The sequence below is a fragment of the Arthrobacter sp. FW306-1B-G06A genome (genome assembly GCF_058781765.1).
Window position 1 is genome coordinate 1 of the sequence record NZ_JBYSXB010000019.1, and the last position, 47,723, is coordinate 47,723.

The window sequence follows — 47,723 nt, forward strand, 5'->3', positions numbered from 1 at the left end:
CCCTCCCAGCCCGAAGGCGCCTTCTCCACCCTCCTCTCCCACGTGGCCGATCGCGTAGAGGACCTCCTCGCCGACGAATTCGCCCGGCGCGGTTTCAGCGCAGCCGACGGCGCCATGTATGCCCAAATGCTCGTGGGCATGGTGGCGATGACCGGCCAATGGTGGCTGGACCACCGCGAGCCCGACAAACGCGCGGTAGCCGCCCACCTGGTCAACCTGGCATGGAACGGCCTGACGGGCCTGCAAAAGGAGCCGGAACTCCGGAGCGAGGGCTAGGGCGTCTGGTTGGCTTTTGCGGTTGCGGTTGCGTCCACGGTTGCCGTGGTCGCCTCCGCGCTTGCGTTTCCGTGGTCGCCCACGCGGTTGCGTTTCCGTGGTCGCCTCCGCGGCGCAACTGCCCTTTCGCACGCATCCGTGCTCGCTTCCGCGGCGCAACGGGCCTTTCGCACGCATCCGTGCTCGCTTCCGCGGGGCAACGGCCCTTCGCCGTCGCTTAGACACAACGCAAAGGGGCTAGTCGCTCGCTGAGCGAGCTTCCTAGCCCGTTGCGTCGCGATGCGCTCCTACCCGAAGGCCCGCAGCGCCGCTCTTGCCAATCTTCCTTTTGGCGCGCCTCACTCTCGACGCAGATGTGCCCCGTCGACGCGCAAAATTCCTATCGACACTGGAATCCGCGCAGCGAATTCCTCTTTCCGAGTCGAGGATCCATTTCGGTGTCGAGAATCGCCCCCGATTCCCCAGCAACGATTTCCGACCCGCGCCCGGACCTCCGACGCCGATGTGCCCCGACGACGCGCAAAATTCCTATCGGCACTGGAATCCGCGCATTGATTTTCTCGATCTGTGTCGCTGGCAAATTTGTGTGTCAAGAATTGCCGAAGTCTCCCTTGTGCCTCGAGTTCCACGGCCCCTACCCATCCCACCGCTGGCGGACGACGTCGGCAGTCCGCCCCCGCGAGGTGACTTACCCCCGCCGGAGGCGGTTCTTCCGAAAGGAGCGCATCGCGGCCCTTCGTGGGCCGGAGGTCGCTCAGCGAGCGAGCGGACCCTCTTGCGTCGAAGCGGCGTTCCGAGGGCCCCGAAGCGAGCTTGCGAGCTTTGGGAAGGAACCTCCGCGCTAAGCGACGCGGAAGGGCCGGCTCAGGCACCCAAGGTGACCACGCAAAGGATGCCGGCGCCCGTCCCAGCCCGCCTACTCCCCCAGGATCTCCGCCGCCTCGAGCCATTCGAGCTCTAGGCCTTCTTTTTCGTCGAGGAGTTCCTGGAGCTTGGTGTTCAGTTCGCCGAGGGCGTCGAAGTCGCCGGATTGGGACTTGGCCGCCATTTGGACGTGGAGCTTCTCTTCTTGTTGCGCGATCTTGCCCAGTTGACGGTCGATCCTGTTCAGGTCTTTGCGGGCTTCGCGCTTCTCTGCTTCGCTGGGCCCGGAGGCTGCGGCACTCGAGCCGCTTCCCGCCGTCGGCCTCGCGCTGCCGCTCGACGCGCCGCCGGTCACCGCGTCGCTCGCCAGCGCGGCTTCACGCAATTCCAGGTACTGGTCCACGCCGCCCGGAAGTCCGCGGAGCTTGCCGTCACCCAGGAGTGCCATTTGGGAATCCGTGACTCGCTCCAGCAGGTAGCGGTCGTGGCTGACAACGACCAGCGTGCCGGGCCAGCCGTCCAGGACGTCTTCGACGGCGGCAAGCGTGTCGGTATCGAGGTCGTTGGTGGGTTCGTCGAGCATCAGGACGTTCGGTTCGCCCACAAGCAGACGCAGAAGTTGCAGGCGGCGCCGTTCGCCGCCGGAAAGGTCGGTGACGGGAGTCCACTGCTTTTCCTTCGTGAACCCGAGCTGCTCCACGAGCTGGCCGGCCGTGAATTCCTTGCCGCCCACGCTGAAGGAGCGCTTCTCGCGTTCGATGACCTCGATCACGCGAAGGTCGGACACGTCATCGAGTTCCTTGACGTCCTGGCTGAGCACCGCCGTGACAACAGTCTTGCCGCGCTTGACCTTGCCTGAACTCGGCGTGATCTCGCCGTTAAGGAGCCTCAGGAGGGTGGACTTTCCGGCACCGTTGACGCCCACCAGCCCCAGCCGCTGTCCGGGAGCCAAGCGCAAGGTGACGTCGTCGAAGAGCTTCCGGCCGGCGTCGTCCCCCTTGAAGTCCAGGGAGACGCCTTCAAGGTCCAGCACGTCCTTGCCGAGGCGGGCGGTTGCCATCTTGCTGAGGGCCACCGAGTCGCGCGGATCAGGAACATCTGCGATCAGCTCGTTGGCGGCTTCGATGCGGAACTTGGGCTTGGACGTGCGCGCAGGGGCGCCCCGGCGCAGCCACGCCAGCTCCTTCTTGACCAGCTGTTGGCGCTTGCTTTCGACGACGGACGCCGTGCGGTCACGCTCGGCGCGGGCCAACACGTAGGCAGCGTAACCGCCATCGAACGGGTCCACTATGGCGTCGTGCACTTCCCACGTCCGGTTGCAGACTTCGTCCAGGAACCAACGGTCGTGAGTCACCACAAGGAACGCGCCTTGGTTGGCGCGCCAGCGGGTCTTCAAGTGCCGGGAAAGCCAGGCGACGCCTTCCACATCGAGGTGGTTGGTTGGTTCGTCGAGCATGATGACGTCGTGGTCTTCGATGAGCAGCTTGGCCAGGGCGACTCTGCGCTTTTGTCCGCCGGAGAGGGCATGCACGTTGGCGTGCCAATCGACGTCGGCCACGAGGCCACCCATGATCTCGCGGATTTTGGGGTTCGCGGCCCATTCGTGGTCGGCTTGGTCGCCGACGATCGCGGCGCCGACCGTGAGGTCGCCGTCGAGCACGTCGGACTGGTCGAGGTAGCCGACGTTGACGTCGCCGCGTTTGGTGACGCGGCCGGAGTCCGGCGTCGAGCGCAATGCCAGCAAGCGCATCAGCGTGGATTTGCCGTCGCCGTTGCGCCCGACCACGCCGATCCTGTCGCCGTCCTCCAAACCAAGGGTTACGCCGTCGAGGATGGTGCGGGTTGCGAATGAAACGGTGAGGTTTTCACCGCCAAGCAGGTGGGCCACTGGGTACTACTTTCTGGTGTGAACAGTCAGGGCGACGTGTCAAAGAAGGGTATCGGAGATGATTCGGGCACCCGGAACCGGGCCGTGCACAGCAAGGGCGTTGTGTCCCAGGTGCCGAAGGTCCTCGGCGAGCCCCTCGGCCGCCCGGGGGTTGTGGGCAAGCAAAGCCACGGTGGGGCCGGAACCGGAAACAATCCCAGCCAGGGCACCGCTGGACTCCCCTATCCCTATGGTGTCCCGCAACTGCGGGGCCAGCTCGATCGAGGCGCGCTGGAGGTCGTTGATGAGGACTTTGCTCAAGGCACCGGGATTCCCGTCGCGCAGCGCCTGAAGGATCTTGGCGTCCACCTCGAGCGGCTCGGGGATGTCGAGTCCCTCGGTGGTCCGAAGCCTGTCCAAGGTGTGGAAAACCTCGGGTGTGGAAAGTCCGTAGTCTGCGCAGACGAGGACCCAGTCCATCTGCGCTTTCGCGAGTGCAGGTGAGAGTTCGTCGCCCACGCCAAGCCCGACGGCGGTACCTCCGAGAAGCGAGAACGGCACATCCGCGCCCAACTCGGCTGCAAGGTGTGCCAGTTCTTCGCGTGACAAACCACTGTTCCAGAGGGCATCGCAGGCCAGGAGTGTCGCCGCGGCGTCGGCCGAGCCGCCGCCCATGCCCCCGGCGACGGGGACGCGCTTGGTGATTTCCAAGTGCACGCCCGTGGCTTTCTCCGAGACATCCCTCATGATGGCGGCAGCCTTGTAGGCCAGGTTCCGCTCGTCCAGCGGGATGTCCACACCGTCGAGGTCCAAGGTGCTTGAGGGAGCGATGCTGACCGTGATCCCGGTCCCCTCCGTGCTCGTTGCGGCTACTTCCTCGTACAGGGACACCGCGAGATACACGCTGGCCACAGAGTGGTAGCCGTCGGGCCGCAAGGGGCCGACGTTGAGGGAAACGTTCACTTTGCCGGGTGCCCGGACGCGTACGGTCCGTGCGACGAAGCGCCCGCGGTTCGCACCGCCGATTGCCGGAATCATGCGTCCAGGGGGTGGCGTGCCTCGGCGATCCGGACAAACGCGTTGATATCGAGCACCTCTCCGCGGGCAGTCGGATCAACGCCTGCAGCGACAATGAAACGTTCGGCCTCCGCCGCGCTCCCCGCCCACGTCGCGAGGGCCGCGCGGAGCGTCTTGCGCCGCTGGGCAAAAGCGGCGTCGATGACTGCGAAGACCTGTTCGCGCGTGGCGTGCGTTGCCGGCGGCGCGCCGCGGGTGAAGGACACCAGGCCGGAGTGGATCTTGGGGGCCGGCCAGAAGACATTCATGCCGATCACGCCGGCCTTGCGCATGTGGCCGTACCAGGCGGCCTTGACCGAGGGGACTCCGTAGATCTTGGAGCCCGGCCCCGCGGCCAGCCGGTCCGCCACCTCGTCCTGGACCATGACCAGCCCGTGTTGCAGGCTCGGGAAATGTTGGAGCAGGTGCAGGACCACGGGGACGGCGACGTTGTACGGCAGGTTGGCCACGAGAGCCGTGGGCTGAACCGGAAGTTCGGTGACCTTCATGGCGTCGGAGAGGACCAGGTGGAATTCGTCCACGGCTTCCGGGCGCCACGTGCGCACCGTTTCCGGCAACTTGCCGGCCAGTACGGGATCGATCTCGACGGCGACAACGGTCTTGGCGGCGTCGAGCAGGCCGAGCGTCAGCGAACCCAGCCCGGGGCCGACCTCCAGCACGGTTTCCTCGGGATCAATACCGGCGGCGGAGACGATCCTCCTGATCGTGTTGCCGTCGATGACGAAGTTCTGGCCCAGGGTCTTTGTGGGGCGGACACCGATTTCCTCGGCGAGCCGTCGGATGTCCGCAGCTCCCAGAAGGGGCGCGACGGCGGCGGGTTCGGAATTCGGTTCAGTCACCTAGGTATCGTATCGTCTGAGCGACCGGCGGGAGCGCCGCCTCTTGGCTTCAGCACGCGAAAAGGCCGGGCCCGAAAAATTCCGGACCCGGCCACTTTCATTTTTGCCTAGCTGGATGCTGCCCATCCGCAGCCCCACGGAGACAGGCCGCGCTGCGCGTAGACGCGGTTGGCGATGTCGATCTGCTGGGCCTTGCTGGCGGCGGCGGCGTTGGGAGCGTAAGCGCCACCGCCGGAACCGATCCAGGTCTGGATGTCGAACTGCAGGCCACCGTAGTAACCGTTGCCGGTGTTGATGGCCCAGTTCCCGCCGGACTCACACTGTGCGATCTTGTCCCACATTGCCTCGTTCGGCGCACCCGTAGGTCCGGAGGCAACAGCTGCGGCAGGTGCGGGCTTGGGGCGTTCCTTGGTTCCGACCGTTACCTTCGCGGAGACCGGCTTGACGGTGACGTCCGAGGAGACCAACGTCCGGGAAGCCTCACGGCCATCCACCAGGACGAGCTTGAACGTCTTGCTGAGCAGCCCGAGGACCCCTTCCTGGGTGACCGTCTTCTGGTCGCTGAACTGGGTGGCGTCTTCCGTCGTGACCGTGTCGAACGGGACGTTCTCGGTCTCGGTGGCGGTCTTGCTGGTGTCCACCCGCGAAACCTTGATCACCATGTTCTGGACAACGGGAGCCGAATTGGGCTGCGAAACCCGGTCGTTGGCGCCAAGCGAGACGCCGGCATCGCTGAGGACGGTGCCCACGTCGGCCGCCGTCGTGGTCTTTGCCGAACTCTGACCGTCGACAATCAGGCTGATCGTCTTGGGGGTCAGGATCGAAACGTAGGATCCGGAGACGGCCAGCTGCGTGTCTTTCGGCTGCGAGACGGCCGATGCGCTCGCGACGCCGAGCTCGGAAACGAGGCCTTCGACGTTGGGGGCGGTGGTGTTGACGGTCCGCTGGGCGCCGTCAAGGCTGACGGTGACGGCCTTGGCCAGGTTGACGTTGATGATGGAACCGTTCTGCACCGAGGCGTCCAAGGCCGGGGATACCCGGTCTTCAGCCTTCAGATCGACCTTGGCTGCCTTGACCACTTGGTCAACGGTGTTGCCGAAGGTCTGGACGGAACTCACTTTGCCGTCGACGTTGAGGGTGACTGATTTGTTGTTGCCTGTAAAAGCAACCACTCCCAGCACCAGTGCCGAAAGCACCAGCAGCTGCGCACCGACTTTGACGAAACTGAACTTGCCGCCCGTGGTGAAGAACTTAACCATGTTTGCCCGTAACTTTTGGACCATCCGGGCACGGGGAAAAGCGCACAGGGGCCTCCTGCCGCGGTCCCGGATGCCTGCCGAAGCATGCTGGAGGACTGCAGCGGAGTTGTGCGCCGCCACACTCAATTCAACTGAAAACACCAATTGCGAACGGAGTTAGTTGTCCGAAGGCCTTCCCCGACCCCGGCTACTGGTTACCCACTGTAACCGAAGCGTTATAAAGTGACCAAGATTTTTACATACTGGGTATGTAAACCGGATTCGGCTCAGTCCCAGGAACCGTACGTTGCGACGGTGTTTTGGGCCAGTTGCGAGCACAGCGTGGAAAGCTCGGTTCCGGTCACTTCGGCCATGGAACGAACGGTGTACGGCACCATGTAGCTCGCGTTCGGACGGCCCCGGTAGGGGTGCGGCGTGAGGAACGGGGAATCCGTTTCGACGAGCACCAGTTCCGGATCCGCGATGGCCAGCGCGTCCCTCAGATTGGCGGCGTTCTTGAACGTCATGGTGCCCGCAAAGGACATGTACCAGCCGTTCAGGTTACAGATCCGGGCCAGTTCTTCATCGCCCGAGAAGCAATGGAACACCACCCGCTCCGGGGCCCCCTCCTCCCGGAGAACCTGGACGACGTCGTCATGCGCGTCACGGTCGTGGATCTGGAGGGTGAGGTCCAGCCGCTTCGCAATATCGATGTGGCGGCGGAACGAATGGCGCTGGTGCACCAGGCCGTCGCCATGGGTGCGGTAGAAATCAAGGCCGGTCTCACCGATCGCACGAACCCGAGGATGCGCCGCAAGCTCCTCGATTTCCGCGAGCGCCGATTCCAGCTCTCCGCGTCCCGCGTACACGGGGGCATCGTTGGGGTGGATCGCGACAGCTCCGAGGAGCCGCCGGTCCGCGTCCAGCGCCTGGACCGTGAACCGCGATGACTCGAGGTCGCAACCTACCTGCACGGCGCCCTGGACCCCCACGGCTTCGGCCGCGTCCAAAGCATCCGCGACGGCTACTTCGAGCAGGCCGTGCCGGAAATCGAGGTGCGTGTGGTTGTCCATCACGGGGACCGGCAGCGGTTCGGGAGCGGGCGGGTATTCCTTGCGGGAATCGCCGGTTTCAGTTGCGCGGTAGGAAGCCGGTGGGAGGGAATTGCACATGGATCCACCCTATCTTTCCCTGCTGATGCCTTCCGGACCGCGAACTAATCCCCCGTGTATCCATTCCTCAAGAACATGCCTCTGTCTGCGGCGGCCCTAGGCTGGGTAGTCTGGTACAAAAGGCGGTATATCCCGGCCAGGGCACCGCGGCCCGGCTGGGGTTTCTGTCATGGCTGAGGGGATTGTCCATGGACTCAAAGCGACACGGCACCGTTGACGAAGAGTTGCTACGGGACGAGGCCGTGGTTGCCTTGCCGCCTGAGCGCGAGTCCCTTAACGGGCACAAGCCGAGCGTCATGGATCCTGGGCAATTCCATGCTGCCAGCGAGAAGATCCTGGCGGCCATCAACAAAGTGATCGACGGCAAGGCCGAGGCCGCCACGCTTGCCCTCACCGTGCTCCTCGCCCAAGGCCACCTGTTGGTGGAGGACGTGCCGGGCGTTGGTAAGACGCTGCTCGCCAAGACCCTCGCCCGGACCATCGATTGCAAGGTCAGCCGTATCCAGTTCACCCCGGACCTGCTTCCTTCGGATGTCACGGGCGTCTCCATTTACAACCAGTCCTCGCGGCAGTTCGAGTTCCGGATGGGTGCGGTGTTCGCCAACATCGTGATCGGCGACGAAATCAATCGCGCCTCCGCGAAGACGCAGTCCGCCCTCCTCGAATGCATGGAGGAACACCAGGTGACAGTGGACGGCCATTCGTACCAACTGGGCGAACCGTTCATGGTTGTCGCGACGCAGAATCCCATCGAGATGGAAGGAACGTATCCGTTGCCGGAGGCGCAGCGGGACCGTTTCATGGCCCGCATCTCGATGGGCTACCCCGACAAGCTCTCGGAGATCGAGATGCTCGAGACGCATCAGGCGGTCTCACCCCTCGCCAAAGTCACCCCTGTGGTCACTTCCGCGGACGTCGCGGCAATGATCGCCACGGTACAGCAGGTTTATGTTTCCCAATCCGTCAAGGAATATACGGTTGCCTTGGGCCGGGCCACACGGGACAGCGCCCGCCTGCGCCTCGGAGCCAGCCCGCGTTCCCTGCTGCAACTACTGCGGGCGGCCAAAGCGACGGCCGCCCTTGACGGCAGGGATTTCGTCCTTCCCGACGACGTCATTTCCGTCGCTGAGTCCGTTCTGGCACACCGCATCATCCTTGACCGCAAGGCCGCGAGTTCCGGTGACACTCCGCAGAGCATCATCCGGGCCATCCTGGCCTCCCTCCCCGTCAGCCAGGACGCCGGCGCGGAACGCCGCGGCGCCTAGGGGAAGCGAAGAAGGGGGGCAGGCATGGCGCTGGTCGATCTACTTCCGAAACATCTGTTCACGACCCGTGGCTGGGGCTTGCTTGCCAGCGGTGTGGGTTCCTTGCTGCTTGCCCAGATCATGGGAAGGCGGGATCTGCTGGCCCTGGGGATCCTGCTGTTGGTGCTGCCGCTGGTATCGCTTGCCGGGGTGCGTATCCTCAAACCGCGTTTCCAGGTGTTCCGCGAGTTCCATCCGTCCTCCGTGGAAACCTCTTCCACGGCCACGGTGCGCTTGGCAGTGGCCCGGACCGGTGCAGCCGCCGGGCCGGTGATCATGGAGGAGCAGTTGCCGCCGCGCTTCGGCGAACCCCCGGCCTTTCGCTTTCCTGCCCGCGCCGCTTCCGGCGGCACCAGCCGCTATGAATACCATTTGCGCTCCGGTAAGCGCGGCCAGTTCAAGATCGGTCCGGTGACGGCCGAGTTCTGCGATCCCTTCGGCTTGTCGCTGCACCGCCACGAGATCGACGACGGCGACATCCTCACCGTGACGCCTGCCGCCGTCGAACTCCCCGCCACCGGCCTGGCCGGGGCGCGCGGAAACGACGGCGTGACGGCCACCCGGATCCGCGCCAACCCCAGTGACGACGACGTGATGACCCGCGAATACCGGCACGGGGACCCCATGCGACGCGTCCACTGGGCCGCGACAGCGCGGCACGGAGAGCTCATGGTGCGGCAGGAGGAATCCGTCACCACGCCAGAGGCGACCATCATCCTGGACCAGCGCTATTCCGCTTTCGTGTCCGGCCCGGCCGCGGTCTTCGGCCCTGCCCACGACGACGCTTTTGAACTGGTGAGCAGCGAGAACTTCGAATGGGTCGTGACGGCGGCGATGTCGATCAGCACCCACCTCGCCGATCGCAACTATTCGCTGCGGTTCCTGGATGCCGCGGGGCACCCCGCATTCCGCGCATCCCGCTCCGCCCCGTATCCCGAAACCGAGGAATTCAGTGGTTTGGGAGGCCTGCAGTCCATTGCCGAAAGCCTCGCCGCCATCCAGCTCAGCGGTCCACGGCACGTCCACGGCGAGCGCGGCCGTAAAGAAACCGCCGCCGTCGAGGGTGCCGAGGCCCCCTTCGACGACCACCTGATGGACAAGCTGGCCGCGCACCGCCTCCGTGGCCCCGTTCTCGCGCTGCTCGGCAACATGCCGCTCTCCGAGGCCCGGGCGTTGGCGCCGGCCGCCGGCTACGGGGCCAACGCATTTGCCCTCGTTGTTACCGACCACCCGCGCCATGTCCAGCCTGTCATCGAAGCCCTCAAGCTGGGCGGATGGCGTGCCGTCGCCGTGAGCTCGAGGACGGACCTTCCCGCCGCCTGGGCCGGCTTCGATCAGGGAGAGATCCTCGCAGCTGCTGCCGCAGCGATGGACGTCCGCCGTGGAGCGGCGGTGCCACGATGACCACAACCTCCAGGAACGGCCCTCCGGGACGGCCCCCGAGCCCGGAGCCGGCGGGGACAAGTGACCCCTCCTCCAATAGTCCGGGAAGGTCCAGCGGTCCGGGAAGGGCGCCCCTTTCCCCGCGGAAGCCGGGACCTGGAGCCTACCCTTGGGCAATGTCGGCGGCCATCGCTTTCGCCGTACTCGGAGCCTCGCTCTCCCTCAACGGGGTTTTCAGGGGCTGGGCGTGGTTGGTTCCCGCTATCACCACGGTGTTCGTCGTCGGATTGACCCTCGCCGTCCTTCGTGCCTTGAGGGTCCACCCGGTACTCACCACTTTGGGCGGGTTTCTCGCCTTGGTGTTCATCCTCGACTTCACGTTCTTCCGGCCGGAAAGCATCGCGGGCTTCATTCCTTCCGGCGCGACCCTTGACACGCTGGGCCAATTCCTGAAACGGGCCGGCGAAACGGTGGTATCTGAGACGGCGCCCGTCTCCCCGAACGCCGGAATAGTTTTCGTTGCGTGCGCGGGGCTGGGCTTGGTAGCTATCCTCATCGACGCCTTGGCCGTCCCGCTCGGCATGCCCGCGACAAGTGGACTGGGCCTGCTGGTAGTCCTCGTGTTCCCGGCGACCATCAAGCCGCAAGGCGGCGGCCTGCCCGGATTCCTGGCTGCCGCCGTCGGATTCATCCTGATCCTGGGCTGCAGCCAGTGGTTCGCACCGGACTCGAGGCTGCAGACCGACAACGCCCACGGTACGGGGCAGCTCAAACGGTCCATGGTGATCGGTGGCGTGGCCCTGGTGCTGGGGCTGCTGTTGCCGTTGGCGGTTCCGGGCTTTGAGCGCGGGACGTTTCCGGTCGGTTCGAGGCTGAATCCCTGGGGCGTGTCCAACGGCCTGAATCCCATGATCACGCTCGGCAACAGCCTGCGGAATCCCACCGGTGACGGCAGCATCACCTACGCCACGAGTTCCACGGCCCCGGTGTACTTGCGTTCCGTCACCATTGACAAGTTCGACGGCGATACCTGGGCGCCGGACGACCGCGAAGCCTCCCGGCGCATCGGGCCTGGCCGGATGGCGCCCGACTACCCGCTCCCCGCCGAGCTGGTCCGCCAATTGACCGTGGTCGATACCGGACAGTTCACCAGCCCGTATCTCCCGGTCCCCTATGCCCCGACCGCCGTCAACGGCCTGAGCGGACGCTGGTCCTGGGATCCCGAGACACTGAGCATCCGCGGCGAGGACAGCACCACCCGGAACCAGCAGTACACGGTATATTCGGCGCTGCCTTCCGTGACGTCCGCGACGTTGAGCCAGGACAATGCCAAGCCCACCTCCATCTCGCAGGATTTCATCCAGTTGCCAAGCAATGTTCCTGACATTGTGAAGAACACCGCCAAGACAGTGACGGCAGGCGCCAACGGCAACTATGCCAAGGCGATGGCGATCCAGAACTATCTCCGCTCGTCCCAGTTCAGCTACTCCCTGCAGGCTCCCGTCCAGGGCGGTTATGACGGCAACGGCCTGTCCGTGCTGGCGGATTTCCTGCAGCAGAAGAGCGGCTATTGCGTGCACTTCGCTTCCGCGATGGCCGTCATGGCACGGCTGGAGGGAATCCCGAGCCGCATCGCCGTCGGCTACGCGCCGGGCCACGCCACGGGGGCCACTGTTGCCGTGGCGGGACAGGAACCCCTTCCCGAATACCAGGTGGATGCCCGCGACGCCCATGCCTGGCCCGAGCTCTATTTCGAGGGAGTCGGTTGGGTCGCCTTCGAACCAACCCCTTCCCGCGGCGTGGTCCCGCCCTACGCGAGCGACCCTGTTGCAGCGGGCGGCCCGGGCACCAACCTGCATGACGAAAACCTGGCCCCGGGTGCCTCGACTCCCGCGCCGAGTACCGCCACTGTACCGCCCGTTGCGGGTCCGGGGGTCGGATCGGGCACGGGCACCGGTTCCGCGGCCATTTTGTACGTCACCGCAGCGGCGCTCCTTTTGGCGGTGTTGGTGGCCTCCCCGCGGCTGGTCCGCTCCGGTATCCGGGCGCGGCGCCTGAGGCCGGGTGGTCCGGTCCTGGCGTGGGCTGAGCTCCAGGACCTCGCCACGGATTACGGTGTACCGCCGGTGCCGAGCGAAACGCCGCGGCATTTCGCGGCCCGATTGAGCAACTCGGCTGTGCTCGGCGCGCCCGTGGCGGCAGCGTCGCCGTCGGGAGCCGACGACGACGCCGGGCAGCACGCAGTAGCCTCGCTCACGGGCGACTTCGAACGGCAGCGTTACGGTCCCCCGGCGGGCGTCCCTGCGGACACTGCGGCGGAGCAAGCGAACGCGGCCCCGATCCGGATCGCGGCTGTCCGTGCGGCGTTCCGGCGCAATGCCACATGGTTCGAGGCCTTCCGTGCGGATTGGTTCCCGCCATCCTTGATGTCCCGGTGGTTCCAGCTCCTATCGACCCCCTTCCGTTGGCTGGGTGGCATGTCCACCGCCGCGGCTCGCCGTGCGGCAGCATCCTGGCAAAGGCTGTTCAGTTCCATCCGCTGGCGGCCCTGACCCAACTCACTAGCAGTTGTTGTCGTTATGGGCGCCTAAAACGACAGTGAGGGGCCACGCCGCCAGGGTTCCCTGGCCGAGCTTGCGAGGCGAGGGTGGCGGTGGGGATCAGTTGGGATGGAACGGCAAAGGCAGGGCACCGGAACCCAAAGGTTCAGTGCCCTGCCTTTCACTCAACGGCAGTTCCCCGTTGCGAGAGGTCCGCCGAAGTCCTACTAGTCGGCGTAGGGATCCGCGATGCCGACGTACTGCGTGGTGAGGTATTCCTCGATGCCTTCGAAACCGCCTTCACGGCCCAGGCCTGACTGCTTCACGCCACCGAACGGTGCCGCAGCGTTGGAGATGACGCCCGCGTTGAGGCCGAGCATGCCGGTCTCGATCTTTTCGCTGACGCGCAGTCCACGGTTCAGGTCCCTGGTGTAGACGTAGGCCACCAGGCCGTATTCGGTGTTGTTGGCCAGTTTGATGGCCTCATCCTCGCTCTTGAAGGTGATGATCGGCGCAACGGGCCCGAAGATTTCTTCCTTCAGGATCCGGGCGTCCGCGGACACGTTCTTGAGCACGGTGGGCTGGTAGAAGTAGCCCGGGCCGTCCACCGGGGCACCGCCGGTGACGGCGACCGCTCCGTTGGCAACGGCGTCGGACACGAGTGCATGCACCCCGTTGCGGGCCTTGGCGTCGATCAACGGGCCGACCGTGGAGTCCGGTTCGGTACCGCGCGCGGTGTTCAGTGCCGAGATCTTGGCAGCGAACTTGTCGGCGAAGGCGTCAGCGATGGAGTCATGCACTATGAAGCGGTTGGCTGCAGTGCAAGCCTCGCCCATGTTGCGCATCTTGGCCGCGACGGCGCCTTCGACGGCCTTGTCCAGGTCGGCGTCCTCGAAGACCACGAACGGGGCGTTGCCGCCGAGTTCCATGGAGCTGCGCAAGACCTTGTCCGCGGCTTCGCGCATGAGGGCCTGTCCGACGGCGGTGGAACCCGTGAAGGAGATCTTGCGCAGGCGGTCGTCCTTGATCAGGGGCCCGGTGACGGCGCCGGCCGTGGAGGTCTGGATGACGTTGAGCACGCCTGCGGGGAGGCCTGCTTCCTGCATGACCTGTGCGAAGAGCAGGCTGGTCAGCGGGGTCAGGTTGGCGGGCTTGAGGACCATGGTGCAGCCGGCGGCCACCGCGGGAGCAATCTTGCGCGTGGCCATGGCCAGCGGGAAGTTCCACGGGGTGATCAGGAGACAGGGACCAACCGGCTTCTTCTGGACGAGGATGCGGTTCTTGCCGTCCGGAGCCGCGGAGTAGCGGCCGCTGACGCGGACGGCTTCCTCGGAGAACCAGCGCAGGAACTCGGCTCCATAGGCTACTTCACCGCGGGCTTCGGCCAAGGGTTTGCCCATTTCCAAGGTCATGAGCAGGGCGAAGTCTTCGGCACGTGCCGTGACCAGCTCGAATGCCCGGCGCAGGATTTCGCCACGCTCGCGCGGAGCGGTACGGGCCCAGGAGGCCTGGGCGGCTGCGGCAGCGTCCATCGCCGCGGCGCCGTCTTCCACTCCGGCGTCGGAGATGCTCACAAGCACCTTGCCCGTGGAGGGATCCTCGACGTCGAACGTCTTGCCGGACGCGGCAGGCAGCCACTGGCCGTTGATGAGCAGCCCCGTGGGAACGGAGGCGAGAAGTTCGCTTTCGCGATCGGCGGTAACAGTCACAGTGACTCCTTCGTCAGTCAGCGCACGTTGTAGGGATGCACCAACACTTGATTTTTGTGGAATTACTGTCACGGTACTGCCCGCCGCGAAGCAGTGTCTACGCCTTCGCGCACTGCCGCGGGCGCAAGAGTTTGTGCAGTTGCACAGCCCCGGAGTGGGGGCTGAAGCAACCGCGCCGCAAGCACGGCCTAACGGGCCGCGAGTACCGCCGAGTACAGCTCGCGCTTGCTGATGCGGGCCTCCTCGGCCACCGCGGCCACCGCTTCCTTGAGCCGGATTCCCTGGGCAATGAGCTCATTGACCGCGGCAACATGGTCTTCAGGCTTGCCCGGCGCCTGTTCGGGGGCGCCGGCCACGACGACGGCGATCTCGCCGCGGACCTCGTTGTTTTCGGCCCACTCAAGCAGTTCCCGGACGGTTCCCCGGATGACTTCCTCGTAGGTCTTCGTCAATTCACGGCAGACTGCGATGCGACGGTCCGGACCGAACCGCTCGTGCAGGGCGCGGAGCATTGGCTCAAGCCGGTGCGGGGCCTCGAAGAACACCATCGTCCGGCGTTCGTTGCCGAGGTCCGCAAGCCGGGAGCTGCGTTCTCCGGCTTTGCGGGGCAGGAATCCTTCGAAGCAGAACCGGTCGGTGGGCAGCCCCGAGAGCGCCAAGGCTGTCAACACGGCGGATGGGCCGGGGAAAGCGGTGACGAAGAGCCCGGCTGCCACGGCTCCCTCCACGAGGCGGAAGCCGGGGTCGGACACTGCGGGCATTCCGGCGTCGCTCACCATGATGATGGTCTTGCCGGCACGGACGTGATCCAGCAGTTCCTCGGTCTTGGCGGCTTCGTTGTGCTCGTGGTAGCTGATGACCCGGCCGGAGACGGTGATGCCGAGCGACTGGACCAGCCGATGCAGGCGCCGGGTGTCCTCCGCTGCGACGATGTCGGCCGTCTGCAGCAACTCGATGAGCCGGCTGGAGGCATCGCCAACGTTGCCGATGGGAGTGGCAGCCAGCACTATCCGGCCTACGCCGTCGGGCAGGTCAGGAAGCGCGTGCGCCTCAAGGGACTCCGCCAAATCAGGAACGGTGGTTTCATCCGGGGAGCTCAGCTGTTCAGTCACCCAACAAGCCTAATGCCCTGGCTCCGCCTCCGGCCTTCAGGGAGCTACCGGAGGCAAAAGGTAGCATGGGCTGAGTGACCGATACCTCCGTGCGCCCCGCCCCGCAAACCTGGTTGATACGGCCCCGGGAGGCTTTCACGGCCGAGGCCCTGCGGACGCGGCTCATTGGAACCATCCAGAGCTGGCGGGATTATCCGCCGTCGTTGAGGCTGTGGTTCTGGCTGATCCCCGCCATCACGGCCGTGATCGGCGGGATTCTGCGTTTTGTCCGCCTCGGTGACCCGCATAGCCTCGTCTTCGACGAGACCTACTACGTCAAGGATGCCTACTCGTTCCTGGTCAGCGGTTACGAGCGGAGCTGGCCGGACAAGGCCAACGATGCCTTCAATGCGGGCAACCCCAACGTCCTGCTCAACTCCCCCGAGTACGTGGTGCATCCCCCGGTAGGGAAATGGATGATCGCCTTCGGGATGTGGCTCTTTGGTTCGGACAATTCCTTCGGCTGGAGGTTTTCCGCGGCTCTGACCGGCACGCTCTCCATCTTCCTGGTCGCCTTGATCGCGCTGAAGCTGTTCCGTTCCCACATCCTGGGCGCGGTGGCGGGACTGTTGCTCGCCGTGGACGGCCACCACCTGGTCATGTCGCGGACCTCGCTCCTGGACATCTTCCTGATGTTTTGGCTGCTCGCCGCCTTTGGCGCCCTGCTGATGGACCGCGACGACGGACGACGCCGCTTGGCGGCCCGGCTTGCCGCGCTGGCGGGCGGAGCCAAGGACGGCCGTCCGACGGCGGTGCACCTCGCCTCGGGCCCGTGGCTCGGATTCCGGTGGTGGCGGCTGGCGGCGGGTGTCTGCCTCGGCTTGGCGGTCGGCACCAAGTGGTCGGCGCTGTTCTTCGTTGTTGCTTTCGGCTTGATGACGGTGTTTTGGGACATGAGCGCGCGGCGCATTGCGGGCATCCGGAGCTGGCCCAGCGCAGGCATCATCAAGGACGGCATTCCGGCGTTCTTCACCATGATTCCCGCGGCGACTGCCGTGTATTTGTCGACCTGGACCGGTTGGTTCCTTTCCAACGACGCCTACTACCGGCACTGGGCCGACACGAATCCTTCCGCCACGTGGGGCTGGATTCCCGGGCCGTTGCGCTCCCTGGCGTACTACCACGTGCAGGCTTACAACTTCCATCAGGGCCTCAGCTCGCCGCACCCGTATTCGGCGAGTCCGTGGACCTGGCTTGTCATGGGGCGGCCCACATCGTTCTACTATGAGTCCCCCAAGCCGGGCACTCCCGGCTGCGATCTGCCCAACTGCACTTCGGCGATCCTGTCGGTCGGCAACCCGGTGGTCTGGTGGGGTGCCACGATTGCGCTCTTTGTGGTGCTGTTCTGGTGGGCGGGACGGCGCGACTGGCGGGCAGGGGCCATCCTGGCCGGGGTCGCCGCCGGGTATTTGCCGTGGTTCATGTACCCGGAGCGCACCATGTTCTACTTCTATGCGCTTTCCTTCGAGCCCTTCCTCGTGCTGGCCCTCGTCTATGGATTGGGACTGGTGCTCGGCAGGAGCGGGGCTCCTCCATGGCGGCGCCGCTCCGGCCTGTACCTGGTGGGCCTTGTGGTGGTCCTTGCCGTGCTGTTGTCGGCGTTCTTCTATCCGGTGTGGACGGCGGAAGTGATCAGCTACCAGGACTGGCGGATGCGCATGTGGATGCCGTCCTGGATCTGAGCGGCCTGACCGGAAGGCCAGGACGGCTCGCACACTGAACACCCCCGCATGAACGAAGCGGCCCGCCTGGGATTGGAGATTCCCAGGCGGGCCGCTTTTCTCGTCGTTTCGGTGGTGCTACTTCTCCGGCGTGCCGGCTTCCGCGCGGACCTCCGGGTCCGCATCCGCGCTGCGTTCCGCAGCAGCTTGGTTCTTGGGTGCAAGTCCGCGACGACGGCGGGTAGGCCAGGTGAAGATGAGTGTCAGCAGGGCCGTGATGAAGACCAATGCACCGATCGCAATCCCGGAGTCCATCCAATATTGCCCCGGGAACAAGCGGATCAACGTGTCGTCGAGCGCAAATGTCCAGGTGCCGTTGGCGAAGAAAATGTGGTGGAAGTCCGTGAAGAACTGCTGCCAGCCCAAGGCCGCAAGCGTGCCCAGTCCAAGGATGAGCACCAAAGTGACGATCGAACCGGCAAACATTCCGCGGCGGATTCCGCCCGTGCTTCGCTTGCGCAGATAGAGCATGGCGATGATGCCGATGATGATCATGAGCGCGCCGGCACCGAATGCGGAGAGCATCACGGTCTTGACGTCGGCCATGTGGGAAACTTCGCCTTCCTTGAACAGCTTCTCGCCGTTCTGGTTGACGAGCTCGCCCAAGTAGCGTGGACCGGACCAGTTGCTGAGATAGTCCAGGGCGTAGGACCCATAAGTCATCCGGTCATCGGCGTTGAAGCCGTAGCCGTCGCCAGGGAATCCCGGCCGGTAGTACTCCACCCACAAGAACAGCGGGCTCGCCACGGCGCGGATTGCCAGCACCAGGAGGACCACCGGGTAGAAGACGGCCAGCAGGACCTGGAAAATGCGCGGGGCCAGCGGCTTGGCGTTGGCGGCCTGCTCCCGCTCGTGGTTGCGGCGTTCCACTTCGGCTTCCGGGGGGCGGACCTGAAGGGCCGACGTCGGCAAGGGCTCCGCGAAGAGGGCTGGTTCCTGTCCGGCCTCCGCAGCCTCGGCGGCTTTGCGGTCTGCCCGGCTCTCCGCCTGTTGTCCTGCGACGGGAGGTCCTGCGACGGACGGTCCTGCCACGGGCCGTCCCGCGGGCGGCCGTACAGCTTCGCCTGCGGTTGCCGCTCCCACGGCGCCGTCTCCCGGTCTGCCCTCTTCGGGCTCCCGTGTGCTCAAAGAGTCCCGGGCTCCGTCAGGGGCCCCGGCCGGACGTGCATCAGTGGCTGCGGACTTGGCCGCGGGCTTCATCCATTCGAAGGCCGGCTCGTCGCCGTCGTCGTGGATATCCGCGTCCGGATCTTTGGGGATCGGGCTCTTCTCGGTCACTTGGATTTCACTTCCGTAGGATTCACATGCCGGAGCAGGAACGGTCCGCTGGCAATCTTCTCTGCCATCGAGCCTACCGTCAGCCCTCGCGGAGAGACGATGAGCCACCCCGGCGGACGTCGGATTGCGGCCGGACCCGGGTGCCGTCAGGCGGCAATCTCCCGGTATCCGGCGTCGTTTGCGTCCAGGTCACCCGTGGCGCCGGCGCGGAATGCCCGCCCGCCCAGCACCAAGGCATAGATCCAGTATGCCGCGAGAACGAGCGAACCGATCAGGATCTTGGCCCACACGGGAAGCGGGCTCGGCGTGACGAAGGCCTCGACGAGTCCGGAAACGAACAGGACAAGCACCAGGCCCAGGGCCACGGTGATCAGGGAACGGCCTTCTTCCGCGACTGCCTGCATCCTGCGCCTCGGACCCGGTGAAACCATCGCCCAGAAAATGCGGAGACCGCCCGCGGAGGCGATGAACACAGCCGTCAACTCCATGAGGCCGTGCGGGAGGATGTAGCTGAAAAACACGTCCATCTTGCCGGTGGCGGCAAACACGCCAGCCGCAACTCCCAGGCCCTGGGCATTCCCGAACAGCATGTAGGGTACCCAGAATCCGGTGATGCCCAAGGCCACGGCCTGCGCCCCTATCCAGGCATTGTTGGTCCAGACCGCGCCGGCGAAGGATGCAGCAGGGTTCTCGGAGTAGTAGTCAACGAAGTCGTGGTCGACGTATTGCTTCACGGCGTTGCTGCTTCCGAGGGCCCTCAAGGCATCCGGGGACGTTCCGATCCAGAACGTGTAGGCACCGGCCACAAGGCAGAAGAAAACCCCGCACCAGACAGTGAGCCACCGCAATCGGTAGAACGCGGCTGGCAGGGACACCACGAAAAAGCGGGCGAGGTCTTCCATGAAATTCGATCGTGCCCCGGTGAAGCGCGTGCGGGCCTGGGCGAGGGCCGCCGACAAGGAGGCGGAGAGTGCGCTCTCCGGGGCCACGGACCGGATGAGGGACAGGTGTGATGACACCACTTGGTACAAACGCAGCAGCTCGTCGGCTTCGCCGCCGTCCAGGCGTCGTTTGTGCGCGAGCTCGTGCAAGCGGGCCCATTTGGTCCCGTTCACCGCGGAGAAGGCATCCATGTCCACGGCTCTACCCTAATCCCCACCCTCCCCAAACAGTCCCACATCCACGCAAAGCCCTCCTCCGCATCGGCGGCCGCGGTTAGACTCGATCCAGCGGGAGCCGTCCGGTCCTGCGGAGGTCGTGGCAATGCTTGGGGGCGGGCTTGAGTTCTATCATTACCGGCGAGGCCGTAGTCCTTGAACTGCGGCCGGCATCGTTCGGGGCGAGGGCCCTTGGGCTCATGCTCGATGTCCTGGTTCACGTCGTGTTGCTGGTGGGCCTGTTGTTCCTGATCGGTATGGCGGCACCTGATGTGGACGTGGCCGCGGGCAACGCGATGGTTTTGTCCAGTGGGGTGCTGTGCCTCGTGGTGGTCCCCGTGGCGGTGGAAACGCTGAGCCGTGGCCGTTCTCTGGGCAAGCTGGCTACCGGGCTCAGGATCGTGCGCGACGACGGCGGATCCATCCGTTTCCGGCACGCGGTGATCCGCGGCTTGATCGGGTTCCTGGAGATCTATGCGACGTTCGGCGGATTGGCCATTGCCGTGGCACTGTTCAATGACAAGTCGAAGAGGCTCGGGGACGTCGTGGCAGGAACCTATGCGCTCAGGCAGCGCGTTCCTGCCGAACCCAAAATTCTCCCCTTCGCGCCTCCGCACCTGCAGGCTTGGGTGGCGCTCGCCGATATCGGCAGGGTTCCCGACGGGACGGCGAGGCGGGCCTCACAGTTCATCCAGCAGGCCTGGCGGATGGCTCCGGACTCACGCGCCCGCCTGGCCGCGGCCCTTGCAAGCGAGCTGGCGGCTTACGTCGCTCCACCTCCGCCGCCCGGAACGACGCCGGAAGGCTACCTGAACGCAGTGTTGGGCGAGCGGCGAAACCGGGATCTGGAACGGCTGCGTCGCGCTGAACAACGCAGCGCCGTTATGGGCGACCGGCTCAACAGGCTCCCGTTCACGCGCTAGCAAAGCGCGCGGCACGCACGGTGCGCAACGCAGTCGGGCACAACTGCCTCCACGTCCCGGCAGGGCTTAGCGCTTCGCGTAGCCGGCCCAGGCGATGTTCCAGTCCCCGAAGCCTTCAAGCGGTTCAACCGCGGGGGCTCCGGTGTTCAGTACCTGCACCACATCCCCCGTACGCATGTTGTTGAAGAACCACGCGGCATCGGCCGGGAGCAGGCCAACGCAGCCGTGCGAGACGTTGTATGCGCCGACGGCCCCGTAAGCCGATGGAAGCGCTTGGTGAACGTAGACCCCTGAGTTCGTGAGCCGGTTGGCGTGCTCGACGACGAGCGGTGCGTAGTAGCCCTTGTCACCGGGTTTGAGTCCGATGCTGCCGGCGTTGAATTTGGAGTGGCGTTCCTGCTCCATGATCACGGCGTATCCGGTGGGCGAGAGCCAGTCCGGGCTGCCAAGGGTGACGGGAGCTGTCTTGACGAGTGCGCCGTCGAAATACACCTTCATGGTCTTGGTGGCGTCGTCCACTACCGCTATCCGCTGCGGACCGGTCGTGAACACTGCCTTGACGTTGGAGTTGCCGATCATTCCGTTGCCGAAATCCTTGCCGAACAAAGGCATGTCCACCGTGACGCTCGTGTTGGCCGCCCAGAAGGTCTCCGGGCGGATCCGCACTTTGCGGTCCGAGTACCAGCGCCAGGCCACTTCCTGGCCAGAGGAAACGCCGATCTTCACGGCCTGTTCCATGGCGGCTTTATCCGCCACAGGCTCGCTGAAGTTGATTTCGATGGGTTGCCCCGAACCCATGACGGAACCGTCGTTGGGGAACACCAAGGCATTGGCCTCGTTGGGCGTGGATACCGTGCTGAAGGATTGCGTCTTCCGGGTTTCCCGGCCCGCGCCGTCAACAACAGTGAAGCCATAACGGTACTCGGTGTTGAACGCCAAGGGATCCAGCGTGGACCAGGTGCTGCCATCGGAACTGATGCTTCCCGTGATGGCCTTTCCGCCCTTGGCCGGGACGAGTTCAACGTCCTTCAACGTGCCGTGTACCGCCTTCACGGAAGGCCCGACGGCGGGATTCACTTCGCGGGCGCCGTCAAGGGGCGTGATTCCCAGTTCCACTGCCTTGACGACAGCGGACGCCAACCCCGCATCCGTGCGTTGCGGAGATCCCGCTTCTGATTCGACCGCCGTTTGCAGCCAGTTCGGGGCGGTTGCAACACCGATTCCTCCGACCGCAACGCCGGCACATATCCCCATGATTCCGAGAATCTTCCCGGTCTTGCTTTTCCTTTGCGACGCCACAGTGCAACTCCACATCCCCCGGCAGAAAGCCAGCCCCCAAGACTGACCCGCCAAGTCTACCGGGGGTTCCGATGCGTCCGGGGCAGTGCGCTCAGGCGCGCCCTATCAGTCGGCGTATTGGGTCAGTCGGCGTACTGGGTCAATTGGCGTATTGGGCCCAGGGGATGTTCCAGTCGCCAAAGCCGTCGTCGTAGTTGGCGTAGTCACCCTGGGTATTGACCACTTGGACGACGTCTCCGGTCGTCATGTTGTCGAACACCCATTTCGCGCCGTCAGGTCCCAATCCGATGCAGCCGTGGGAGAGGTTCGTGACGCCGATGTACGGCAAGGCCGAGTCGGTGGCCTGGTGGATGAACTCGCCGCTGGGCGTCAGGCGCGTCGCGTAGTTGACGTCAAGCTGTCCGTAGTAGGCCGGATCCCCCGGCTTAAGGCCGATGGTGGAGGCGTCCATGTGCTCCACCCGGTACTTCTCCATAAGGACCAAGTAGCCGCGCGCGGAAGGGAACCTGGTGTCGCCCATGGTGTCCGGCCACTGGCCCACTTGCTGGTCGTTGATACTGACCGTGAACGTGTGGGCAACCGCGTCGGCCACCGCCACCTTCTTGTCGCCGATCTTGAAGGTGTTCGTCTTGTTGAAGTTGCCGATCTGGCCGTTGCCGAAGTCCACCCCGAACAGCTTGAGATCCACGGTGACGGTGCTGTTCGCTGCCCAGAAGTTCTCCGGACGGTAGCGCACCATGGTGTCGCTGAACCAGTGGAAGGCCCCCACCTGGCCCGACGTGGAGGTGACCTTGATGGCCTTCTCGACAGCGGCCTTGTTGACGACCGGTTCGCTGAACGTGAGCTGGAGCGGCTGCGCCACGCCCACCTTCGCCCCGTCCAGGGGGTACATGGCGGCGTCGGCCTCGTTCTGCGTGGAGACCGTCGTGAAGGATCCGGTCTTCGACGTTGCGCGACCGGCCGCATCGGCAACGGTGTAATTGAAGGTGTAGGAGGAGTTGAATTCGAGCGGAGTGGATGCCGTCCAGCTCAGTCCATCCGGGGTCAACGCACCATCAACGGTCTTGCCTTGAGCGCTCGTCAGGGAGACCCTGTCCAGGGTTCCGTCCTTGACACTGATAGTGACAGGCGCGGCCGGGTTCACCTGCTTGGCTCCGCTCGCTGGCGAGGCAACCACCGTGGCAGGCTTCACGACGGGCAGCACCGCCGCTGCCTCGCTGCGTTCACCTGATGATCCCTCGGACTCGATTGCCGCACTCGCCGCATGCGGGGCCACTGCGGCGAACGTGCCGCTGAGCGCGGCAATGAGGCAGACAACCACGATCCAGGCGACCTTGCGGAACCTGCTTCGCTTCGTCGGCCCAGCGTCCAAGTGCCCAGCATCCAAGTGCCGGGCGCTGCCGCCGTCCTGCTCGGTGTCGAAGAGCCTCGCAGCGTCCACTTGCTCGAAAGTGTCCGCTTGCTCGCCGTCGGGATTAAGGCCCATTCCTTTTTTCTCCAAAACTCACGCCCCCCAATAAAACTCACGCCCCACAGCCGCATCCTAAGGGGCGCGGCTTGATATTGGCTGGGAGCCCGCCTTCCGGCGTGCCCCCAGCCAGTGTTCTTAGTACCGGTAGTGTTCCGGCTTGTACGGCCCGGCAACGTCAAGGTCCAGGTATTCCGCCTGTTCCTTGCTGAGCTCGGTCAGTTCCACGCCCAAAGCATCCAGGTGCAGGCGGGCAACCTTCTCATCGAGGATCTTGGGCAGGACATAGACCTGGTTCGAGTATTCGCGCTCGGCCTCGGGCTGGTCCCTCTTGGTCCACAGCTCGATCTGGGCGATCGTCTGGTTCGCGAAGGAGTTGCTCATTACGAACGAGGGGTGGCCTGTGGCGTTGCCCAGGTTCAGGAGGCGGCCTTCGGAAAGCACGATGATCGAACGCTCCTCGCGGCCGTCGGCTGCGGCGAACACCCACTCGTGGACCTGCGGCTTGATTTCCACCTTGTGCACGCCGGGGACCTTTGCCAGTCCGGCCATGTCGATCTCGTTGTCGAAGTGGCCGATGTTGCCCACGATCGCCTTGTTCTTCATGCGGAGCATGTCGGAGGCCATGATGACGTCCTTGTTGCCCGTAGTCGTGATGAAGATGTCGCCCTGTTCCAACACGGAATCCAGCTTGGCCACCTGGTACCCGTCCATTGCTGCCTGGAGCGCGCAGATGGGGTCGATCTCCGTCACGATCACGCGCGAACCCTGGCCGCGGAGCGCCTCTGCGGCGCCCTTGCCGACGTCGCCATAGCCGCAGACGACGGCGACCTTTCCGCCCATCAGGACATCCGTGGCGCGGTTGAGGCCGTCCGGCAGGGAGTGGCGGATGCCGTACTTGTTATCGAATTTGCTCTTGGTCACCGAGTCGTTGACGTTGATGGCCGGGAACAACAGCTTGCCCTGTTCGGCGAGCTGGTAGAGCCGGTGCACGCCCGTGGTGGTTTCTTCGCTCACGCCACGGATCCCGGCGGCGATGCGGGTCCACTTCTTCGGGTCGGCGGCAAGGCTCTTCCGCAGCACGTCGAGGACCAGCGCATACTCTTCGGGATCGCTCTCCGTGGCGGTCGGCACCGCGCCGGCTGCTTCGAATTCGACGCCTTTGTGGACCAGCAGCGTGGCGTCTCCGCCGTCGTCGAGGATCATGTTGGGCCCAAGCTCAGGGTTGGCGTCCGCGCCCGGCCAGGTGAGGATCTGCTCGGCGGTCCACCAGTATTCGTCGAGGGTCTCGCCCTTCCAAGCGAACACGGGAACACCCCGGGGATCCTCGACAGTTCCCTTGCCGACGACAACGGCGGCCGCTGCCTCGTCCTGGGTGGAAAAGATGTTGCACGAGGCCCACCGCACCTCCGCGCCGAGGGCCGTCAGCGTCTCGATGAGCACCGCGGTCTGCACGGTCATGTGCAGGGACCCGGCAATACGCGCCCCCTTGAGCGGCTGGCTTGGACCGAACTCGGCGCGCAGCGACATGAGGCCCGGCATTTCGTGCTCTGCCAGGCGAATCTGGTGGCGCCCGGCTTCGGCCAGGGAGATGTCTGCAACCTTGTAGTCGAAAGTCATGGAAGTCCTTTGGAAGTACCGAATGGTCGAGTCAGGGGGGGCTCAGGCGTCGTGCTGGCCTGCGTCGTGCTGGTCTGAGGCCGCGGCGTTGGCGGCGGCCAGCAGCTCCGGGGGCAGGAGCAAAGGGATTCCGTCCTGGATTGCATAGCGGAGCTTCTCACCCGAGGCGGACGCGGCCGTCGAGACAAGTTCCTCGCCGTCCTGCTCCAGCGGGGACCCGGTGACAGGGCACCGCAGGATGGACAACAATTCAGGACTGACCTTTGGCATGGTTGAAGCTCCCTGGATGGCATCTCGCGGACGCCGCTTTGGACAGATATGGCAGCTTCCAGAGTACAACCCAGCGGCGCTGCACACGGTGTCACAATGCTTGTCGCTCAGGGAGCCGCGACACATTGGGCGACACACGCGGCGGTACACGGAGACAATGGACGCGTGGTTGCTGTCGTCCGGGTTCAGGACGGATCGCGCAGGATGCGCAGGTGGCGCCTTGTTCCCTCCACGGGGGCCGGTCCGTCAAAGGGGGCCCGGACTGTGCGCTGTTCCGGCGCGGCAGGCGCCGATGCGGCTTCCCGCACTGCATTCGCCAGGGCAAGGAGATCGTCCGGCCCCGGCTGGGGCGGTGAGGACGGCATGGCGAGCCGCATGACTTCCCAGCCCCTCGGCACGGTCAGCGACTCGGCATGCTGCGCACACAGATCGTAGGAATGCGGCTCGGCATACGTGGCCAACGGACCAAGCACCGCCGTGGACTCGGCATAGACGTACGTCAAAGTAGCCACCGCGGATTGGCGGCAAGCTGATCTGGAACACTGACGAATTGCACCCACAACATCCCAGATTAGCCGCACTTCCCCGCGGCGCGGTGCATTGCCCCTTTGCGCGCATTATGTCGCGTTGGCGGAATCACGGGTCTAGAGTCGATATATGCAGTCACAGCACCACGTTCCGGGCTTCACAGTCCATTTGTCCGACACCGGGGACAGCCAGGAAACGACGACGGCGGGCACGTCCGCACGCGGCTTCAGGGAGCGCCGCAGGAACCGCCACGGGCGGGGCTTGCGCGGCGAAATCATCCTTCCCAACCTTCCCGGCTACCGGACGCGCGCCGAAAGGTTCGACGACCTCGTGCTCGATTCCGCTGAACGGCTGCAGGATATGTGGGGCAAACGGCTCGACGGCGTCGCGTTCGCGGTGGACGAGATCCCGCCGAACCTTGAGGAACTGGTGGCACAAGGCACCGCGGCACCGCTGGGCTCGTACACCCCGGCAGCCCGCGGCGCGGGTCCCGTCATCACCATCTATCGGCGCGTCGTCGAGCACACCACCGGCGGCCGCGAGGACCTCCAGGACCTGGTGCACGACATCGTCGTCGAGTACACCGCCGAGATGCTCGGAGTGCCGCCGGAGACCCTGGACCCCGTGTACCGCCGCCGGTATCAGTAACCGAGCGTGACCTGCACTTTTTCGTGGCCCGCAGCGCCATCCTGGATGGTCAGGACCGAAACGCCTGGTTGATCGCCCTGGCCGAGGACGAGCGCGCCGTAGGCCGCATCCCCTGCCGCCGACACGATGTAGCCCGAAACCGCCGCGCCGTCGGACTTGTCCGGAACGCCGATGACCGCCGTGGTCCCTCCGGCGATGTCGACCGTTTGCGCCTTGTGTACCTTGCCGTCCGAGGTGACCGGCGTGTAACTGACAGTGGCCCGTCCCGTCGGCACACCGAAGCTGAGGAAACGGGTCCCGCCTTGGGGTACCGCCATCACATGCTGGCTGCCCAAACGGACCGCAGCCGGAGACCAGGCGAAGTCAACGGGGTCCTCCGCCTTGAGCCCCCGCGTTACGCGGGAGGAAGCTGCGAAGGAAACATCCGAGCTAGCGCTGACGGTATACATACCGGCCGGGACGCCCGCGAGCGGCACTTCGGTGACCGAACCCGCCTTCGCGGTCACGGCTCCCCCGCCGGGCAAAGCGCGCTGGCCGTTCGGCCCGTACAAGCGCACGTCCACGACGGCGTCCACAGGACCGGGAACGGTGATCTGCAGGGCCGGAACGACGTCGGCAAAACCGGGCTTGTCCGCGAGTGACTTCACGGCGGCCGGGTCCTGGACGTCCACCCCGGTCATGACCTGGGAATCGGCGGCGCCGGCACCTGGAGTGATGACCTCGACGCCACCGGCGGTGAGGCCCCGGAGGACGCTTTGCTGGATGGTTGCCGCGACCGGGCCGCCGCTGCTGCGCAAATGCACCGAGAGCTGACCCTCGTTCGGGGCCAGTCCGGCCAAATTGATGGACCGGGTAGCTCCCGGCGAAACCAGCAAGCCTCGGCTGTCCGGGGCTTGGATCTGCCCGTGGGCGCCGAACAGCTCGAGATTGACGGTAGCCGGGGTGCCCGAGGCATTGCTGATGTTCAAGACCGCCGTTCGCCCGAGTGCAGTGTTCGCTCCAAGGAGCCATGCATCATTGACCGGCTGCTGGCAGGGTGCTGCCGCCAGTCCGCGGAGGTCGCCGTCGCTCGCGGTGTAGCTCATCAGGCCCGCTACCGCGGCCTTCTGGCCGCTGATGGGATCGGCGCCCACCACGGTGACGTCGCCCGCAGGCCGCTGGGCCACGACGCCGGCATTCAGCACGGGCGGCCCGGACGCAGGGGCTGGGGCGGCGGCGGGAGGCTTGGCAATATCGGCGATTGCAGAACCACCGAGCGAGGCGAGGTTGCTCCCGGGAACGGATCCGCCGGCGTCGCTAAGCACCACCGCGTCCAGGAAGCTCTTTGCCGAACGCGAAACAGGGCTGAACTGGCTGTCGGTGCCCGCGCTCGTTCCCTCGGCGAGACGGGGAGGTGCCGGACACACTGCGGCTGTCCTGCCCGCCGGGACATCCGCTAGGGTCATGTCCAGCGTTTTGCTTCCCGACGGCGACGGCAGGATCGAGGCTGCCGACACCATCCCGGCCCCAGCAGCAAGGAGCAACGTCGCGGAAAGCGCTCCCAACACAACGGCCTTGTTCTTGTTCTGGCCTTTGCTCTGGTTGTGGGCTTTGCGCTGGCCGCGCTTCCTCGACCCCGCTCCGGGCTCGGCTGCCGGTCCTTGGTTGTCAGACACTGCTGTACTCCTTACGGAGGGAGTTTTGTTCCTTCAGGAGGCCGGCTTTCGGCCTGCGGGCAGGCATGGGGATGGCCAGAAGGACGGTCAATCCAATCACCACGGCCTGCAAAATGCTGAGCCAAGGCTCCCACACGGTGGTGTAGCGGATCTCGATCTGGCCGCCCGCGGACGGCAAGGTGAATGCTTGGGCCCATCCGGACGTCGTCGGGCTCAGTTGGCGGCCATCCAACCAAGCGCTCCAACCGGCATCTGCCCGCTCAGCGAGCACCACCAGGCGTCCGTCCCCGCCCGCCGGGATGTTGCCGGTGGCAGAGGATCCAACAGAAGGCAAGAGCGCAACGACGGCACCTTTTGCGTCCACCACCCTGACACGGTGTGCCGTTTCGGCGTCGGCCGCGGCGGCCTGGTTGAGCGGCGTGACCCGCCACAGCCACCCGGAATCGGTTTTGCCCACAGCCACCAGGCCGGGCACGGAATCGATCCGGTTGGCCGTCAACGGTGCGGCGGTGTCGGCTGACTTCAGAACCACGAATCCTGCGCCAAGCTGCTCAAGGGCGGGCCGCGGGTCAACCCCTGTTCCCGCGACAATCGTGGCTACGGCGTTCCGGATGGACGCGGTAGCGTCGTCGTCGGCCACGAGGCGTTCCTGCCCGGGTGATCCCACAATGGAACGTCCGGCAGCGACAGTCGAGAGCGAGTCCAAAGTAGTTCCGGCTCCGCGCATGAGGGATGCCGTGTAGCCACCGTTCTCACCGGCGGTGATGACCAGCGTGCGGGTCTGTTCCGGCCCTTGGCCGTGGTCGACGGCGGTGGCCGGCAACGTGCCGGGACCTGCGGGCTGGACCAGTCGCGGCGTGCCCAGCGCGCCGCTAGCCGAGGGCGGGCTGTCTGGGCCGGCCAGGACATTCTGGGTTGCCCAGAGGCCCATGCTTGCCAGGGGTCCGGCAATGAGGAGAAGCGTCGCTACAGCGGAGACGATGCGCACTGCCGCGCGCTGGACCGGGCGGCCGTCTTCCGCCTTGGCCTTCAGGTGGAGGAGGTTATCGGCGCCGATCAGCGCCGCTCCCAGGAACGCGAACCCGGCCGCGGAAACTGCCGGACCCGTGAATGGCGCGACGAGCAGGTTGCCGTCGACTCCGGTTGCGACGTGTCCGGCGAGCCATGCCCAGGCGAGGAGCACAAGGGCTCCGGCCCAGAGGAAACGCGTGACGCGGGACCGGCCTCCGGGGACAAAGAGTGCGGCGATGGAGAGGAGCAGGACCGGCGCGCCGATCAGCAGGGCAAGCGCCAGCGCCCACGGAATACCCGACGGGCCGAATAATGCCAAGCCGGCCAATCCGCCGTTGACGTCGAATTTCAAGGGTTGGCCAAGCAGTTGCTGCCACAACGGTGCGGCTTCGAATCCCAACGGGACGCCAGGATCGGCCAGCATGGTGCGGGGCCGTTCAAGCGCCGAGAGGACGTACGGCGCAAAGAGCGCGGCGCTTGGAAGCAGCGACCACCAAATGGTCCGGCCCCGCCGCCCCAAGGCGATGCCGCAAAAAACAATGAGGACAGCAAAGGGAGGAAGCAGGGATGGCGCAGAGGCAGTCACCACGGCCAGCGCCAAGCCGGCCGCGGCAGCAGCAGTCCACGACGGAGTGCCGTTGACGCCCGGCTTGCCCGGCAACGGCCTGGTTGCGGCGCGGCCGGACTGCTGGACCTGGTCCAGCGTAGTCCCGCGCCCCAGGGCCGATCCGGTGGCCCGGAAGAGTGCCAGCACCAACAAGGGCATCACTACGTGGGCCAAGAGGGCGCCGGCCCGTCCTTGGTTCACGGCGACTTGAAGGGCCGGGGCTGCGGCCCAGATCAGCGCCGCCATGAAGCGGTAGCGGCGCAAGCTGGTCATCGCGCCCGCGGCAAACCAGGCGCCCAATCCTGACAGTGGCATCGCCAACAACAACAGCCACACGATCGCCGTGCTGGAATCGCTTCCCCCGAGCAATGACACAAGCCACAGGATGTAGGCGAACGGATCCCCGTGTCCGGGCAAACCCGCGCCCAAGCCAATCCACCACGTGGATGCCGACCGCCAGATGTCGCCTGCGGCGGACAACGGCAAGAGGCCGCCGCCCGTCACGCCGTTTGCACCCAGGAGCCCCAGCAGCCCCACGATGGAGGCAGCCAGTGCAACAAACGCGGCGGCCACCGCGCCCGTCCCGATCCAACCCCGCTCATTCGTTGCCAGGGCCACAAAATCGTCACCTGCGTCACCGCTCGGTTCCGGAGCCAGGGAGTCGGTCTCCTGGAATTCGTCTGCGCCAATCGCCTCGACGAGGGAGCGTCGATGGGCCCAAACCTCGCGCCGCGGTGTCTGCAGGCCCTTGACCATTGACCGCGGTACGCGTCGCGTCCGGGCGGCGTTTCGCCGCGAACGCCAAATCGCCCCGGGACGGCCGAGCGCCGCAACGGTCGCGCCAAGCTGGGAAATTCCGTGACCCGGTTCTTTGACCAGGATGCTTAAGACGAGCCTGACCATGCTCCCGAGCAACGCGCCGAGCGCGTGCAGCGGAACCTTCCACGGCGAAGCGTGGGTGAGCCTCAAATGGACTTGGCTCTTGCGTGCGGCCGCAGGTGTCGCCAGGCTGTGGGGACGGTTCTCCACGTGGAACATGCGCGCCGCCGGAACCACCACCACCCTGTTGCCCGCAAGCCAGTTGCGCCAACAGAAATCGACGTCGTCTCCCACTCCGGGAAGCGCGGGGTCGAAGCCGCCCAATTGCTCCCAGGCGTCGCGGCGGATCAGCATGCCGGCGGAATTCACCGCGAAAGTGTCCGTGCGCCCGTCGTATTGGCCCTGGTCGAGTTCGTCGGCTTCGATGAGCGTCAGCCGTTCGGCCCAGCGGCTCGTGGACAGGCCGGCGTCGACGAGCCTGCGTTCCGCGTTCCAGGACAACTGCTTGCAACCGGCCACTGTGACGGAAGGTGCTCGCTCGACTGCCTGAAGCAGTTCGGCGAGTGCATCCGGGGCGGGAGCGGCGTCGTCGTGCAACAACCAGATCCATTCCACGGCTCCCGGCTCCCGCGAAGGTGGCGCCGAGCGGGCCAGGCCGGCCATGACGGCCGCACCGAAACCTGCTTTGTGTTCGCCGGTGCCGGTGACATTGTCCTTGCCGAGAGCCCGCTGCAGCAACGCGGCGGACTTGTCGCGGGAGCCCGTATCAATGCCAATGGCGGCATCTGCCGGACGCGTCTGGTCCAGCAGAGCCGCCAGGGTTCTGGGGAGATAGTTACCGCCGTCGTGCGAGACGACGACGGCGGTAACGTGTACTGCCTTGAGAATCAGACCGCTCGCTTCCTCAGCCTGCGGCGTTCACGCTCGGAGAGCCCGCCCCAGATACCAAAACGTTCATCATTGGCGAGTGCGTATTCAAGGCACTGCGAACGGACATTGCACGCACCGCAAACCTTTTTGGCATCCCGCGTGGAGCCGCCCTTCTCAGGGAAGAACGCCTCCGGGTCCGTCTGGGCGCACAAGGCGTCCGTCTGCCAGCCGAGTTCGCCTTCGTCGTCGAAGTCCCCCTGGCGCGGAAGCCCGATCCACACCGGCTGGGCCGGGTTGTCGAGCGGACGGCGCAGCTCCATCGGAGGATCGTCGAGATCATCCTCCGGATCTGCCGGCGTGCCTCCCACAAGAGCCTCGTGGGCAGCAAGAAAGGCTGTTGCCTCGTCTTCCAGCGACTCCCGAGTGGTCTCTATGTAGCGGTCCGCCGCCTGCGGATCTGCCGGGTCAACATACCAATCCCCCGGAACTTCACGCGACCGGTACTTCACCGACGCATATTCCGCGACGACTGCATCTTCCTGGATACGCAACGCTTGCCCCATGGCGTCCCTCCTGATGTGTGCAGCTGCTGCCGTGCTCATTCGGTACTCGGTTATGTACCCGATACTCCCGCAGCGGCGTTCGATATCTAATTACACGCGTGTAACTACCAAGCCGTCAAGCCGCGCCGGGATAATAATCAACTTTCCGCACTAACTCCCGCCGCGCCACGCCCGCGATTTTTTTGCCCCATCCGCGCGCTTCCGCGGAAAAACGGAAGCTTCGACTCACTTAAGATGTATTTTCATTGAATTTCAGGGAAATTGCTTGGCCCCTCAAGCTCCGTGCCGTCACCGGCCCTTGGCCCCGTGTGGCGCAAGTCATACCCGCCGGCGCCGGGCCGGACGCCTCGTGGCAAGATGTAGCCATGAACACCCCCGCGATGAACCTGATGGCAGCCCTGCGCTCCGGACACGCCACATCCCCCCGACTGACCTGGTACGGGCCGGACGCCGAACGGGTGGAGCTCTCGGGACGGGTCCTGGACAATTGGGTGGCCAAGACCAGCAACCTACTCCAGGACGAGTTCGACGCCGAACCGGGCATGAGCCTTCGCCTCGACCTGCCGGCCCATTGGAAGTCCCTCGTATGGGCGCTGGCGGGATGGCAGTTGGGGATGGAACTGGTGCTCGACGGCGGCAGCGCCGACCTGCTTGTCACGGACACCCCCGACGTCGGTGCGGGAGCCGACTTCGACGCCGTCGTCGCCGTGCCGCTCGCGGCACTCGCGATGCGCTGGCCGGGAGAACTGCCTGCCGGCGTCGTGGACTACGCGGCCGAAGTCCGCTCCCACGGCGACGTGTTCATGGCGCACGCCGAACCGGACGCCGCGCTGCCGGCGCTGCGCCGCCCTGAAGCCGGACACTCGCACGGCGAATTGCTGGACGGCTTCGCCAGGGAACACGACGCCGGCGTCCGCCTGCTGGTCCGCGCCGCCGACGGCTTGGAGTCGGCCCTCGCGGACGCACTGGGCGCGTGGAGCAAAGACGGTTCAGTTGTCCTCGTGCACCCGGACGTCGACGTTACCCGGCACCTGCTGGACAACGAGCGCGTCAGCGGCGCCTAGGCACGTCAGCGGCGCTTGACCGCGTCTTCGCCTTGGTCCGAGCCAGTCTCGGAGCTGGCAACATGCATGGCCTTGGCTTTGGCCCTGTGGTGGGCCTCGATGATCTCGTGGTCATGCGAGAAGGCCGGCTCTTCGTCGAGTTCCTTGTTGAAGACCAGGAAGCGGTAGGCGAAGAAGCGCACGACAGTGGCCACGAGGATGCCGACGACTCCGGCGGCGAAGAGAACGTTCTTGTCCTGGATGTTCATGCCGTATTTGGCGATGGCGGTGAGGCCGGTGGAGATGCCGATACCAATTCCGTTGATGATGATGAACATCACGAACTCGCGCACCACGTTCTGCTGGCGGCGGTGGCGGAAGGTCCAGAAACGGTTGGCGATCCACGAGAACACGGTGGCCACGGTGGCGCCGACGAAACGGGCCTTCGCCTCGCTGTCCGACATCGGGCCGTGCATGAGATAGTAGGTCAAGCCGTTATCTATGACGAACGCAACACCGCCGACAGCGCCAAACTTGGCTACTTCGCGCCAAAAGAGCGAGGCGAGCCCGCGGATGCGATCTGCAAGTGTGTTGATCATGACCCTCCATGGCCGTTGTTCTAGGGGGCCGATGGGCCGAAGCCTCCATTTTAGCTCCGATTTCTTGGAGCTTGCCCATTTGTTCCGTGCCGACGGCTTCGAGCCGGGTTCCAAGGACCCAGCGGCGAGCAGAATCTGGGAACCAGCCGCTGGTTCGGTAGGCTGAACCTTGTGACTTTTCCTGTAATTGGCGTGGTGGGCGGCGGACAGCTCGCACGAATGATGGCCCCGGCCGCAACCGCTCTCGGCTTTGAACTCCGGGTCCTTGCTGAAGGTGAGGACGTTTCCGCAGTCCAGGCCGTAGCAACGGCCCCCATTGGCGACTACAAGGACCTCGCGGCCCTTCTTGAGTTCTCGGAGGGCTTGGACGTCATGACCTTCGACCACGAACACGTTCCCACCGAGCACCTCCGGGCCTTGATCGAGGCCGGAGTCAACGTCCAGCCCGGCCCCGATGCCCTGGTGCACGCGCAGGACAAACTGGTGATGCGCGCGGCGATCGACCGCTTGGGGCTCCCCAATCCGGCGTGGGCTGCAGTCCACGGCGTCGAGGACCTCGTGGCATTCGGTGAGCAGACCGGTTGGCCGATCGTCTTGAAGACCCCGCGCGGAGGCTATGACGGCAAAGGCGTGCGCATCGTCCATTCCGCCGACGACGCCCGGAGCACCACGGACTGGTTCGACGCCATGAGCCCGCTGCTCGCGGAAGAGAAGGTTGACTTCAGCCGCGAGCTTTCCGCCCTCGTCGCAAGGACCCCAGACGGCGAATCCCGTGCTTGGCCGGTAGTCCACACCGTCCAGGTGGACGGCGTTTGCGACGAAGTGATTGCGCCGGCCCAGGACATTCCCGTAGAAGTCGCCGCAGCGGCCGAAGAGGCAGCGCTGCGGATCGCCAATGAACTCGGAGTCACGGGCGTCATGGCGGCCGAACTCTTCGAAACGCCCGGCGTCGGAGTCGGCTTCCTGGTCAACGAGCTCGCCATGCGGCCGCACAACACCGGCCACTGGACGCAAGACGGCTCCGTCACGAGCCAGTTCGAACAGCACTTGCGAGCGGTCCTCAACCTCCCGCTCGGTGCCACCGACGCGCTCGGCGCAGTAGTTGTCATGAAGAACTTCCTGGGCGGCGACAATCAGGATCTCTTCAGCGCCTACCCGAAGGCCCTAGCCTACGAACCTGCCGCAAAGGTCCACTGCTACGGCAAGTCCGTGCGGGCCGGCCGCAAGATCGGGCACGTGAACCTCGTCGGCAACTCGACGGCGGACGTCCACTCCATCCGACACCGCGCCACCGTAGTGGCCGACATCATCCGCGACGGCCGCATGCCGGCCGAAACCACCTCCGAGGAGACCGCATGAGCGCAGAGAACATGGAAGCCGAAAACGCGGATGCGGCTGTCGCCGCCCCGATCGTAGGCCTCGTCATGGGCTCCGACTCCGACTGGCCGGTCATGGAAGCCGCGGCGGACGCCCTGGCAGAATTCGGCATCCCTTTCGAAGCCGACGTCGTCTCAGCCCACCGCATGCCCACGGAAATGATCCGATACGGCCAGACTGCCCATGAACGTGGCCTCCGCGTCATCATCGCGGGAGCCGGCGGCGCGGCCCACTTGCCGGGGATGCTCGCCTCCGTCACCCCGCTGCCCGTCATCGGCGTCCCGGTCCCGCTGAAGACCCTGGACGGTATGGATTCCTTGCTGTCCATCGTGCAGATGCCCGCCGGTGTTCCCGTCGCCACGGTGTCCATCGGCGGCGCCCGTAACGCCGGCCTCCTGGCAGTGCGCATGCTGGCGTCCGGAACCGACGAGCTGGCCGTGCGGCTTCGCGGCGAACTGCTCGAATTCGCCCAGGAGCTCAACAACACCGCCACCGAGAAAGGCGCCCGGCTCCGCGACAAGGTCGCCGAAGTCTTCTCCACCGCGAACGTCTCCGCCCGAAGCAGTCGTTAAGAGCCCGGGCAGCCGTTAAGAGGTCATCCCCGGCAATCCCGAATGTACCGTCCCGCAATGACAAGGATCCCCTGCCGTGTACCAGCTTGAGAATGTTCTCCGCCCCTACGCATGGGGATCGACGACGGCGATCGCCGCTCTGCTGGGAAGGCCCGCCTCGGGCGGTCCGGAGGCGGAGTTGTGGATCGGAGCGCACCCAGACTCGCCGTCCGTGGCCACCCGTCCGGATGGATCGTCCGTCGCCTTGGACGCCCTGATCAAGGTGGACCCCGTGCATTTCCTCGGTGAAACGAGCGTGGCCGAATTCGGTCCGCGCTTGCCGTTCCTCACCAAGCTCCTTGCGGCCGACAAGCCCCTGTCCTTGCAGGTCCACCCTCGCTTGCAGCAGGCCAAGGACGGATACGCGAAGGAAAATGCCGCAGGCATGGCGGCGGACGCGCCCGAGCGCAACTACCGGGATGACAACCACAAGCCCGAAATGATCTTTGCGCTGACCCCGTTTCACGCCCTCTGCGGTTTCCGTCCGGCCGCGGATTCGCAGCGTGTCTTCGAGCATCTCGCAACCCTCCTGGACCTTGCCGCCGTCGACGTCCCGGACGTCATCACCGGTGTCATCGCGGATCTCTCCGAGCCCGATGAGCCGTCGGCACTCAAGGCTGCGTTCACCCGGCTGATTACCGGCGGGGATGCCGTCTCCGCCGCCACCGATCAGGTGGTTTCCATCCTGAAATCGGGCGCACCGATGGGTCAGCACGCCGCGGAACTCTCCACCTTGATGGACATCAACAATGAGTTCCCGGGCGACCCCGGTGTCCTGATTTCGCTGCTCTTGAACCTCGTCTTCCTGTCCCCGGGCGAATCGGTGTACCTGCCGGGCGGAAACGTCCACGCCTACCTGAAAGGCCTCGGTGTCGAGGTGATGGCGGCCTCGGACAACGTGCTCCGTGGCGGCCTCACCCCCAAGCACATCGACGTCCCCGAACTCCTGAAGACCATCGAATTCGCTTCCCTCGGCGTACCGCGCATCGAGCCCAGGATCTCCGGATTCGGCCAGGATCTCTATGTGCCGCCCTTCAAGGAATTCCAGCTCCAGCGCATCGAGTTGGCTCCCGGAGCGGAACCGGTGCCGATGGCGCAAGCCGGTCCCGCCGTCGTCGTCGTGGTTTCGGGTTCCGTGGTGCTCGACTCCCCCAAGAGCGAGCTCGCCGTGGAACGCGGCGGGAGTGCCTTCATCCCGGCATCCGAAGAGCCCGTGATGGTGCACCCGGTTTCCGGCGCAACGGGAACCAGCGTCGCCTTTGCCGTCACAACCGGCTTGGGGAATTAAGGGGTGGAGTACTTCCTGCAAACGCCCGCATGGGCGGCCTTCCAGCGATCCGTCGGCCGCACCGTGCACGAGGAGTCCGGTCCGGGGTGGCGTTTCCTCGCCGTGGAGGAAAAGAACCCGGCTGGAAAGGTCATCTACTCTCCATACGGCCCCGTGGCCGACTCGTTGGAAGCCTTCGACGAAGCCCTGGCCGCGCTGGTGGCGATTGCGCGCCGCAGCAAGGCGGTGTTTGTGAGGATGGAACCCGTCACTGCTGGATTTGAAGCGGCCGACGCCGCTGCGGTGCTGGGGGGACGCGGCCTCCAGCCCGCGCCGTCCAACCAGCAGCCGGAATTGAGCTGGATCGTGGATCTGGACGGCGACTTCAAAGACGTCCTTGCGGGCATGAAACCCACCAACCGGAACCTGTACCGCAACATCCACAAGAAGGGCGTCACCTTCCGGTCCTCGCAGGATCCCGCAGAGATCTCGATACTTCTCGACTTCCTCCACATGACAGCGGCACGCAACGGCTTCAAGCCCCAGAGCGACGACTACTTGAGCTCGGTGGCCCGCTCCCTCATGCCCGCTGGTGCCGGCACGCTGTTCATCGCCGAACTCGAGGGCGAACCCATTGCGGCCGCCTTGGCGTACGACTCCGCCGACACCCGCACCTACGCCCACGCAGCGCTCGATGACACGCACCGCAAGCTCAGCGCGGGCATTCCCTTGCTCGTGACGCTCATGGCCGATGCCAAGGACAAGGGGCTCAAGCACGTCGACCTGTGGGGCGTGGCCCCGGAGGACGAGCCCGACCACAAGTGGGCCGGATTCACCGCCTTCAAGAAGTCCTTCGGAGGCAGGGAAATCGCCTACCCCGGCACGTGGGACCTTCCCGTCAACAAGCTCCGCTACGGGGCCTACCAGCTGGCCCGGAAGCTGCGCGAAAAGCTCCGCTAGGGTTCCTTCGCGGGAACTGGCAGCAGATGCCCTCTGCGTCGATTCAGAGGGCATTTGCTGCCAGTTCGCGCTGGGGGGTGGGTCCTACTTGCGGGCGTAGCCCTCCCACTTGCTGGCCTGGTGCTCGCCGTCGACGAAGCGGATGGTGCCGGACTTGGAGCGCATCACGATGGACTGGGTCAGGACCTTGTCCTTGGAGTAGCGCACGCCCTTGAGGAGGTCGCCGTCGGTGATGCCGGTAGCGGCGAAGTAGCAGTTGTCGCTCGTGACGAGGTCGTTCGTGGAGAGGACGCGCTCGAGGTCGTGTCCGGCGTCGATGGCCTTCTGCTTCTCGTCGTCGCTGGTGGGCCACAGGCGGCCCTGGATGACACCGCCGAGGGACTTGATGGCACAAGCGGCAACGATGCCTTCGGGGGTGCCGCCGATGCCCATCAGGGCGTCGACGCCGGTGCCGGAACGTGCAGCGGCAATGGCGCCTGCGACGTCGCCGTCCATGATGAACTTGGTGCGGGCACCGGCTTCGCGGATTTCCTCCACCAGCGGGCGGTGGCGGTCGCGGTCCAGGATCATGACGTTGAGCTGGTTGACCTTGACGCCCTTGGCCTTGGCGATCAAGTGCAGGTTCTGCTTCACCGGGAGGCGCAGGTCCACCATGTCGGCTGCTTCGGGACCCGTGACGAGCTTCTCCATGTAGAACACGGCGGAGGGATCGAACATGGTGCCGCGCTCGGCAACTGCCAACACGGCGAGGGCGTTGTTGATGCCCAGCGCGGTCAGGCGGGTTCCGTCGATGGGGTCGACGGCGACGTCGCACTCGGGTCCGGTGCCGTCACCGACGTGCTCGCCGTTGAAGAGCATGGGGGCTTCGTCCTTTTCACCCTCGCCAATGACAACGACGCCGTTGAAATGGACGGTGTGGAGGAAGGAGCGCATGGCGTCGACGGCGGCGCCGTCTGCCTTGTTCTTGTCGCCGAATCCAACCCAGTGGCCGCCCGCAATGGCGGCAGCTTCGGTAACCCGGACAAGTTCGAGGGCCAGGTTGCGGTCCGGCTCATCGGTCCCGACGGCGAGCGCCGGCGAAATCGTGGAATACTTCTGGGACATTGGCGCTGGAGACACGTGAACCTCTTCTTCGATGACGCGATTCGTGGGACCAGGAATGGCTGGGCTTGGCGGCCTGAATGATTCCTCTAGAAGAGATCATAGTCGGGGCGGGGTGGCGCGGTCATGGGATGACCAACTCCCGGAACGCCCCTTGCGCGGACCGGCCGATGTGTATTAGCCGCTTGGATAGGAGACTATTGAAGCGTGAGTGAAACGCAAGACAAAGCAATTGCCGCCGCCCCCTCCGACGGCGGAGGCACGGGCGCAGCTGGCGCCGACGACGCTGGTCAGGCCGCGGTGAAGCCCGTTATCCCGGCGAAAGCAGCCAAAAGGGCCAATGCCTCGGTGATTGGCATGCTCATCGCCTTGCTCCTCTGCGTGCTGGCGTTCCTGCCGATTGTGCTCATGAATCCGGCGCCAAAGAGCAACGGTTACAAGCCCAACGTCGATGTGGCGGCAACCGCCGCCAATGCGAAAGATGTGGCCGGTTTCACACCGGTGGCGCCGGATACCGGCGACACATTTAGTCCGAACTACGCCCGCTGGTCATCCGGAACCGGCGATGGCGTGCCCACGTGGGAGGTCGGATACGTCACTCCCAAGCAGGCCTTCATCGGCATTATCCAGACCCGCAAGGCCAACCCAACCTGGATCTTCCAGCAGACCGGCAGTGCTCCGGTTACCGGAACGCGCAGCGCCGGCGGCCACGACTGGGAGCTCCACGACACGGCCAAGGGCAACCGCAGCATGGTCCTGAACTACCGCGGCACCACGATCATCCTGAGCGGCGGCGCCGGCCTGGACGAGTTCTCCACCTTGGCCACCGCAGTGGTCAAGGCGATGGACGCAGCTCCGGTCGCTTCGGCGGACGCGAGCACGAAGCCGGGCGACACAGTTTCGCAGCCTGGCACCACAAAGCCGTAAAGTAGCGCCGTGGCTACCTATCTGACTCCTGCACTTGCCTGGCGCCGTCTGCGCGAAGGAAACGAACGCTTCGTCGCCGGGGAGTCCATGCACCCCAACCAGGACGCTTCCCGCCGGCATTCCCTGGTGGAGGACCAGCACCCCTTTGCCGTGATCTTCGGTTGTTCTGATTCCCGCCTGGCCGCCGAAATCATCTTCGACCTCGGCCTGGGCGATGCCTTCGTGGTCCGCACCGCCGGTCAGGTGATCGACGACGCGGTGCTCGGCTCGCTGGAGTACAGCATCTCCCAACTGCATGTTCCGCTCATCGTGATCCTTGGCCACGACAGCTGCGGCGCGGTGACCGCGACGAAGAGTGCCGTCGAGACCGGTGAAATGCCGGCAGGTTTCATCCGTTCCCTCGTGGAGCGCATCACGCCTTCCGTCCTCACCGCAATGCGCAACGAGCAGACGGACGTCAACGAGATGGTGGTGGAGCACGTCAAGCAGACGGCCCGCCGCCTCGCCGACAGTTCCCGTGTGATTTCCGACGCGATCGACGACGGCCGGGCCGCCGTCGTCGGGCTTTCCTACAAACTGGACGAAGGCCGCGCGGCGCTTGTTTCCGGGATCGGCAAGCTCTAGGCCGGATGCCGGGCCGCCCCGAAGGGGCGGCAAGCGGCGGCCGTAGCTTTGTTCCACCGGTTTTCGGTCAAGCGGCTGCTCGCCATAAGCTAGCCCCATGACTTCCACTCAAGAATCCAACACGGCCGAGTTCCGTATTGAACATGACACGATGGGCGAAGTTCGCGTTCCTGTGAACGCCCTGTACCGCGCCCAGACGCAGCGCGCCGTGGAGAACTTCCCGATCTCCGGCAAGACGCTTGAGCGCGCGCACATCGAGGCCCTGGCCCGCGTCAAGAAGGCCGCGGCCCTGGCGAACGCTGAACTTGGGGTGCTCGACGGCGAGCTCGCCGAGGCGATTGCCAACGCTGCCGATGAGGTTGCCGCCGGAAAGTACGACGGCGATTTCCCCATCGACGTCTTCCAGACCGGTTCGGGCACGTCCTCCAACATGAACACCAACGAGGTCATCGCCGAGCTGGCGACGCGCGCCCTCGCGGCCGCCGGGAGCGACAAAGTTGTCCACCCGAACGACCACGTCAACGCTTCGCAGTCCTCCAACGATGTCTTCCCGACGTCGGTCCACGTCGCCGCGACGTCGGCCCTGATCAACGACCTGATCCCGGCCCTCGAGTACCTGGCTGCTTCCCTGGACCGCAAGGCCGTGGAGTTCAAGGACGTCGTCAAGTCCGGCCGTACCCACCTCATGGACGCCACCCCGGTGACCCTTGGCCAGGAGTTCGGCGGCTACGCAGCGCAGGTCCGTTACGGCGTCGAGCGCATCAACGCCGCCCTCCCCCGCGTCGCCGAGGTCCCCCTGGGCGGCACCGCGGTCGGCACCGGCATCAACACCCCGGAAGGCTTCCCGGAGCGCGTCATCGAGCTGCTCGCAGCCGACACCGGCCTGCCGCTGACCGAGGCACGCGACCACTTCGAAGCGCAGGCCAACCGCGACGGCCTCATCGAGGGCTCCAGCCAGCTGCGCAACATCGCCATTTCCTTCATGAAGATCAACAACGACCTCCGCTGGATGGGCTCCGGCCCCAACACGGGACTCGGCGAGATCTCCATCCCGGACCTCCAGCCGGGTTCGTCGATCATGCCGGGCAAGGTCAACCCGGTCATCTGCGAAGCCTCGATCATGGTCTGTGCCCAGGTCATCGGCAACGACACCGCCATCGCCTGGTCCGGTACCAACGGCGCCTTCGAGCTCAACGTCGGCATCCCCGTCATGGCTGCCAACCTGCTCGAATCCATCCGCCTCCTGGCCAACACCAGCCGCGTCATGGCCGACAAGATGATCGACGGCATCACCGCGAACGTCGAGCGCGCCCGCTTCCTGGCCGAGGCTTCCCCGTCCATCGTGACCCCGCTGAACAAGTTCATCGGTTACGAAGCAGCGGCAAAGATCGCCAAGAAGGCCGTTGCGGAGGGTTTGACCATCCGCGAAGCCGTGGTCTCCCTGGGTTACCTCGAGCGCGGCGAACTGACTGAAGAGCAGCTCGACAAGGCCCTCGACGTCACCACCATGACCCGCCCGGCCCACAAGGCCTAGTTTCTCGCCAGCCCGACTGGCCAGCCCGACGGCGGCCGGCACCTTCCCCACGGAAGGCGCCGGCCGCCGTCGTCGTTTCTGCCCGCATAGGATTTCTTGCACTTTCCAATCAAAAGTGCAAAACTTTACTCTGTGGAAAATAGTGCAATTAACGACGGTGGACTCCGGGAGCGCAAGCGCGCTCAGACCCGCGCGGCGATCTCCGCCGTCGCGCGGTCCTTGACGGCCCAGCACGGACTCAACGGCTTCACTGTCGAGGAAGCCTGCGAGCAGGCCGGCATATCGCGGCGGACCTTCTTCAACTATTTCCACACCAAGGAAGACGCAGTGATCGGCTCGTTCTCCGACGAGCTTCCCGAGGACGCGCTGGAAGCCTTTAACCGCAATCCCGATCGTGCAGCCGGCACGATCTCCGGCTCGCTGCTGTCCGCCCTGCGGCACTTCACCCTGGCGGTCCTCGAGCGGTCCACCGTCAGCCCTTCGGAGATCCGCCAACTCATCGCCGCAGTCAAGGCCGAGCCCCAGCTCCTTGGCCGATTGACCCGTGAAGGCGAAGTCCGCGAGCGCCAATTCGCAGAGCTCATCGCATCCCGTGAAGGCCTCGCCGCGGACCATGCCGAGATCGTCATGGCCGCGGCGGTCTTCGGCGCCGTCACCAAGAAGACAAGCCAACAGTTCTTTTCCGAAGAGAACACCGAGCCCTACCGCGAACTGCTGGACCGGAACCTCCACGCAGCCCGTACTCTCTTCGCCCAAGCGCTGGACACCCACCCCGTCGAACCCCAGAAGGACCAACCGTGAGTACCACCCTCAAGACCAAAGCGGCCGCACCGCTGCTCTTGACCCAGAGAAGGATCTGGATCATTTTCTCGGCGCTCATCGCCGGAATGCTGCTCTCGAGCCTGGACCAGACCATCGTGTCCACGGCCATGCCCACGATCGTCGGCAAGCTCGGCGGCGTGGAGAACCAGGCCTGGATCACCACGGCCTACTTGCTGGCCACCACCATCGTCATGCCGATCTACGGCAAATTCGGTGACATCCTGGGCCGGCGGAACCTCTTCCTCATTGCCATCGGCTTGTTCACCGCAGCTTCCATCGGTTGCGCCCTCGCCACCGACTTCTGGGGTTTCGTGATCTTCCGCGCCATCCAGGGCCTGGGCGGCGGCGGCCTGATGATCCTGTCGCAGGCCATCATCGCGGACATCGTGCCTGCCAAGGAACGCGGCAAGTACATGGGTCCCCTCGGCGCCATCTTCGGCCTCTCCGCCGTGGCCGGCCCGCTCCTGGGCGGCTTCTTCGTCGATCACCTGACGTGGGAATGGGCTTTCTACATCAACATCCCCGTCGGCATTGCGGCGTTCACGATCGCCTGGTTCACGCTCACGCTGCCGAACAAGAAGGCCGAAAAGCGCATCGACATCCTGGGCGTGCTGCTGCTGTCCGCTGCCACGGCCTGCCTGATCTTCTTCACCGACTTCGGCGGCAAGAAGGACCAAGGCTGGGACTCCCCGCTGACCTGGGCCTTCGGCGCCGGCATGGTGCTTGCTGCCTTCCTCTTCGTCCTTGTGGAGCGTAAAGCCGAAGATCCCATCATTCCGTTGAGCCTGTTCAAGAACCGGATCTTCATCAACGCCACGGCCATCGGCTTCACCCTGGGCTTGGGCATGTTCGCCGCTATCGCCTTCGTGCCGACGTTCCTGCAGATGTCCTCCGGCACCTCGGCCGCCGTCTCCGGCCTGCTCATGCTGCCGATGATGGTGGGACTCATGGGTACGTCGATCTACTCCGGTATCCGCATCTCCAAGACCGGCAAGTACAAGATGTTCCCGATCCTCGGAGCGAGCCTCACGATCGTTGCCATGTTGTGGCTCACGACCCTCACCGCGGCAACCCCGATCTGGGTCATCTGCATCCAGCTGTTCATCTTCGGCGCAGGCCTGGGCTTGATCATGCAGGTCATCGTCCTCGTGGTGCAGAACGCCGTTCCAGCCGAGCAGATCGGCACGGCAACGAGCACCAACAACTACTTCCGCGAGGTCGGGGCTTCCTTGGGCGTCGCCGTCTTCGGCTCGATCTTCACCACGCGGCTCGCTGAGTCCCTCACCGAGGCATTCACCGGCGCCGGGGCTTCTGCTGCACAGGCCGCACAGTCCACCAGCAAGCTTGACCCTCAGACGCTGGCCCAACTGCCGGTCCAGGTCAAGGACGCCATCGTCAACGCCTACGCCGATTCACTGGCACCCGTGTTTTGGTACCTCATCCCGTTCATCGCCATCGCCCTCCTCCTCGCGATCACGCTCAAGCAGATCCCGCTCTCCGACACCGCCGGAATGGTGGCCCGGGGCGAGGCCGTCGGGGGCGCCGAGGCCGAACGCCTTGAAGCCGAACGCCTCGGAGGAACCCCCGAGGGTTCCGCCGAGGGTTCCGGCGAGGGGTCTCGCGCCGTAGACGCTGTTCCGGAGTCCGGCCCGCTGGGGGACAAAGACGGCGAGCTCGCCCGGCGCTGAGCCCGGGACATGCCCGCCCTTGGCTCGGACCAGTGGACATATGGGAATCTGTCCACTGCCGGGACGCAACGCCGGGCATGTCCTCCGGGCCGAGCATCTGGCTTAGGCTGGAACGCATGAGTTCAGAGCCCGAAGAATCCGCGAACATCAGCCCGGCCGTTCGATGGGGACTCGGGGCAGTCCTTTTCGGCCTCCTGGCCGTCTCGATAGCCTCCGCCAAGGGCGAATGGTGGACCATCGCCGGCGCTATTGCCTGTGGTGCCGCCGCATGCCTCTTCGCTGCCCGCGCGATCCTCGCGGCCCGTCAATCCCGCTGATATGCGACGGCGGAACCTGGCTCCAGCGCAAGCCGGATGGTTTCGCGGTGGCCGGCACTGATCTCAGGCAACTCGTCGAGGGCAAACCAGCCGACTGCGATTGACTCGTCGTCGTTGACGCGGGCCTCTCCCGAGACATAGCGGCATTTGAAGGCAATATCCAGGAAGTCGCAGACGTCTCCGTTGGGATACGTGACCGGGCCGATCACGCCCACCGCCAGGATGCGCTCGGTTTCGGCCACAACTGCAGTCTCCTCGAAGATCTCGCGGAGCAAACCAGGGGCCGGATGCTCCCCGGGTTCCAGCATTCCGGTGATCAGGGTCCACCGGCCATTGTCGGCCCGTTGGCACAGCAGGACCCGGTTCTCGTCGTCCAGGACCACGCCCCGGACGCCGGGTAGCCACAGCGGGTCGTTGCCGATCTTCTCGCGGATTTCCCGGATGAATTCCGGGACCGGCACGGCCTAGCCTGCTTCCGTTGAATCAGCCATAACCAACACGAGCTCTGCCTCCGCTTCCGGATCGGATCCGCCAGTAGGGCGAGTATCCCACCGGCGATGCCCGAATGACAGCGGGCAAGGCGGCTCAAACGGTCGCTTCTCGCTCCGTTTGCCCACAGCTCTCCTCACGCCGGCAGGGCAAACATGGCCGCAGCGGCACCGGCCAGCATGAACGGCCCGAACGGTATCGAAGATTTCAAGGTTCCCCGCCGGGCAGCAAGGACTCCCAGGCTCCACAGCCCACCGAAGAGGAACGCCGCAAATGTTCCGGCAAAAACATGCGCCCAACCCAGATAGCCAAGGTAAAGGCCGAGGACGCCGGCCAATTTGACGTCGCCGAAGCCCATCCCCGGCGGGTAGACCAAGCGCAGGATGAAATAGAACACCCACAGCACGGCTCCCCCGGCCACGATTCCCAAGGCAGGCACCCCGAGGAAGGGGGCACCGCCGTCGGGCGCTGGTCCAGCCGCTCCCCCCGCCAAGGTGACGGCCACCGCAGCGCCGAGCAGCAACGCACCGGCGATGGCATAGGAGGGGAAGACGATCCGGTTGGGCAAGAGGTGGTGACGGACGTCGATGACCGTGAGCCGGGCAGCCATGACAGCAAAGTAAACACAAGCTGCGAGCAGCAGCCAGAAGGCCGGGAAACTGGTCCCCCATAATTCGCCGAGTCGTCGGATCACCCTCGGATGCTATCGGTTTTCTCAAACCTCCGCCGGTTACGCACGCTTAGACTGTGGATATGGGGCGTTACAGTGCAGAAATCCATGGCAGTCCGGATGCCGACATGTCCTCCACCTTCCGAAACCTCTGCCGCTCCTCCCCATGGAAATGGACAAGCCTCAGGTTCGAATACCTGGACAGGCCGGGCAAGGCGGATGCCACAGTGCGCGCCTGGTTGCGCCGGCCGGGAGCGCTTCGGCTCGAAACCGTCGACGGTGCGTTACTGCATAGCACCACGGGCATCAACGACTCCCGAGACGGGCTTTACCTAGGCTCCAAGCGAAAGTCCTGGCTTTTGCCGGCCCACTTGGTGACCCCCGTGTACGACTCCGCCGGCTTGGTCCGCCGGCGCCCCGAGGCAGCGTACGGTGAACCGTCGTTCGGGAACGGTCGGCTCGCGGCTGCCCTCGATCCTGTCGAGCTCGCCGGAAATGCGCCGGTGCCGATGGAGTTTCCCGAGTCCAACAGGGTGTCGTTCGGCGCCATTCGGGAAGTGGATCACGAGGGGCGTCCAGCGCTCGAAACCATCGCGACGCCGGGATCCAGTTACGTGGCTGCTGATGCGGCAACGCCGCTCTGTTTCCCTGGGCGCACGCTGTTGCGGGTGGACTCGGGAACGGGCGTGTGCGTTTCCAGCCAATCGCTCGACGGCGATACCACCGGCCACGGGCATTGGATGCGGATCCTGGGGGTGGACGAATACATGCTGGACGATCTGTTCCTCGCCGAATCGATGAACCTCACCGACGTCCGCAAGCACATCAGCTGGGACATCGGTCCCCGTGCATGAGCGCGGCCCCGCCCTGGAACGCTAGCTCACGTATATCGGGTTTCCGGCCGACCCCCGCTCACGTATATCGGGTTTCCGCCCGACGCCCGCTCACATATATCGGGTTTCCGCCCGACGCCCGCTCACATATATCGGGTTTCCGGCCGACGCCCGCTCACATGTCCGCTAGGCTTCCCGGATGAATGAGCTAAGCGCCATCTGGCCCTTCTTCGGCCTCATCCTGACCACACCCCGCTTGGAGTTGCGCCCCATACAGGACGCCGACATCCCCGCAGCCGTCAAGGCCGCCCTCAGCGGCATTCACGAGCCTGGGAAGTCCCCCTTCAGCAACCCCTGGACGGAACTGCCCAAGGATGAGTTGGGTGCCAACATGGCCGGGTGGTATTGGCGCTGCCGTGCGGGAATGGCTGCGGAATCATGGACGCTCCTCCTCGGCATCTGGCATAACGACGAGTTCATTGGCTGCCAGGATATCGAGGCGAAGAACTTCGCATCGTTGAAGACCGTCTCCACCGGCTCCTGGCTCAAGAAAGGCGCCCAAGGCCTAGGCCTTGGCAAGGAGATGCGCGCGGCCGCCCTCAGCTACGCCTTCGACTACCTGAACGCCGAAGTAGCGACATCCGAAGCTGCCATTTGGAACAAGGAATCCTTGGGCGTTTCCGCCAGCCTCGGCTATAAACCCAACGGCATTTACCGCGACCAATGGGGCACCGACGTCGTGCAGGTCCAACGAGTTCGACTCACCTCGGGCTCCTTCACCCGACCCGATTGGAAGCTAAAGGTGGAAGGCCATGAAGCCACAGCACAGTTCCTGGGTTTGTGAGCGAGCGTCGGGGGAAAACCCCACATACGTGAGCGAGCGTCGGGGGAAAACCCCACATACGTGAGCGAGCGTCGAGGAAAAACCCGACACACGTGAGCGAGCGTCGAGGAGAGAGCGACAATGATCGACGCGCGGAGGGGGGGGGGGGGGGGGGGGGGGG

The 47,723-nt window shown here is 65.3% G+C and carries 40 protein-coding genes and 1 pseudogene; 20 read left to right on the forward strand and 21 right to left on the reverse strand.

All coding sequences use genetic code 11. The features are described 5' to 3' along the window. A pseudogene (locus AC3WJM_RS11480) lies at positions 1 to 276 on the forward strand (TetR/AcrR family transcriptional regulator); the annotation flags it as partial. Between the two features lie 916 nt (positions 277 to 1,192). Here the strand turns inward: AC3WJM_RS11480 and AC3WJM_RS11485 are convergent. From AC3WJM_RS11485 to AC3WJM_RS11505, 5 genes are all read right to left on the reverse strand, one after another. Beyond that, positions 1,193 to 3,028: an ABC-F family ATP-binding cassette domain-containing protein gene (locus tag AC3WJM_RS11485; RefSeq protein WP_492271925.1), complete on the reverse strand. Its 1,836-nt coding sequence runs from the start codon at positions 3,026 to 3,028 to the stop codon at positions 1,193 to 1,195. A 39-nt stretch (positions 3,029 to 3,067) separates the two neighbouring features. After that, positions 3,068 to 4,045 carry a 4-(cytidine 5'-diphospho)-2-C-methyl-D-erythritol kinase gene (locus AC3WJM_RS11490; RefSeq protein ID WP_492271926.1) on the reverse strand — a complete coding sequence of 326 codons (978 nt, stop codon included), beginning with the start codon at positions 4,043 to 4,045 and terminating at the stop codon, positions 3,068 to 3,070. After that, positions 4,042 to 4,923, reverse strand: coding sequence for a 16S rRNA (adenine(1518)-N(6)/adenine(1519)-N(6))-dimethyltransferase RsmA (gene rsmA, locus AC3WJM_RS11495; RefSeq protein ID WP_284989832.1), 882 nt, complete (start codon positions 4,921 to 4,923; stop codon positions 4,042 to 4,044). The genes AC3WJM_RS11490 and rsmA overlap by 4 nt, the downstream gene beginning before the upstream one ends. Before the next feature lie 107 nt (positions 4,924 to 5,030). Then, positions 5,031 to 6,182, reverse strand: a complete 1,152-nt coding sequence (locus AC3WJM_RS11500) for a resuscitation-promoting factor (protein WP_059387941.1) — start codon at positions 6,180 to 6,182, stop codon at positions 5,031 to 5,033. A gap of 266 nt (positions 6,183 to 6,448) precedes the next feature. Beyond that, the gene (locus AC3WJM_RS11505) at positions 6,449 to 7,333 is read right to left on the reverse strand and encodes a TatD family hydrolase (RefSeq protein WP_306961210.1); all 885 of its coding nucleotides are present in this window, start codon (positions 7,331 to 7,333) and stop codon (positions 6,449 to 6,451) included. A 188-nt stretch (positions 7,334 to 7,521) separates the two neighbouring features. On the opposite strand from AC3WJM_RS11505, the gene AC3WJM_RS11510 reads away from it, so the two are divergent. From AC3WJM_RS11510 to AC3WJM_RS11520, 3 genes are all read left to right on the forward strand, one after another. Continuing rightward, positions 7,522 to 8,598: an AAA family ATPase gene (locus AC3WJM_RS11510; protein WP_284989835.1), complete on the forward strand. Its 1,077-nt coding sequence runs from the start codon at positions 7,522 to 7,524 to the stop codon at positions 8,596 to 8,598. 24 nt (positions 8,599 to 8,622) lie between these two features. Further along, positions 8,623 to 10,041: a DUF58 domain-containing protein gene (locus AC3WJM_RS11515; RefSeq protein ID WP_492271927.1), complete on the forward strand. Its 1,419-nt coding sequence runs from the start codon at positions 8,623 to 8,625 to the stop codon at positions 10,039 to 10,041. Between the two features lie 155 nt (positions 10,042 to 10,196). Beyond that, entirely contained in the window at positions 10,197 to 12,572 is a 2,376-nt protein-coding gene (locus AC3WJM_RS11520; RefSeq protein ID WP_492271928.1) for a transglutaminase TgpA family protein, read from the forward strand. A 215-nt stretch (positions 12,573 to 12,787) separates the two neighbouring features. Here AC3WJM_RS11520 and AC3WJM_RS11525 read toward each other — a convergent pair whose 3' ends face one another. Both AC3WJM_RS11525 and rsmI read right to left on the reverse strand, forming a co-directional pair. Further along, positions 12,788 to 14,269: an NAD-dependent succinate-semialdehyde dehydrogenase gene (locus AC3WJM_RS11525; RefSeq protein WP_492271929.1), complete on the reverse strand. Its 1,482-nt coding sequence runs from the start codon at positions 14,267 to 14,269 to the stop codon at positions 12,788 to 12,790. A gap of 188 nt (positions 14,270 to 14,457) precedes the next feature. Further along, positions 14,458 to 15,336: a 16S rRNA (cytidine(1402)-2'-O)-methyltransferase gene (gene rsmI, locus AC3WJM_RS11530; protein ID WP_492271949.1), complete on the reverse strand. Its 879-nt coding sequence runs from the start codon at positions 15,334 to 15,336 to the stop codon at positions 14,458 to 14,460. Positions 15,337 to 15,455: 119 nt separating this feature from the next. Between rsmI and AC3WJM_RS11535 the strand changes: the two genes are divergently transcribed. Further along, a complete protein-coding gene (locus tag AC3WJM_RS11535) occupies positions 15,456 to 17,102 on the forward strand; it encodes a dolichyl-phosphate-mannose--protein mannosyltransferase (RefSeq protein WP_284989840.1) in 1,647 nt (548 codons plus the stop codon). 117 nt (positions 17,103 to 17,219) lie between these two features. On the opposite strand, the gene AC3WJM_RS11540 is transcribed toward AC3WJM_RS11535, so the two are convergent. Together AC3WJM_RS11540 and AC3WJM_RS11545 are read right to left on the reverse strand one after the other, a co-directional pair. Continuing rightward, positions 17,220 to 18,419 carry a TIGR01906 family membrane protein gene (locus tag AC3WJM_RS11540; protein WP_492271930.1) on the reverse strand — a complete coding sequence of 400 codons (1,200 nt, stop codon included), beginning with the start codon at positions 18,417 to 18,419 and terminating at the stop codon, positions 17,220 to 17,222. Positions 18,420 to 18,565: 146 nt separating this feature from the next. Next, positions 18,566 to 19,558 carry a stage II sporulation protein M gene (locus AC3WJM_RS11545; RefSeq protein WP_492271931.1) on the reverse strand — a complete coding sequence of 331 codons (993 nt, stop codon included), beginning with the start codon at positions 19,556 to 19,558 and terminating at the stop codon, positions 18,566 to 18,568. 140 nt (positions 19,559 to 19,698) lie between these two features. On the opposite strand from AC3WJM_RS11545, the gene AC3WJM_RS11550 reads away from it, so the two are divergent. Continuing rightward, a complete protein-coding gene (locus AC3WJM_RS11550) occupies positions 19,699 to 20,499 on the forward strand; it encodes an RDD family protein (protein ID WP_306961196.1) in 801 nt (266 codons plus the stop codon). 66 nt (positions 20,500 to 20,565) lie between these two features. On the opposite strand, the gene AC3WJM_RS11555 is transcribed toward AC3WJM_RS11550, so the two are convergent. The 5 genes from AC3WJM_RS11555 to AC3WJM_RS11575 all read right to left on the reverse strand — a co-directional run bounded on the left by AC3WJM_RS11555 (position 20,566) and on the right by AC3WJM_RS11575 (position 25,716). Then, positions 20,566 to 21,639: a L,D-transpeptidase gene (locus AC3WJM_RS11555; RefSeq protein ID WP_441433679.1), complete on the reverse strand. Its 1,074-nt coding sequence runs from the start codon at positions 21,637 to 21,639 to the stop codon at positions 20,566 to 20,568. Positions 21,640 to 21,937: 298 nt separating this feature from the next. After that, a complete protein-coding gene (locus tag AC3WJM_RS11560) occupies positions 21,938 to 23,284 on the reverse strand; it encodes a L,D-transpeptidase (protein WP_476910278.1) in 1,347 nt (448 codons plus the stop codon). A gap of 120 nt (positions 23,285 to 23,404) precedes the next feature. Continuing rightward, positions 23,405 to 24,886, reverse strand: a complete 1,482-nt coding sequence (gene ahcY / locus AC3WJM_RS11565) for an adenosylhomocysteinase (RefSeq protein WP_307052644.1) — start codon at positions 24,884 to 24,886, stop codon at positions 23,405 to 23,407. A 42-nt stretch (positions 24,887 to 24,928) separates the two neighbouring features. Continuing rightward, positions 24,929 to 25,156 (reverse strand): Trm112 family protein, encoded by a 228-nt coding sequence (locus AC3WJM_RS11570; protein ID WP_306961190.1) that lies wholly within the window; start codon positions 25,154 to 25,156, stop codon positions 24,929 to 24,931. Positions 25,157 to 25,341: 185 nt separating this feature from the next. After that, positions 25,342 to 25,716, reverse strand: coding sequence for a DUF3499 domain-containing protein (locus tag AC3WJM_RS11575; protein WP_284752499.1), 375 nt, complete (start codon positions 25,714 to 25,716; stop codon positions 25,342 to 25,344). A 97-nt stretch (positions 25,717 to 25,813) separates the two neighbouring features. Between AC3WJM_RS11575 and AC3WJM_RS11580 the strand changes: the two genes are divergently transcribed. Continuing rightward, a complete protein-coding gene (locus tag AC3WJM_RS11580) occupies positions 25,814 to 26,332 on the forward strand; it encodes a metallopeptidase family protein (protein ID WP_441433678.1) in 519 nt (172 codons plus the stop codon). Here the strand turns inward: AC3WJM_RS11580 and AC3WJM_RS11585 are convergent. Genes AC3WJM_RS11585 through AC3WJM_RS11595 form a run of 3 tightly spaced genes read right to left on the reverse strand, consistent with a single transcriptional unit; the run spans position 26,326 to position 31,857 of the window. Beyond that, positions 26,326 to 27,987, reverse strand: a complete 1,662-nt coding sequence (locus AC3WJM_RS11585) for a DUF5719 family protein (protein WP_476910276.1) — start codon at positions 27,985 to 27,987, stop codon at positions 26,326 to 26,328. The two genes, AC3WJM_RS11580 and AC3WJM_RS11585, sit on opposite strands and share 7 nt — an antisense overlap. Continuing rightward, positions 27,980 to 31,312 carry a glycosyltransferase gene (locus tag AC3WJM_RS11590; RefSeq protein ID WP_492271950.1) on the reverse strand — a complete coding sequence of 1,111 codons (3,333 nt, stop codon included), beginning with the start codon at positions 31,310 to 31,312 and terminating at the stop codon, positions 27,980 to 27,982. The genes AC3WJM_RS11585 and AC3WJM_RS11590 overlap by 8 nt, the downstream gene beginning before the upstream one ends. Further along, positions 31,312 to 31,857 carry a WhiB family transcriptional regulator gene (locus AC3WJM_RS11595; protein ID WP_084784377.1) on the reverse strand — a complete coding sequence of 182 codons (546 nt, stop codon included), beginning with the start codon at positions 31,855 to 31,857 and terminating at the stop codon, positions 31,312 to 31,314. Before AC3WJM_RS11595 ends, AC3WJM_RS11590 begins: the two co-directional genes overlap by 1 nt. Before the next feature lie 365 nt (positions 31,858 to 32,222). Between AC3WJM_RS11595 and AC3WJM_RS11600 the strand changes: the two genes are divergently transcribed. After that, complete coding sequence (locus AC3WJM_RS11600) at positions 32,223 to 32,921, forward strand: TIGR03089 family protein (protein ID WP_306961184.1); 699 nt, start codon at positions 32,223 to 32,225, stop codon at positions 32,919 to 32,921. 5 nt (positions 32,922 to 32,926) lie between these two features. On the opposite strand, the gene AC3WJM_RS11605 is transcribed toward AC3WJM_RS11600, so the two are convergent. Beyond that, positions 32,927 to 33,499: a GtrA family protein gene (locus AC3WJM_RS11605; protein WP_284989853.1), complete on the reverse strand. Its 573-nt coding sequence runs from the start codon at positions 33,497 to 33,499 to the stop codon at positions 32,927 to 32,929. 171 nt (positions 33,500 to 33,670) lie between these two features. On the opposite strand from AC3WJM_RS11605, the gene AC3WJM_RS11610 reads away from it, so the two are divergent. The 4 genes from AC3WJM_RS11610 (at position 33,671) to AC3WJM_RS11625 (ending at position 37,714) form a co-directional block, all read left to right on the forward strand. Continuing rightward, a complete protein-coding gene (locus AC3WJM_RS11610; protein WP_492271932.1) occupies positions 33,671 to 34,858 on the forward strand; it encodes a 5-(carboxyamino)imidazole ribonucleotide synthase in 1,188 nt (395 codons plus the stop codon). Further along, entirely contained in the window at positions 34,855 to 35,448 is a 594-nt protein-coding gene (gene purE, locus AC3WJM_RS11615; RefSeq protein ID WP_306961180.1) for a 5-(carboxyamino)imidazole ribonucleotide mutase, read from the forward strand. The genes AC3WJM_RS11610 and purE overlap by 4 nt, the downstream gene beginning before the upstream one ends. 76 nt (positions 35,449 to 35,524) lie before the next feature. Next, positions 35,525 to 36,775, forward strand: a complete 1,251-nt coding sequence (gene manA, locus AC3WJM_RS11620; RefSeq protein ID WP_284989858.1) for a mannose-6-phosphate isomerase, class I — start codon at positions 35,525 to 35,527, stop codon at positions 36,773 to 36,775. A 3-nt stretch (positions 36,776 to 36,778) separates the two neighbouring features. Then, positions 36,779 to 37,714: a lipid II:glycine glycyltransferase FemX gene (locus tag AC3WJM_RS11625; RefSeq protein WP_492271933.1), complete on the forward strand. Its 936-nt coding sequence runs from the start codon at positions 36,779 to 36,781 to the stop codon at positions 37,712 to 37,714. 84 nt (positions 37,715 to 37,798) lie between these two features. On the opposite strand, the gene glpX is transcribed toward AC3WJM_RS11625, so the two are convergent. Beyond that, a complete protein-coding gene (gene glpX / locus AC3WJM_RS11630) occupies positions 37,799 to 38,818 on the reverse strand; it encodes a class II fructose-bisphosphatase (protein WP_171983398.1) in 1,020 nt (339 codons plus the stop codon). A 204-nt stretch (positions 38,819 to 39,022) separates the two neighbouring features. Between glpX and AC3WJM_RS11635 the strand changes: the two genes are divergently transcribed. The 6 genes from AC3WJM_RS11635 to AC3WJM_RS11660 all read left to right on the forward strand — a co-directional run bounded on the left by AC3WJM_RS11635 (position 39,023) and on the right by AC3WJM_RS11660 (position 44,727). Then, the gene (locus AC3WJM_RS11635; RefSeq protein ID WP_492271934.1) at positions 39,023 to 39,742 is read left to right on the forward strand and encodes a DUF4245 domain-containing protein; all 720 of its coding nucleotides are present in this window, start codon (positions 39,023 to 39,025) and stop codon (positions 39,740 to 39,742) included. 9 nt (positions 39,743 to 39,751) lie between these two features. Further along, on the forward strand, positions 39,752 to 40,366 hold the full coding sequence (locus AC3WJM_RS11640; protein WP_059387956.1) for a carbonic anhydrase: 615 nt from the start codon (positions 39,752 to 39,754) through the stop codon (positions 40,364 to 40,366). Positions 40,367 to 40,463: 97 nt separating this feature from the next. Beyond that, entirely contained in the window at positions 40,464 to 41,900 is a 1,437-nt protein-coding gene (locus AC3WJM_RS11645; RefSeq protein WP_284990418.1) for a class II fumarate hydratase, read from the forward strand. A 132-nt stretch (positions 41,901 to 42,032) separates the two neighbouring features. After that, the gene (locus tag AC3WJM_RS11650) at positions 42,033 to 42,701 is read left to right on the forward strand and encodes a TetR/AcrR family transcriptional regulator (RefSeq protein WP_306961173.1); all 669 of its coding nucleotides are present in this window, start codon (positions 42,033 to 42,035) and stop codon (positions 42,699 to 42,701) included. Beyond that, positions 42,698 to 44,410 carry an MDR family MFS transporter gene (locus AC3WJM_RS11655; protein WP_492271935.1) on the forward strand — a complete coding sequence of 571 codons (1,713 nt, stop codon included), beginning with the start codon at positions 42,698 to 42,700 and terminating at the stop codon, positions 44,408 to 44,410. The genes AC3WJM_RS11650 and AC3WJM_RS11655 overlap by 4 nt, the downstream gene beginning before the upstream one ends. Before the next feature lie 116 nt (positions 44,411 to 44,526). After that, entirely contained in the window at positions 44,527 to 44,727 is a 201-nt protein-coding gene (locus AC3WJM_RS11660; RefSeq protein WP_492271936.1) for a hypothetical protein, read from the forward strand. On the opposite strand, the gene AC3WJM_RS11665 is transcribed toward AC3WJM_RS11660, so the two are convergent. Together AC3WJM_RS11665 and AC3WJM_RS11670 are read right to left on the reverse strand one after the other, a co-directional pair. Next, on the reverse strand, positions 44,715 to 45,188 hold the full coding sequence (locus AC3WJM_RS11665) for an NUDIX hydrolase (protein ID WP_059387959.1): 474 nt from the start codon (positions 45,186 to 45,188) through the stop codon (positions 44,715 to 44,717). The genes AC3WJM_RS11660 and AC3WJM_RS11665 overlap by 13 nt on opposite strands. A 164-nt stretch (positions 45,189 to 45,352) precedes the next feature. Continuing rightward, positions 45,353 to 45,910 carry a prepilin peptidase gene (locus tag AC3WJM_RS11670; protein WP_284990414.1) on the reverse strand — a complete coding sequence of 186 codons (558 nt, stop codon included), beginning with the start codon at positions 45,908 to 45,910 and terminating at the stop codon, positions 45,353 to 45,355. Positions 45,911 to 45,969: 59 nt separating this feature from the next. Between AC3WJM_RS11670 and AC3WJM_RS11675 the strand changes: the two genes are divergently transcribed. Both AC3WJM_RS11675 and AC3WJM_RS11680 read left to right on the forward strand, forming a co-directional pair. Further along, on the forward strand, positions 45,970 to 46,740 hold the full coding sequence (locus tag AC3WJM_RS11675) for a hypothetical protein (RefSeq protein WP_441437672.1): 771 nt from the start codon (positions 45,970 to 45,972) through the stop codon (positions 46,738 to 46,740). A 178-nt stretch (positions 46,741 to 46,918) separates the two neighbouring features. Next, positions 46,919 to 47,563 (forward strand): GNAT family N-acetyltransferase, encoded by a 645-nt coding sequence (locus AC3WJM_RS11680; RefSeq protein WP_476910272.1) that lies wholly within the window; start codon positions 46,919 to 46,921, stop codon positions 47,561 to 47,563. Positions 47,564 to 47,723 lie beyond the last annotated feature (160 nt).

Bases quoted from the DNA above. Each gene is read 5' to 3' on its own strand.
- AC3WJM_RS11645 (WP_284990418.1), top strand. From the start codon at position 40,464: ATGACTTCCACTCAAGAATCCAACACGGCCGAGTTCCGTATTGAACAT.
- AC3WJM_RS11505 (WP_306961210.1), bottom strand. From the start codon at position 7,333: ATGTGCAATTCCCTCCCACCGGCTTCCTACCGCGCAACTGAAACCGGC.
- AC3WJM_RS11600 (WP_306961184.1), top strand. From the start codon at position 32,223: ATGAACACCCCCGCGATGAACCTGATGGCAGCCCTGCGCTCCGGACAC.
- AC3WJM_RS11570 (WP_306961190.1), bottom strand. From the start codon at position 25,156: ATGCCAAAGGTCAGTCCTGAATTGTTGTCCATCCTGCGGTGCCCTGTC.
- AC3WJM_RS11490 (WP_492271926.1), bottom strand. From the start codon at position 4,045: ATGATTCCGGCAATCGGCGGTGCGAACCGCGGGCGCTTCGTCGCACGG.
- AC3WJM_RS11680 (WP_476910272.1), top strand. From the start codon at position 46,919: ATGAATGAGCTAAGCGCCATCTGGCCCTTCTTCGGCCTCATCCTGACC.
- AC3WJM_RS11580 (WP_441433678.1), top strand. From the start codon at position 25,814: ATGCAGTCACAGCACCACGTTCCGGGCTTCACAGTCCATTTGTCCGAC.
- AC3WJM_RS11560 (WP_476910278.1), bottom strand. From the start codon at position 23,284: ATGGGCCTTAATCCCGACGGCGAGCAAGCGGACACTTTCGAGCAAGTG.
- glpX (WP_171983398.1), bottom strand. From the start codon at position 38,818: ATGTCCCAGAAGTATTCCACGATTTCGCCGGCGCTCGCCGTCGGGACC.
- AC3WJM_RS11675 (WP_441437672.1), top strand. From the start codon at position 45,970: ATGGGGCGTTACAGTGCAGAAATCCATGGCAGTCCGGATGCCGACATG.
- AC3WJM_RS11660 (WP_492271936.1), top strand. From the start codon at position 44,527: ATGAGTTCAGAGCCCGAAGAATCCGCGAACATCAGCCCGGCCGTTCGA.
- ahcY (WP_307052644.1), bottom strand. From the start codon at position 24,886: ATGACTTTCGACTACAAGGTTGCAGACATCTCCCTGGCCGAAGCCGGG.
- AC3WJM_RS11605 (WP_284989853.1), bottom strand. From the start codon at position 33,499: ATGATCAACACACTTGCAGATCGCATCCGCGGGCTCGCCTCGCTCTTT.
- purE (WP_306961180.1), top strand. From the start codon at position 34,855: ATGAGCGCAGAGAACATGGAAGCCGAAAACGCGGATGCGGCTGTCGCC.
- AC3WJM_RS11515 (WP_492271927.1), top strand. From the start codon at position 8,623: ATGGCGCTGGTCGATCTACTTCCGAAACATCTGTTCACGACCCGTGGC.
- AC3WJM_RS11510 (WP_284989835.1), top strand. From the start codon at position 7,522: ATGGACTCAAAGCGACACGGCACCGTTGACGAAGAGTTGCTACGGGAC.
- AC3WJM_RS11595 (WP_084784377.1), bottom strand. From the start codon at position 31,857: ATGGGGCAAGCGTTGCGTATCCAGGAAGATGCAGTCGTCGCGGAATAT.
- AC3WJM_RS11520 (WP_492271928.1), top strand. From the start codon at position 10,197: ATGTCGGCGGCCATCGCTTTCGCCGTACTCGGAGCCTCGCTCTCCCTC.
- AC3WJM_RS11500 (WP_059387941.1), bottom strand. From the start codon at position 6,182: ATGGTTAAGTTCTTCACCACGGGCGGCAAGTTCAGTTTCGTCAAAGTC.